At 39.4% G+C, this 57,671-nt stretch carries 53 protein-coding genes and 1 other RNA gene (2 of these 54 running past the window's edge); 7 read left to right on the top strand and 47 right to left on the bottom strand.

The annotated features are described in order from the left end of the window. The 7 genes from sipW to DS745_RS09685 all read right to left on the bottom strand — a co-directional run. Positions 1 to 25, bottom strand: the beginning of a protein-coding gene (sipW, locus tag DS745_RS09715; RefSeq protein WP_129078056.1) for a signal peptidase I SipW. It extends 563 nt beyond the left edge of the window; the window shows 25 of its 588 coding nt (coding positions 1-25); the start codon lies at positions 23 to 25; its stop codon lies beyond the left edge, outside the window. A gap of 1 nt (position 26) precedes the next feature. Next, complete coding sequence (locus DS745_RS09710) at positions 27 to 734, bottom strand: hypothetical protein (protein WP_129078055.1); 708 nt, start codon at positions 732 to 734, stop codon at positions 27 to 29. 461 nt (positions 735 to 1,195) lie between these two features. After that, positions 1,196 to 1,548: a transfer-messenger RNA gene (ssrA, locus tag DS745_RS09705) on the bottom strand. A gap of 101 nt (positions 1,549 to 1,649) precedes the next feature. Next, a complete protein-coding gene (gene smpB / locus DS745_RS09700; protein WP_129078054.1) occupies positions 1,650 to 2,117 on the bottom strand; it encodes an SsrA-binding protein SmpB in 468 nt (155 codons plus the stop codon). A 170-nt stretch (positions 2,118 to 2,287) separates the two neighbouring features. Beyond that, positions 2,288 to 4,687, bottom strand: coding sequence for a ribonuclease R (gene rnr, locus DS745_RS09695; RefSeq protein ID WP_129078053.1), 2,400 nt, complete (start codon positions 4,685 to 4,687; stop codon positions 2,288 to 2,290). Between the two features lie 116 nt (positions 4,688 to 4,803). Then, the gene (locus tag DS745_RS09690) at positions 4,804 to 5,550 is read right to left on the bottom strand and encodes an alpha/beta hydrolase (RefSeq protein ID WP_129078052.1); all 747 of its coding nucleotides are present in this window, start codon (positions 5,548 to 5,550) and stop codon (positions 4,804 to 4,806) included. Between the two features lie 16 nt (positions 5,551 to 5,566). Further along, the gene (locus DS745_RS09685; RefSeq protein WP_129078051.1) at positions 5,567 to 6,256 is read right to left on the bottom strand and encodes an alpha/beta hydrolase; all 690 of its coding nucleotides are present in this window, start codon (positions 6,254 to 6,256) and stop codon (positions 5,567 to 5,569) included. Between the two features lie 181 nt (positions 6,257 to 6,437). Between DS745_RS09685 and secG the strand changes: the two genes are divergently transcribed. Beyond that, positions 6,438 to 6,668, top strand: a complete 231-nt coding sequence (gene secG / locus DS745_RS09680) for a preprotein translocase subunit SecG (protein WP_196121229.1) — start codon at positions 6,438 to 6,440, stop codon at positions 6,666 to 6,668. A gap of 240 nt (positions 6,669 to 6,908) precedes the next feature. Here secG and eno read toward each other — a convergent pair whose 3' ends face one another. The 9 genes from eno to DS745_RS24570 form a co-directional block, all read right to left on the bottom strand. Further along, positions 6,909 to 8,195: a phosphopyruvate hydratase gene (eno, locus tag DS745_RS09675; protein ID WP_129078049.1), complete on the bottom strand. Its 1,287-nt coding sequence runs from the start codon at positions 8,193 to 8,195 to the stop codon at positions 6,909 to 6,911. Positions 8,196 to 8,315: 120 nt separating this feature from the next. Beyond that, complete coding sequence (gpmI, locus tag DS745_RS09670; protein WP_129078048.1) at positions 8,316 to 9,851, bottom strand: 2,3-bisphosphoglycerate-independent phosphoglycerate mutase; 1,536 nt, start codon at positions 9,849 to 9,851, stop codon at positions 8,316 to 8,318. Continuing rightward, positions 9,844 to 10,602, bottom strand: a complete 759-nt coding sequence (tpiA, locus tag DS745_RS09665) for a triose-phosphate isomerase (protein ID WP_129078047.1) — start codon at positions 10,600 to 10,602, stop codon at positions 9,844 to 9,846. The genes gpmI and tpiA overlap by 8 nt, the downstream gene beginning before the upstream one ends. 123 nt (positions 10,603 to 10,725) lie before the next feature. Beyond that, complete coding sequence (locus DS745_RS09660) at positions 10,726 to 11,910, bottom strand: phosphoglycerate kinase (RefSeq protein WP_129078046.1); 1,185 nt, start codon at positions 11,908 to 11,910, stop codon at positions 10,726 to 10,728. 197 nt (positions 11,911 to 12,107) lie between these two features. Then, the gene (gene gap / locus DS745_RS09655) at positions 12,108 to 13,115 is read right to left on the bottom strand and encodes a type I glyceraldehyde-3-phosphate dehydrogenase (RefSeq protein WP_129078045.1); all 1,008 of its coding nucleotides are present in this window, start codon (positions 13,113 to 13,115) and stop codon (positions 12,108 to 12,110) included. A gap of 176 nt (positions 13,116 to 13,291) precedes the next feature. Then, complete coding sequence (locus DS745_RS09650) at positions 13,292 to 14,323, bottom strand: sugar-binding transcriptional regulator (RefSeq protein WP_129078044.1); 1,032 nt, start codon at positions 14,321 to 14,323, stop codon at positions 13,292 to 13,294. 341 nt (positions 14,324 to 14,664) lie between these two features. Then, positions 14,665 to 14,904 carry a glutaredoxin family protein gene (locus DS745_RS09645; protein ID WP_129078043.1) on the bottom strand — a complete coding sequence of 80 codons (240 nt, stop codon included), beginning with the start codon at positions 14,902 to 14,904 and terminating at the stop codon, positions 14,665 to 14,667. 138 nt (positions 14,905 to 15,042) lie between these two features. Beyond that, complete coding sequence (rpoN, locus tag DS745_RS09640) at positions 15,043 to 16,383, bottom strand: RNA polymerase factor sigma-54 (protein WP_241657776.1); 1,341 nt, start codon at positions 16,381 to 16,383, stop codon at positions 15,043 to 15,045. A 310-nt stretch (positions 16,384 to 16,693) separates the two neighbouring features. Beyond that, on the bottom strand, positions 16,694 to 16,846 hold the full coding sequence (locus tag DS745_RS24570) for a hypothetical protein (protein ID WP_161568224.1): 153 nt from the start codon (positions 16,844 to 16,846) through the stop codon (positions 16,694 to 16,696). A 347-nt stretch (positions 16,847 to 17,193) separates the two neighbouring features. On the opposite strand from DS745_RS24570, the gene clpP reads away from it, so the two are divergent. Then, entirely contained in the window at positions 17,194 to 17,778 is a 585-nt protein-coding gene (clpP, locus tag DS745_RS09635; protein ID WP_129078042.1) for an ATP-dependent Clp endopeptidase proteolytic subunit ClpP, read from the top strand. Positions 17,779 to 17,911: 133 nt separating this feature from the next. Here clpP and DS745_RS09630 read toward each other — a convergent pair whose 3' ends face one another. The 15 genes from DS745_RS09630 to DS745_RS09560 all read right to left on the bottom strand — a co-directional run bounded on the left by DS745_RS09630 (position 17,912) and on the right by DS745_RS09560 (position 31,829). Beyond that, the gene (locus DS745_RS09630) at positions 17,912 to 18,169 is read right to left on the bottom strand and encodes an HPr family phosphocarrier protein (protein ID WP_129078041.1); all 258 of its coding nucleotides are present in this window, start codon (positions 18,167 to 18,169) and stop codon (positions 17,912 to 17,914) included. 75 nt (positions 18,170 to 18,244) lie between these two features. Next, positions 18,245 to 19,180, bottom strand: a complete 936-nt coding sequence (whiA, locus tag DS745_RS09625; RefSeq protein WP_129078153.1) for a DNA-binding protein WhiA — start codon at positions 19,178 to 19,180, stop codon at positions 18,245 to 18,247. 136 nt (positions 19,181 to 19,316) lie between these two features. Next, a complete protein-coding gene (locus DS745_RS09620; protein ID WP_129078040.1) occupies positions 19,317 to 20,261 on the bottom strand; it encodes a gluconeogenesis factor YvcK family protein in 945 nt (314 codons plus the stop codon). Further along, positions 20,262 to 21,140, bottom strand: coding sequence for an RNase adapter RapZ (gene rapZ, locus DS745_RS09615; RefSeq protein ID WP_129078039.1), 879 nt, complete (start codon positions 21,138 to 21,140; stop codon positions 20,262 to 20,264). Positions 21,141 to 21,221: 81 nt separating this feature from the next. Continuing rightward, positions 21,222 to 21,683 (bottom strand): 8-oxo-dGTP diphosphatase, encoded by a 462-nt coding sequence (locus DS745_RS09610; RefSeq protein WP_129078038.1) that lies wholly within the window; start codon positions 21,681 to 21,683, stop codon positions 21,222 to 21,224. A 465-nt stretch (positions 21,684 to 22,148) separates the two neighbouring features. Then, the gene (gene trxB, locus DS745_RS09605) at positions 22,149 to 23,090 is read right to left on the bottom strand and encodes a thioredoxin-disulfide reductase (RefSeq protein ID WP_129078037.1); all 942 of its coding nucleotides are present in this window, start codon (positions 23,088 to 23,090) and stop codon (positions 22,149 to 22,151) included. 213 nt (positions 23,091 to 23,303) lie between these two features. Beyond that, positions 23,304 to 24,344, bottom strand: coding sequence for a tetratricopeptide repeat protein (locus tag DS745_RS09600; protein ID WP_129078036.1), 1,041 nt, complete (start codon positions 24,342 to 24,344; stop codon positions 23,304 to 23,306). Positions 24,345 to 25,341: 997 nt separating this feature from the next. Further along, positions 25,342 to 25,959 carry a bifunctional phosphoribosyl-AMP cyclohydrolase/phosphoribosyl-ATP diphosphatase HisIE gene (hisIE, locus tag DS745_RS09595; protein ID WP_129078035.1) on the bottom strand — a complete coding sequence of 206 codons (618 nt, stop codon included), beginning with the start codon at positions 25,957 to 25,959 and terminating at the stop codon, positions 25,342 to 25,344. Continuing rightward, on the bottom strand, positions 25,959 to 26,717 hold the full coding sequence (hisF, locus tag DS745_RS09590) for an imidazole glycerol phosphate synthase subunit HisF (RefSeq protein WP_129078034.1): 759 nt from the start codon (positions 26,715 to 26,717) through the stop codon (positions 25,959 to 25,961). The genes hisIE and hisF overlap by 1 nt, the downstream gene beginning before the upstream one ends. Continuing rightward, positions 26,707 to 27,450, bottom strand: a complete 744-nt coding sequence (hisA, locus tag DS745_RS09585; RefSeq protein ID WP_129078033.1) for a 1-(5-phosphoribosyl)-5-[(5-phosphoribosylamino)methylideneamino]imidazole-4-carboxamide isomerase — start codon at positions 27,448 to 27,450, stop codon at positions 26,707 to 26,709. The genes hisF and hisA overlap by 11 nt, the downstream gene beginning before the upstream one ends. Beyond that, positions 27,443 to 28,090 (bottom strand): imidazole glycerol phosphate synthase subunit HisH, encoded by a 648-nt coding sequence (gene hisH / locus DS745_RS09580; RefSeq protein ID WP_129078032.1) that lies wholly within the window; start codon positions 28,088 to 28,090, stop codon positions 27,443 to 27,445. Before hisH ends, hisA begins: the two co-directional genes overlap by 8 nt. Beyond that, entirely contained in the window at positions 28,091 to 28,678 is a 588-nt protein-coding gene (gene hisB / locus DS745_RS09575; protein WP_129078031.1) for an imidazoleglycerol-phosphate dehydratase HisB, read from the bottom strand. Between the two features lie 53 nt (positions 28,679 to 28,731). Then, on the bottom strand, positions 28,732 to 30,018 hold the full coding sequence (gene hisD / locus DS745_RS09570) for a histidinol dehydrogenase (protein ID WP_129078030.1): 1,287 nt from the start codon (positions 30,016 to 30,018) through the stop codon (positions 28,732 to 28,734). After that, the gene (hisG, locus tag DS745_RS09565) at positions 30,015 to 30,647 is read right to left on the bottom strand and encodes an ATP phosphoribosyltransferase (protein WP_129078029.1); all 633 of its coding nucleotides are present in this window, start codon (positions 30,645 to 30,647) and stop codon (positions 30,015 to 30,017) included. Before hisG ends, hisD begins: the two co-directional genes overlap by 4 nt. After that, on the bottom strand, positions 30,648 to 31,829 hold the full coding sequence (locus tag DS745_RS09560) for an ATP phosphoribosyltransferase regulatory subunit (protein WP_129078028.1): 1,182 nt from the start codon (positions 31,827 to 31,829) through the stop codon (positions 30,648 to 30,650). Positions 31,830 to 32,049: 220 nt separating this feature from the next. On the opposite strand from DS745_RS09560, the gene DS745_RS09555 reads away from it, so the two are divergent. Together DS745_RS09555 and DS745_RS09550 are read left to right on the top strand one after the other, a co-directional pair. Continuing rightward, on the top strand, positions 32,050 to 34,482 hold the full coding sequence (locus DS745_RS09555; RefSeq protein WP_161568223.1) for a penicillin acylase family protein: 2,433 nt from the start codon (positions 32,050 to 32,052) through the stop codon (positions 34,480 to 34,482). Between the two features lie 208 nt (positions 34,483 to 34,690). Then, on the top strand, positions 34,691 to 35,065 hold the full coding sequence (locus DS745_RS09550) for a cytochrome-c oxidase (protein ID WP_129078026.1): 375 nt from the start codon (positions 34,691 to 34,693) through the stop codon (positions 35,063 to 35,065). 422 nt (positions 35,066 to 35,487) lie between these two features. Here the strand turns inward: DS745_RS09550 and DS745_RS09545 are convergent, their stop codons facing one another. The 5 genes from DS745_RS09545 to hprK form a co-directional block, all read right to left on the bottom strand. After that, the gene (locus DS745_RS09545; protein WP_241657775.1) at positions 35,488 to 35,979 is read right to left on the bottom strand and encodes an acyltransferase; all 492 of its coding nucleotides are present in this window, start codon (positions 35,977 to 35,979) and stop codon (positions 35,488 to 35,490) included. Beyond that, positions 35,972 to 36,622, bottom strand: coding sequence for a pyrophosphatase PpaX (ppaX, locus tag DS745_RS09540; RefSeq protein WP_129078024.1), 651 nt, complete (start codon positions 36,620 to 36,622; stop codon positions 35,972 to 35,974). The genes DS745_RS09545 and ppaX overlap by 8 nt, the downstream gene beginning before the upstream one ends. 158 nt (positions 36,623 to 36,780) lie before the next feature. After that, a complete protein-coding gene (locus DS745_RS09535; RefSeq protein ID WP_129078023.1) occupies positions 36,781 to 37,722 on the bottom strand; it encodes a nucleoside recognition domain-containing protein in 942 nt (313 codons plus the stop codon). 13 nt (positions 37,723 to 37,735) lie between these two features. Then, on the bottom strand, positions 37,736 to 38,587 hold the full coding sequence (gene lgt / locus DS745_RS09530) for a prolipoprotein diacylglyceryl transferase (protein ID WP_129078022.1): 852 nt from the start codon (positions 38,585 to 38,587) through the stop codon (positions 37,736 to 37,738). A gap of 132 nt (positions 38,588 to 38,719) precedes the next feature. Next, the gene (hprK, locus tag DS745_RS09525) at positions 38,720 to 39,652 is read right to left on the bottom strand and encodes an HPr(Ser) kinase/phosphatase (RefSeq protein WP_129078021.1); all 933 of its coding nucleotides are present in this window, start codon (positions 39,650 to 39,652) and stop codon (positions 38,720 to 38,722) included. Between the two features lie 302 nt (positions 39,653 to 39,954). Here hprK and DS745_RS09520 point away from each other — a divergent pair, with 302 nt between their 5' ends. Together DS745_RS09520 and DS745_RS09515 are read left to right on the top strand one after the other, a co-directional pair. Then, entirely contained in the window at positions 39,955 to 41,499 is a 1,545-nt protein-coding gene (locus DS745_RS09520; protein ID WP_129078020.1) for a glutathione ABC transporter substrate-binding protein, read from the top strand. 158 nt (positions 41,500 to 41,657) lie between these two features. After that, a complete protein-coding gene (locus DS745_RS09515; RefSeq protein ID WP_338324537.1) occupies positions 41,658 to 43,094 on the top strand; it encodes an aminotransferase-like domain-containing protein in 1,437 nt (478 codons plus the stop codon). A gap of 226 nt (positions 43,095 to 43,320) precedes the next feature. Here the strand turns inward: DS745_RS09515 and DS745_RS09510 are convergent, their stop codons facing one another. The 7 genes from DS745_RS09510 to uvrB form a co-directional block, all read right to left on the bottom strand. Continuing rightward, the gene (locus DS745_RS09510) at positions 43,321 to 44,217 is read right to left on the bottom strand and encodes an IS3 family transposase (RefSeq protein ID WP_241657731.1); all 897 of its coding nucleotides are present in this window, start codon (positions 44,215 to 44,217) and stop codon (positions 43,321 to 43,323) included. Continuing rightward, a complete protein-coding gene (locus tag DS745_RS09505; protein WP_129077324.1) occupies positions 44,217 to 44,510 on the bottom strand; it encodes a transposase in 294 nt (97 codons plus the stop codon). The genes DS745_RS09510 and DS745_RS09505 overlap by 1 nt, the downstream gene beginning before the upstream one ends. Positions 44,511 to 45,510: 1,000 nt before the next feature. Next, positions 45,511 to 45,867 (bottom strand): phage holin family protein, encoded by a 357-nt coding sequence (locus DS745_RS09500; protein WP_129078018.1) that lies wholly within the window; start codon positions 45,865 to 45,867, stop codon positions 45,511 to 45,513. Position 45,868: 1 nt separating this feature from the next. Then, a complete protein-coding gene (locus DS745_RS09495; protein WP_129078017.1) occupies positions 45,869 to 46,072 on the bottom strand; it encodes a PspC domain-containing protein in 204 nt (67 codons plus the stop codon). Positions 46,073 to 46,084: 12 nt separating this feature from the next. Then, a complete protein-coding gene (locus tag DS745_RS09490) occupies positions 46,085 to 47,170 on the bottom strand; it encodes a DUF4097 family beta strand repeat-containing protein (RefSeq protein WP_129078016.1) in 1,086 nt (361 codons plus the stop codon). 147 nt (positions 47,171 to 47,317) lie between these two features. Further along, on the bottom strand, positions 47,318 to 50,182 hold the full coding sequence (gene uvrA / locus DS745_RS09485) for an excinuclease ABC subunit UvrA (RefSeq protein WP_129078015.1): 2,865 nt from the start codon (positions 50,180 to 50,182) through the stop codon (positions 47,318 to 47,320). Between the two features lie 9 nt (positions 50,183 to 50,191). Then, positions 50,192 to 52,180: an excinuclease ABC subunit UvrB gene (uvrB, locus tag DS745_RS09480; protein ID WP_129078014.1), complete on the bottom strand. Its 1,989-nt coding sequence runs from the start codon at positions 52,178 to 52,180 to the stop codon at positions 50,192 to 50,194. 252 nt (positions 52,181 to 52,432) lie between these two features. Here uvrB and DS745_RS09475 point away from each other — a divergent pair, with 252 nt between their 5' ends. After that, positions 52,433 to 53,728 carry an MFS transporter gene (locus DS745_RS09475; RefSeq protein ID WP_129078013.1) on the top strand — a complete coding sequence of 432 codons (1,296 nt, stop codon included), beginning with the start codon at positions 52,433 to 52,435 and terminating at the stop codon, positions 53,726 to 53,728. 318 nt (positions 53,729 to 54,046) lie between these two features. On the opposite strand, the gene DS745_RS09470 is transcribed toward DS745_RS09475, so the two are convergent. From DS745_RS09470 to DS745_RS25375, 4 genes are all read right to left on the bottom strand, one after another. Further along, positions 54,047 to 54,271, bottom strand: a complete 225-nt coding sequence (locus DS745_RS09470; protein ID WP_129078012.1) for a DUF2198 family protein — start codon at positions 54,269 to 54,271, stop codon at positions 54,047 to 54,049. A 50-nt stretch (positions 54,272 to 54,321) separates the two neighbouring features. Further along, positions 54,322 to 55,515 (bottom strand): PDZ domain-containing protein, encoded by a 1,194-nt coding sequence (locus tag DS745_RS09465; RefSeq protein ID WP_129078011.1) that lies wholly within the window; start codon positions 55,513 to 55,515, stop codon positions 54,322 to 54,324. A gap of 115 nt (positions 55,516 to 55,630) precedes the next feature. Next, positions 55,631 to 57,103, bottom strand: a complete 1,473-nt coding sequence (locus tag DS745_RS09460) for a S41 family peptidase (RefSeq protein ID WP_129078010.1) — start codon at positions 57,101 to 57,103, stop codon at positions 55,631 to 55,633. A gap of 156 nt (positions 57,104 to 57,259) precedes the next feature. Further along, positions 57,260 to 57,671 carry the 3' end of a murein hydrolase activator EnvC family protein gene (locus DS745_RS25375; RefSeq protein ID WP_129078009.1) on the bottom strand. Its footprint extends 860 nt past the window's final position, so 412 of the gene's 1,272 nt are visible here — the last part of the coding sequence; its start codon lies off the right edge, out of view; its stop codon occupies positions 57,260 to 57,262.

Below are 57,671 nucleotides of genomic sequence, written 5' to 3'. Positions count from 1 at the left end.
ATTTCCATACTTTGTTTGCTGTCATACTAATCACCTACTGTATTTTTTATTTCGAGATTTTTATCTTCTGACTCTATGTTGTTTTCAACGCTCTCTTCTTCAGACTCTATTATTTTACTAGAAGTGACTTCTGTTTCTTTATTTGACTCTATTGTGCTGACATTAGGTTCTTCATTAACCTCTTTCTCTACTTGTTTATCTTCATTTTTTATTGTTTCTTCAACCAAATCTAGACTCTCAGAAAGTTCCTCAGATTTTGTTTTTGGCCCTTTCCCTTTTGGAGGGTTACCCCTCTCCTCACAGTTAGTTAGCTCAATTTCAATATCAATCCTAGTTATTGGTTGGCCTGGCTTGCCCTCTTCTTGATATGCTATAAATCGGTAATTACCTGATTTTTTAGGAGAATGGCTTAGTTCTATTTTTTCATCAGTTCCTAAATTAAAGGTACCAGAACCTACTAACTCTCCTTTGTTGTTGTTTAAATCATTACCAGTCTTTGCCCACCAAACTTCATATTTCCTTTCCTCAGGCATGGCTTTAGAATCTTTACCATTCTTTAGGATTGCAATAATCTCATTACAATCGCCCTTTATTGAAATAAATTCTAGAGATGCCCATCCATTCGGAGTTTCTTCTTCAACATCCCAACTTGCTCTTAAAGTAAATGGTATAGTCTCTACATCATTAAATGCTGCATTAGTAAAGGAGTTTAGCTGAATACCAGAAAGGACCAAAATATACCATAATAAGAGTATTTGTATGCCAATGACTACTTTCCGATATTTCTTCCTATACTTTCGGATTCTCATGTATCTAACTGTACTCCCCTCCCGTATACACTCTCATGTTGTGTAAATCGTTATAAGAAACGAGTTTTGTTTGTTTTGTTCTTTTTAACGAACTTTGTAATTTGAGTATATTTCATATTTTTAAAATTGAAAATACTCAAAAACACCCGTTTTTTCATTATAATGAACAAAGTTCGTTTGTTTTCTCTTTTTTTTATGAGTTTTCTCACTATTTTGTTTTATATAAAGAATTTTATACTTTATTAAGAACGAAACAGGACTAGTTGGTTCAAGGGATTATATTTGGAAGCAAGGTGAGGATATAAATAAAATCGAAAAAACAGGACATAATAAAAAACAAAAACAACCGCGTAGCCTAACACGGCTACGCGGTTGATGTTGGTATTTGGTGGAGACGGTGGGAATCGAACCCACGTCCAGAAATATTGGCACTTAAGCTTCTACGAGTGTAGTCACTACATTAGCGTTTCGCTATCAAATCTGCCTAGTGACAGGCGCCCTTGATGCTAGTCTGGTTAATCTCTTCCTTCGTCCTCAGACGGTGAACAACCGGCGTATCCCACTAAGTTGAGCCCCGACCCCTACCACATGGGCGATGGAGGGAGGAGCAGCTACTTTATATTAAGCAGCTAAAGCGTAATTAGGTTTGCCAGTTATAGGCGTTGGCGTTTTAACGAGGCCGACCCCCTCGACTCGCCACTTAAGCTCAAACTATCCCTGTCGAATCCAGAACGTCCCCAGATATGCAGAGTAGTGAACTCTGTGAAATGTCGTAGTTGTTAGTGACAATCTCAACTACAAACTTAGTATAACATAAAGATCATTCGACATAAATGGTAATTATTGTTTTTGTCGTTCTCTGAATGCTTTTTCGATTTGCCGCTTGGCGTCTTTTTCTTTTAATGACTCACGCTTATCGTAGTTTTTCTTACCTTTACCTAAACCGATAAGAACTTTTGCGTAGCCGTTTTTTAAATAAATCTTTAACGGCACTAGAGTGTAGCCTTGCTCCTTAGTAATTCCAATGAGCTTACTAATCTCTTTTTTCTTCATTAAAAGCTTACGTGTTCGTAAAGGATCATGATTATAACGATTTCCTTGCTCGTACGGGCTAATATGGGCATTCCATAAGAATACTTCGCCGTTTTTAATGCGGGCAAAAGAATCTCTAATATTGGCTTTACCAGCGCGAATTGACTTTATCTCAGTACCAGTAAGAACAACACCTGTTTCATACGTTTCCTCAATAAAGTAATCGTGGTTAGCTTTTTTATTTTGAGCAACAACCTTTGCATCATGCTTCGGCATTATTAGCACCTCCTTACAATCATCGTCCCTAAATCATATCATTTTCTTTTAACTATATCAAGGCATTCAGGTGGTGCTTCTCGCACCACCTGATTAGCTTCACATAATGTCCACCTCAAAAGGATCTTTAAGGTGATTTGTCCATTTATGGTGCCAGGCACCGTAATGAGCTACTTATTACGCTTTTTCCCTTTATTACGCTTAGCTTTAGGAGCGTTTTCGTAGAACTTCTTTTTCTTTGCTCCCCCGCCGCGTTTGGCTTTGTCGCCTTCACCTTGTCCTTGGCCTTGTTTTGGCTGTCCTTGACCTTGACCTGAACCTGATCTACGACCACGTTCACCACTTGCACCGCTACCGCCACCACTACGTTCTTTACGCTTACCTCCGCCAACAATGACTTTTGGCTTTTCACGTGGGGTACGTTCTTTTCGTGCTTTCATGCCGACAACTTCAAAGTCGATAGACATTTCGTCAACATTAACCCCAATTACTTTTACCTCGATCTCGTCACCGATACGGAAGACATTGCCTGTTCGTTCACCGATCATTGCATATTGCTTTTCATCGTAATGGTAATAGTCATCAGTTAAGTAACTAACGTGTACAAGTCCTTCAATCGTGTTTGGAAGCTCTACGAAGATACCGAAGTTAGTTACTCCAGAAATCATTCCTTCGAATTGCTCACCAATTTTGTCTTGCATAAACTGAACTTTCTTTAACGTATCCGTATCACGTTCTGCTTCAACGGCACGACGCTCCATTTCTGAAGCATGACTTGCGATCACTGGAAGCTTCTCAGCCCAATGGCTAACTGTTAGATCATCTGTTTTACCTTCAATTAAATACTTTCGGATTAGGCGGTGAACAATCAAATCCGGATAACGTCGGATTGGTGATGTAAAGTGAGTATAAAACTCAGTTGATAATCCAAAATGACCTAAACTATTAGGGTCATATTTTGCCTGTTTCATGGAACGAAGCATAACCGTACTAATAACTGTTTCTTCTGGTTCACCACGAACTTCTTCTAGAAGCATTTGTAATGCTCTTGGATGAAGCGTATTTGCGGTACCACGAACGACATAGCCAAAGTTCGTAATAAATTCTAAGAAACGTGTTAGTTTTTCAGCATCCGGATCTTCATGGATCCGGTAGATAAACGGAATTTTCATCCAATGGAAATGTTCAGCAATCGTTTCATTGGCAGCTAACATAAACTCTTCGATTAATCGTTCTGCTACCGAGCGTTCACGTAGAACAACGTCGGTTGGGGTTCCGTCGTCATCGACAAGCACCTTTGACTCTTTAAAATCAAAGTCAATTGCCCCACGTTCCATACGTTTGTTACGAAGGATGTTCGCTAATTCACCCATTTGTTTGAAAAATGGGATTAACGGTTCGTAACGCTTTGTAACTTCTTCATCTTCTTCGTTTAAAATTTTCCGCACATCTGTATACGTCATTCGTTCAGTCGTCCGAATTACACTTTGGAATATTTCATGGGCGACAACTTGCCCTTGAGGATTGATTTCCATTTCACACGAGAGTGTTAATCGGTCAACTTTTGGATTTAATGAACAGATTCCATTGGATAAGCGATGCGGAATCATCGGAATTACTCGGTCTACTAAGTAAACACTTGTTGCTCGTTCAAAAGCTTCCTTATCAATTGGAGAATCTTCTGTTACATAATAACTTACGTCAGCAATATGAACACCAAGTTTATAGTTTCCGTTTTCTAACTTTTCAACGTTAACAGCATCATCAAGGTCTTTGGCATCAGCACCGTCAATCGTTACAATCGTTTGATCACGAAGGTCACGACGTCCTTTAATCTCCTCAGGGTCAATCTCATCTGGTACAGCATTCGCTTGTGCAAGTACTTCTTCAGGGAAATCCTGAGGTAGACCGTGCTTATGGATGATGGATAAAATATCTACACCCGGGTCATTTTTGTGCCCTAAGATCGTGACTACTTCACCTTCAGCACTCATCCGTCCTTCTGGATATTTATTAATCTTAACAACAACCTTGTGACCATCTACCGCCCCACCGTTTGCATCTTTCGGAATAAAAATATCATTTGGAATGCGTTTGTCGTCAGCAATCACAAATCCGTAAAATTTATTTTCAGAGTATGTACCTACTACTTGAGTTAGGCCTCTTTCTAAAATGCGGATAACCTGCCCTTCAGGACGAGCTCCCTCTGATTTTGGATGTAATCGAACAAGTACGATATCTCCGTTCATCGCACTGTTCATATCTGCACTATTTACATAAATGTCGCGCTCAGACATCCCATCTTCAGGAATAATAAACGCAAATCCTTTTGCATTTGCTTGAACCTTCCCGCGTACCAAGTTCATTTTTTCTGGTAAACCATAGCGGTTACTTCTCGTTCGGACAATTTGTCCTTGTTGTTCCATCTCGTTTAATACTTTTACAAAATCCTTAAACTCACTAGAGTCTGTAATCCCAAAAGCGGACTCTAGTTCAGTTACGGATAATGGTTTATAAGCCTCTTCTCTCATAAAACCGAGAAGCTGCTCTTTTCTTTGTTGATAATCCATTTATAATTTCCCTCCTTTTGTTTAATGTAGAATGTAGAATGGTTTTGTAAACCTTCGAAGCTTCCAAACGCAATTCCTAATTTCACAATTCATAATTGACAATTGGTTTGTTTTTCTCAAACATTCCACTCTAGACCTTCAATAAACTTATAAACGTCTTCGTGTAGTTGTTCCTTCTCTTTATCCAAGGTTATGACATGACCGGATTCCTCATACCACTTCAAATGTTTGTTTTCAGACTGGATATGGTCATAAATAATATCAGCACTCTCGGTATTAATCATATCATCATGGCGTGCTTGTACGACAAATGTAGGTGCATAGATCATGTCGACATTGTCACGGACTTCTCGTAAAAGTTGTTGAAGAGCTTTTAAGGTTCGCATTGGAGTTTTCTTAAACTCTTCCATTTCTGCGCTGATTTGTTCATCACTTTTCTGCTCACGACTTTTGTACTCTTTGGCGTAAGCTAACACGCCTTTGTACATGACTTCTTCACTTTTAATATGCATAGGTGCACACATTGGTATTATTCCCTTTACAGGTAAAGTGTAACCTAATTTCAGTGAAAATACCCCTCCAAGCGAAAGCCCGGCTACCACAATTTCCTCATGTCCTCGTTCTTTCAAAAGATTATAGCCGGCTAAGACATCTTCCCACCAATCATCTGGGCCTGTATGAACTAACTCCTCAGGTGGTACCCCATGTCCTTTATATTGTGGAGCATGGCATGTATAGCCTTTTTTATTCAAGTATCGACCAAGCATTCGTACATCCGCTGAACTTCCTGTAAAACCATGTAACAGTAATGCTGCTCGCTCGCCCCCCTCAAATAAAAACGGTTTTGGTGCTGCAACTTTCATATATAAATAACCTCCGTTAATTTTCAAGAAAATGATTAATAATTTCTAACAAATTTTCGCGCTCTTCCCCGAGCCAAATGTAGTGTTTTGAGTTTTTAAAGTAGTATAACTGCTTTTCAGCAGAACTAATCATCTCATATAAGTACTCTGCGCTTTTACGTGGAGGAACTAACCCGTCACATTCCCCTTGAACAATGAGCGTCGGTACTTTTACTTTTTTTAAGATTGGCCGTGTTTTATAGACGGTTTTCGCAAATTCAATTGTAGCCTTCATTGGAGTATCAATGATTTTTTTTCGATACATTTTATAAAGAATGTCATTTGAAAGCTCGCCGCGCCAGCCCTCTATGATCCACCCCTTCATATCCTGAATGATTTGCTTTGGATTTAGATAGTAAGCGGAGCAACTTAAGAGAACTAGTTTATGAATTGGGTACTTCGAGGCGACATAAGCAGCGATCATCCCACCCATTGAAAAACCGATGACATATACTTTATCACAACGCTTTAAAAGCTCTTGGGTGGCTACTTCTGCCGCGTACAACCAGTGCTTAAAATTTGCTTTCTTCAACCCTTCTTTACTACCATGACCAGGTAGAGTTGGCGAATAAACCAACCAGCCTTTTTTCTTTTTTAAGAAATCAGTTAAAGGCCCTACTTCTTTAGCTTCCCCTGTAAATCCATGGATACATAAGCAACCAATCATTTTCTTTTCCCCCAGTTTTGGAATAGTAGAATATATTGGAAAACCTTTGCTGCTACAATCTTACTCTAGTTATACGCAGATGTCATGTCAAATGTTTCATATTATTCAATCATTGCTTGTACAATTGGCTTTCTTGTGGTACATTAAGACTAATTGTATACTTACGTTGGAGGTGTTTTTAGTGCACGCTTTTTTAACAGTATTATTAGTTATTGTTTCAGTTTTACTTATTGCAGTTGTATTATTACAATCAGGCCGTAGCGCAGGATTAGCAGGTGCCATTTCTGGTGGTGCTGAGCAATTAATCGGTAAGCAAAAAGCTCGTGGAATAGATGCCGTTCTTCAAAAAGCGACAGTGGTTTTAGCAACATTGTTCATCGTTTTAGCGGTTTTAGTGGCGTATGTAGCGTAATAGTTAAGTAGCAGGGGATATCCCCTGCTACTTTTTTTGTTTTGATATATACCCCTTACGGTAAAAATAGGGTTTCGACTGTAAATCTTGTTTTCGGACTGTAAATGCATCTGTTTCGACTGTAAATTTCATTTTTGGATCATAAATGTCTGAGTTTGGACTGTAAGTTGTCTTTAGAACAAAAGCTGCTAGGTTTCCACCACGAAAAAAAGACTCCAGAACCCTGGAGTCTTCATCATATTAGATATTTTTCAAGTTATAGAACGCTTTTCTTCCAGCGTATTGGCCGATGTAGTCTAAACCATCTTCAATGCGAAGTAATTGGTTGTATTTTGCTACGCGGTCTGTACGTGAAGGAGCACCAGTTTTGATTTGTCCAGCATTTGTTGCAACAGCGATGTCAGCGATTGTGCTGTCTTCTGTTTCACCAGAACGGTGAGAGATTACTGCTGTGTAACCAGCACGTTTTGCCATTTCGATTGCATCAAACGTTTCAGTTAATGTACCGATTTGGTTAACTTTGATAAGGATTGAGTTACCAATTCCTTTTTCAATTCCTTCAGAAAGCTTAGTTGTGTTTGTCACGAATAAATCGTCACCAACTAATTGTACTTTGTCTCCTAAAGCTTCAGTTAACTTCTTCCAGCCATCCCAGTCATTTTCGTCAAGGCCGTCTTCAATTGATACGATTGGGTATTTAGCAACTAATTGGCTATAGTACTCAACCATTTCTTCAGCTGTTTTTACAACGCCTTCGCCTTTCATGTTGTACTTACCATCTTCGTACATTTCAGAAGCAGCAACGTCCATTGCAAGAACAACTTCTTCACCTGGCTTGTAACCAGCTTTTTCGATTGCTTCAATGATTGTTTGAAGAGCTTCTTCGTTTGACGATAAGTTTGGTGCGAAACCACCCTCGTCACCTACAGCTGTGTTATAGCCTTTAGACTTAAGTACTGCTTTTAAGTTGTGGAAAATTTCTGCACCCATACGAAGAGCGTCAGCAAATTTTTCAGCACCTACAGGCATTACCATGAATTCTTGAATGTCTACGTTGTTATCTGCATGCTCACCACCGTTAATGATGTTCATCATTGGTGTTGGTAATGTTTTCGCGTTAAATCCACCAAGGTATACGTATAAAGGAATATCTAAAGCGTCAGCAGCAGCACGAGCAACAGCCATAGAAACACCTAAAATAGCGTTAGCACCTAGTTTAGACTTGTTAGGTGTACCATCAAGGTCGATCATTAATTGGTCAATACCAACTTGATCAAGAGCGTCATAACCTACTAATTCAGGTGCGATCTCTTCGTTAACATTTTCAACTGCTTTTAAAACACCTTTACCCATGTAACGGTCGCCGCCGTCACGTAACTCAACAGCTTCATGCTCACCAGTAGACGCACCACTTGGTACCATTGCTCGTCCCATTGCGCCACCTTCAAGATATACTTCAACTTCAATTGTCGGATTTCCACGAGAGTCTAATACTTCGCGTGCATAAACATCAGTAATAATTGTCATGTAAAAACACTCCTTTTTTAATGTAAGATTTAAAATGTAGAATGCAGAATTATGTATGTATTCCAAGAAGCTCTACTTCTATGATAAACTAAACAATTCATAATTCCTAATTCATCAATGTTAATTTTTTATTAAGCTCTTCCCAGTCATTTCTTCTGGTTGATTTGCACCTAAAAGTTCTAAAACTGTCGGTGACAGATCTGCTAGGATCCCATCCTCGCGAAGTGTAACACCATTTTTCGTCACAATCACTGGAACTGGGTTTGTTGTGTGTGCTGTCATTGGTGTATCTTGCATCGTAATAACTTCATCAGCATTCCCATGGTCAGCTGTAATGACGGCATAGCCACCTTTTGCAATAATGGCATCTACTATTTTACCTAAGCACTCATCAACAACTTCAATTGCTTTGACGGTCGGCTCAAGCATCCCAGAATGTCCAACCATGTCAGGGTTTGCAAAGTTCAAAATGATGGCGTCGTGATTATCTGCTTCAATTTCTTGTAACAAAGCATCAGTAACCTCATAGGCGCTCATCTCAGGCTTCAAGTCATAAGTTGCAACCTTCGGTGAGTTGATTAAAATTCGCTCTTCACCTGGGAACTTATCTTCACGACCTCCGCTAAAGAAGAAAGTTACGTGAGGATATTTTTCCGTTTCAGCAATACGCAACTGCTTGTAGCCTTGTTGACTTAATACTTCCCCTAATGTGTTATCAAGATTTGTTGGTTTGAACGCAACAAACCCATCAACTGTCTCGCTAAAGTGTGTTAAGCAAACATAGTGTAAATCTACCGGATGCTGATCACCACGATCGAAACCACGGAAATCATTGTTTGTAAAAACTTGTGATAATTGAATCGCACGATCCGGACGGAAGTTAAAGAAGATAATTGCATCCTTATCTTGGATTGTTCCAACTGGTGTACCGTCTTCATTCGTCATTACAGAAGGCAGTACAAATTCATCATGAATGCCATTTTTATAAGAGTCTTCTAGCGCTTCAGCACTGTTCTTATACTTCAAGCCATCACCATAAACCATCGCTCGATACGTTTTCTCGACACGTTCCCAGCGTTGGTCGCGATCCATCGCATAGTAACGTCCTGAAATCGAAGCTAATGTACCAGTGCCTAACGAATTCATTTTTTCCTCAAGAGCTACTAGATATTCTTTCGCACTTGTTGGACCTACATCTCTACCGTCTAAGAAGCCATGCACATATACTCGCTCTACTTGCTTTTCTTTCGCTAGCTCAAGTAATGCAAATAAATGCTGAATATGGCTATGGATTCCTCCGTCAGACAATAGGCCATAGATGTGAAGACTACTATTTTTTTCGTTCACATGATTGATGGCATTTAAGAACGTTTCATTTCCAAAAAATTCACCTTCGCGGATTGATTTATTTACACGAGTGAGACTTTGATAAACAACGCGTCCAGCACCAATATTCAAGTGTCCTACTTCTGAATTACCCATTTGTCCTTCTGGTAAACCTACAGCTTCACCAGATGCTAGTAACTGCGCATGTGGATAATCATTCCAGAAACGATCAAAATTCGGTTTATTCGCATGGGCTACAGCGTTCCCTTTTGTTTCATCACGTAAAGCAAATCCGTCAAGGATGATTAATGCTACAGGTTTCTTACTCATTTCCTGCCTCCAACAGCTGTAAAAATGATTGATGGTCAAGGCTTGCGCCTCCCACTAAAGCTCCATCAATATCACTTTGTCCTAGGTATTCCTTGATGTTTTCTGGCTTCACGCTGCCGCCGTATTGGATACGAACTGCATCTGCCGCTTCTTGTGAAAACATTCCTGCGATGACTGTACGAATGTACGCACACGTTTCATTAGCTTCAGCAGAAGAAGAAGATTTTCCTGTCCCAATCGCCCAAATCGGCTCATAAGCAACAACAACTGTTTTCACTTGCTCTTCAGAAAGACCTGCTAAGCCTTTTTCCATTTGACCTCGTACCACATCATTTGTCTTTCCAGCTTCACGCTCTTCTAGTGTTTCACCGCAACAAACGATTGGAACTAAACCATGCTTAAGTGCTGCATGTGTCTTTTTATTCACCGTCTCATCTGTTTCAGCGAACATTTCACGACGCTCAGAGTGACCGATAATTACGTATGCTACATCAAGATCTTTTAGTGCAACAGGACTAATTTCTCCTGTAAATGCACCACTCTCTTCAAAATGCATGTTTTGAGCACCGATTTTAAGATCAGATCCAGCAGAGTTATCTACTAGACAATCTAAAAATAATGCAGGCGCACAAACAACCGAGTCAACCTTTGCGCTCGTTGGCACTAAACCCTTTACCTCTTGCACAAACGATTTTGCTTCACCAATAGTCTTATTCATCTTCCAGTTACCAGCAATAATTGGTTTACGCACGATTAAAACCCCTTTCATTAATTGTGAATTTTGAATTATGAATTGTGAATTGTTGAGGGTTTAAGCTTCGAAGCTAAACACACGTTAATTCATAATTCACAATTGTCAATTCATAATTGCTTTTTATTTGTCGTTTAAAGCCACTACTCCAGGAAGTTGTTTACCTTCCATGAATTCTAGTGATGCTCCACCACCAGTTGAGATGTGATCCATGCTGTCAGCTAGACCAAATTTTTCAACTGCTGCTGCTGAGTCTCCACCACCGATAACTGTGTACGTACTTTGCGCATCAGCTAAAGCAACTGCGACTGATTTCGTACCGTTCTCAAATGATGGCAATTCGAATACACCCATAGGTCCGTTCCAAATCACTAGTTTTGATTCCATAATAACTTTACGGTATGTGTCAACTGTTTTCGGACCAATGTCTAAGCCTTCCCAATCACTTGGAATCTCATCAATACCAACAACTTTTGTAGTCGCATCATTAGAGAAATCATCAGCAACAACAACGTCTTCAGGCATATACAGTTTCACGCCTTTTTCTTTTGCTTTGTCCATGAACGATTTTGCTAAGTCAATTTTATCTTCTTCAAGTAAAGACTTACCTACATCATGTCCTAATGCTTTTACAAACGTATAAGCCAAACCACCACCGATGATTAAGTTATCTACTTTTTCTAATAGATTATCAATAACACCGATTTTATCTTTAACCTTCGCTCCACCAATAATAGCTGTGAAAGGACGATCAGGATTTAATAATGCTTTTCCTAGTACATCTAATTCTTTTTCCATCAGAAGACCAGATACCGCTGGAAGGTGGTGAGCAATACCTTCTGTTGAAGCATGCGCTCTGTGAGCTGCACCAAACGCATCGTTAACGTATACATCGGCAAGGCTCGCAAAAGATTTTGCCAACTCAGGATCATTCTTTTCTTCGCCAGGGTAAAAACGAACGTTTTCTAGTAAAAGAACGTCACCTTCAGCTAAACCAGCAATCGCAGTTTCTACTGCTTCACCATAAGCTTCATCTGTTTTTACAACGTTTTTACCAAGAAGTTCACCAAGGCGAGCAGCTACTGCCGTTAAGCGCATGTCTTCGTTTACTTGGCCTTTTGGACGACCTAAGTGACTAGCTAGAATAACTTTTGCACCTTTTTCCATTAAATATTGAACCGTTGGAAGAGCTGCACGAATTCGTGTGTCATCACTTACTTGGTTGTCTTTCATTGGTACGTTAAAATCAACACGACAAAATACACGTTTACCTTTTACATCAATATCGCGCACAGACATTTTGTTCATGAAAAACCCTCCATTATAAATTTTGAATTGTGAATTATGAATTTTGAATTGGTGTATGTATGGCTTCGAAGAGAAGCTTTGAATTCATAATTCAAAATTTTTTTACACAGTGGAAAGAGGAGAGAGAAACACGTTTCCCTTCTCCTCTCTGCCAACTTATTATTATTCAACAATTGACTATAAATTCCTTTTGGAAATTATAATCCTTTTTGAGCGATGTAATCTACTAGGTCAACTACACGGTGCGAGTAACCAGACTCGTTGTCGTACCAAGAAATAATTTTTACCATGTTGCCTTCCATAACCATTGTAGAAAGAGCATCGATTGTAGAAGAAGCAGGGCTACCATTGTAGTCACGAGATACTAGCGGCTCTTCAGAGTAACCAAGGATTCCTTTTAATGGACCTTCAGCAGCTTCTTTAAGAACAGCATTGATTTCATCTACTGTTACTTCTTTATCTAATTCAGCAACTAAGTCTACTAATGATACGTTTGGAGTTGGAACACGTAGAGCTCCACCGTTTAACTTTCCTTTTAACTCAGGAAGTACTAGAGCTACCGCTTTAGCTGCACCAGTTGTTGTTGGAATGATGTTTTCAGCAGCTGCACGAGCACGACGTAAATCTTTATGTGGTAAGTCTAGAATTTGTTGATCATTAGTGTAAGAGTGAACTGTTGTCATCATTCCACGACGTAATCCGAAGTTATCGTTGATTACTTTTGCAAATGGCGCTAAGCAGTTTGTTGTACAAGATGCGTTTGAGATAACATGGTGGCTAGCAGCATCATATTTATCTTCGTTAACACCCATTACGATTGTGATATCTTCTTCAGTTGCAGGAGCAGAAATAATAACTTTTTTCGCACCAGCTTCTAAGTGTTTTGCAGCATCGTCACGCTTTGTGAAACGTCCAGTAGACTCGATTACCACATCTACTCCAAGGTCACCCCAAGGAAGTTGTGCTGGGTCACGCTCAGCGATAACTTTAATTTCTTTTCCGTTTACTACTAAGTTTTCACCGTTAACTTCTACTGTTGCGTTTAAAGTTCCGTGAACTGAATCATATTTTAAAAGGTGTGCTAGTGAATGAGCGTCAGTTAAGTCGTTTACTGCTACAACCTCAACATTTGGGTTATTTAAAGCTGCACGGAAAACCACGCGTCCAATACGTCCAAAACCATTAATTCCTACTTTAGTTGCCATAATTAATATTCCTCCTTGGATTAAGCTAAATCTTTTTATATAAAGGGAAGTCCCTTAATAACAATGTAGAATGTAGAATGTAGAATTAGTGAAAGACTTGATGGAAGCTCTTTTTCTAATTCATAATTCATAATTTCCCTTAAGTACATGTTTTAGTATTCAATAAAATAGTTTTTTTATGAATGTAATTGTAATAAGGCTTTTGCTGCTCCCTCATCGGTGATTAAAACGTTACTCGTCCCTTGCTTCATATAGGCTGAAATGGCTTGGGCTTTAGAAGCTCCACCAGCAACGGCAACTACCAATTTTGAATTAGAAACATCTTCAAGCTGAAGACCTATCGTTAAGACCCTGTGAATAATATCCCCATCTTTGTTGAAATAATATCCAAATGCTTCTGCGACAGCTTGTTTTTCGTTAAGATTTTGTAAAATTTCTTCAGATGATCCACGGCGTTCTGCCATCGTCTTCGCTTCGCCAATTCCATGGATAACTAAATTAGCAGAACGTATCAGGTTAAGAATTTCCTTAACTTTTGGCTCTTCCATAAGGGATGAGTACGAGTCCTGACTTAGCTGGTCTGGAACATGAAGCAATCGGTAGCTACCCATGGCTTTCGTAGCCATTGTTGCACAAATCGTATTTGCTTGATTTTCCACCTGCTCACCTAGCCCACCACGTGCCGGAACAAAGAGAGTTTCCTTCATCTCACTATCTGGAGTCATCATTTCAGCAACAGCGGCAATCGTTGTTCCACCTGTTAAGGCAACAATTTTCGATGCTTCGTCTGCTAAATGACGTTTCATCAGTTGAACAGTTACTCGACCCATTTCTTTTTTGACCCAAGGTGCTTCATCACTGTCACCCGGAACCACGATGACCTCAACGAGTCCTAAGCTTTTCTTGATCTGCTCTTCTAGATCCTTTAAGTCAAAAATGTCACTCATGATTTCCTCTAGTTGTGTAAGAACGTTTTTTCCTTCCTCAGTGAGTGTCATTCCCGCAGTAGCCATGTCTAGTAGTCCTTGGTCCTTTAGGAAAGTAACTTCACTACGGAGAACACGCTCAGACATTCCTAAACTTGTCGCTAAACTCCTCCGTCCAATCGGCTGCATCAACCGAATAAATCGTAGAATTCGGAAGCGACTGCCCAACACGTCTAGAAGGTCGGGTAATAATTTTTTCTGAATATCTAATAATACTCTCATATAAATCCCCTTACCCATTTTAATTATGTAAGTTAGGGACTTATAATATCCCTCATAGACATATTATGTCCCATAAGGGTGAAAAAATTAGAAAAACTAATTCCCTTTAATTTTTCATAGGGTAGTTTTCCGAAAAAATTAAATAAATCCTTATTACAGTGTTAGTGTAACAAGGTTTTGTTTTCATAGCAAGCCTAATATTAGCAAAATTTAGATTGTCACAATTGGAAACGTATACATTAATTATGAATTGTCAATTTTGAATTGTCAATTGTGAATTGATAACACTGGGGGCGAATGTAGAATGTAGAAGAGTTGAGGCAAAAGCTTACGCTTTTGCCTCAACTCTTCTTTTCTAGAAAGTCTCTTATTTTTGCTTCTGAGAGAATGCCGTAATCCACTTCTTCCCCAGCGATCTCAACGACTGGGATCATGATTTGGTATTTCATTAGCAGGTCATCATCCTTATATATATCAACGACTTCAATAGTCAGAGGAAAATCTTTATTGATCTGTTCTAAAACTAGAAGACCTTTGTCACATAAGGAGCAGTTTTCTTTAGAATAATACGTAACTTTCATAAAACCTCCGAGTACTAATTGTCAATTATGAATTATGAATTGAGAATTGGTTCAGTCACGCTTCGAAGCAAAGCCCCCAATAATTCATAATTCATAATTCATAATTCATAATTCATAATTCATAATTCATAATTTCTTTTAAAAGCGTTTCCGCTTAGATGATGAAGGAATATTTAGTTCCTCTCGATACTTTGTAACCGTTCGACGTGACACTTCTATTGAGTTTTCTTTTTCTAAGATGTCGACGATCTTTTGATCAGATAGGGGTTTTTGCTTATTTTCTTGATCAACAACTTTTTTTATGAATTCTTTTACGCTTAATGAAGAGGTTCCGTTTCCGTCGTCCGTTTTCAGACTAGAACTAAAGAAATATTTTAATTCAAACAAGCCTCTTGGCGTTTGTACGTATTTTTGGGTGGTAACTCGACTTACCGTTGATTCATGTACATCAATCTCAGCAGCAATCTCTTTTAACGTTAAAGGTTTTAAGTGTTCATACCCAAATTTAAAGAAGGCTTCTTGATGCCTGGCAATAGCGTCGGTAACCTTTAGTAACGTTTGTTGACGTTGATCAAGGCTTTTTACTAACCATAAAATTTGTTGATATTTCTGTTGAACATATTTTGCTGAAGTTTCATCAGAAGCTTTATCCAACAACTCTCTGTAATCCCGACTAACAGTAACATTAGGTAATAGACGATCATTAATTGTTATACGGAACTCACCATCTACGAGCTCGATAAATACATCTGGGCTAATATATGTTGATGGTTCATGATTATAGATCGCTCCTGGCCTTGGTTGAAGTGTTTGAATTAAATCAGCAACGCTCTGAACATCCTCTAACGTAATTGATAAAGCCTTGGCGATTTCTTTCCACTTTTTATTTGCAAACATGTCTAAGTAATGTTCAACGATCTGTTCAGCAGTCTCATTTCTCCGCTCAAGCTTTCTTAATTGAAGTAGAAGACACTCTTGAAGATTTCGTGCAGCAACACCTGCCGGTTCTAGTGATTGCAGAACTTGCAGGTCGAACAGCGCTTTTTCTTTTGAGATAACAAAGCGACTCGCTACTTCTTCTAAGTCTCCAGTAAAATATCCGTTTTCATCTAACGAGTAAATTAGGTATGTAATTACTCGTTTTTCTGATTTCGAGAGTGGCATAAAGCGAATTTGGTTAAATAAATAGTTTTGCAGGCTAGCTTCATTTTTACTTAGATAGTCTAGCGGTGACGTTTGCTCACCCTCGTAGACTTTCCAATCAGCTGCATTTTCATAATCAACTTCAGATTTCTTTACCAGTTTATCGTCATTTCTTTTTTCCTTCACTTCAAGAAGAGGGTTTTCTAATTGTTGTTCTTCAATAAAGGACAATAATTCCTGAGTTGAATATTGTAGAATGGAAATTGCTTGACGCAATTCATTCGTCATGACAAGCTTCATGGACTGTTGTTGATACAAACCAAAATCCATATTCATCAACCATACCTCCTCCTAAACTCTATCATACTATGTTTATAGTTTTGAGTGAAGCGATTTATACCAATAATGTAAACGATTACATTTTTATCTATAGTATTCGATGTGATCTCGTCTTAATGCAGATGTTAGAGCATTTTTCCTAAAAAGGGCTTGGTCAATATTTCTTAGACAAAAATATAAGTAGCCCCTTAAGAAAAGGGGCTACTATATGCAGGTAAAACATGGACGTGTTTTACTTCTTTATTCTCTCATATCTCTAGTAATTCATCTATGTTGTTTTCATGGTATTAATGGTAACTTTTAACGATTAATTTCTCAATAATTTAGTTGCATGGAAGGAAGCTTTATCATATCTCTTTTGTTTTTCAATTGGGTCAACTATTGCCCCATAAATCGCAAGATGACGCTTCATAAAGAAGCCATGCCATTTACGCCTAAGATATCCTTTAATTGTTCCCATTTGAAAACCCTCCAATTTCATTTTCGACAAATATCTACAAAAATCCACTTTTTCTATTATAACTCTAGATGTCAACCATGAATTGAGTCCAAGTTTCTATTTTTGATCGGGACTTTTGTTCTAAAAAAATTTCAGGAACGAAATTTAGTCGGTTTTAAATTGTATAGTTTCGGTTAAGATGAATATGTATTAAAGGAATGAAGGAAAGTTTGAAGCAGGAATTATGAAAAAGTCAGCGAATTATTACACAGGCAGTGTATATCGTTTGACCTTCACTGACCTTTAGATTATGATATACATAAACTTAGTATTATTAGAGGATTTAACAAATTAAGGAGGCTTTTATTATGAATTTAATCCCTACAGTTATTGAACAAACAAACCGCGGTGAACGTGCGTATGACATTTATTCTCGACTTTTAAAAGACCGCATCATCATGTTAGGAAGCGCAATTGATGACAATGTAGCTAACTCAATTGTTGCCCAGTTACTATTCTTAGCTGCAGAAGATCCAGAGAAAGATATTTCTCTATATATCAACAGCCCGGGTGGATCTATTACTGCTGGTATGGCTATTTATGACACTATGCAATTTATCCAACCTAAAGTGTCAACAATTTGTATTGGAATGGCTGCTTCAATGGGTGCTTTCTTATTAGCTGCTGGTGAAAAAGGAAAACGTTATGCACTTCCAAACAGTGAAGTGATGATTCACCAACCACTTGGTGGAACTCAAGGTCAGGCTTCTGATATCGAAATTCACGCTAGAAGAATTCTAGAGATGCGTGCTAAGTTAAACGAAATTTTAGCTGAACGCACTGGTCAACCAATCGAAATCATTCAACGTGACACAGACCGTGACAACTTCATGACAGCAGAAAAATCAAAAGAATACGGCTTAATTGATGATGTACTAACTAAGAAAAAATAATTATGCAAAAAAGCTAGGTCAATGCGACCTAGCTTTTTCTAATTGTGAATTGTCAATTGGTTGAAAGAAGAGCTTCGAAGCCTTCCCCAAGCTAATTCACAATTCCTAATTGACAATTGACAATTGTCTGATCCTACTCTTCTTTTTGTACAAATGCTACTAATGCATTAATTGCTTCGGCTTCATCTTTACCGTCAACAATAATGGTAATTTCTTTACCAGATCCTACAGCTAAGCTCATAATACCCATGATGCTTTTGGCATTTACTTTTCTGCCTTCTTTTTCAATAAAAATATTTGAACTAAATCTGTTTGCTTCTTGTACGAATAACGCGGCAGGACGTGCTTGTAATCCTGACTTACGGTTAACTACGACAGCTTTTTCTACCATTTCTTTCTCCTCCTTTGTACAATTCATGTATTCAATGTAATTCTTTTAATTTTTTGGTTCCTAACTACATTACGTTTAAAACTTATATTCGGCTTCACCATTTCGTAATTTGTTTGCAAACTCATCAATTTTTCTCAACCGATGATTTACTCCCGACTTACTTACCTTACCTGTGGAAACCATTTCACCTAACTCCTTGAGGGTTACATCTTGATGATTTACTCTAAGTTCAGCAATTTCTCTTAGCTTTTCTGGTAAGATGTTTAATCCCACCTCGCGTTGTATGAAGCGAATGTTTTCCACTTGTCGCATGGCAGCACCGACTGTTTTGTTTAAGTTAGCGGTTTCACAATTAACAAGTCGATTTACCGAATTTCTCATGTCTTTCATAATTCGAACATCTTCGAAGAACAATAAGGCTTGGTGCGCTCCGATGATATTTAAAAACTCAGTAATTTTCTCGCCTTCCTTAATGTAGATAATGAAACCTTTTTTTCTTTCTAATACTTTTGCATTTAGGTCATAGGAATTTGCTAACTCAAAAAGAGAAGTATTGTGTTCCTCATAAAGTGAGAAGACTTCGAGATGATAAGAAGATGTCTCAGGATGATTGACTGATCCTCCTGCAAGAAAGGCACCTCGTAAATAAGCTCTTTTGCAGCACCCATTCTTTTTTATATCATCTGATATTTCTCTAACAAATTGGAAGCCTTCCTTCATAATACCTAAATTCGCCAACAGTTTCTGCGCTTCCTGTGAAATTCTCACTAAATAGACATTATTTTTCTTTAGGCGCATCTTTTTTCGAACGAGCAACTCCACATGCACTGGGAATGTTTTCTTTATTAATGTATAAATTCTTCTAGCGATAGCAGCATTTTCAGTTGTAATATCTAAAACTAATTGTTTATTACTAAAAGATAAAGAACCATTCATTCGTATGAGGGCAGCTAATTCCGCTTCGGCGCAGCAACCTTCTGCATCGATTTGTGTTAATTCTTTTTTTGTCATCGCAGCGAAAGAAGACAAGGCTAGACCCCCTTTTAAATTGTCAATTATGAATTATGAATTGTGAATTGAATGGATTGAAGGTTTGCTTCGAAGCCTTTCTTACAATAATTCATAATTCATAATTCGAAATTCATAATTAAAGTAATGATAATAACAATTGTGAAAGTTTAATTGCGTCGTGACGCAAAAGATTGTCACGGTATATTAAGAGGCGATCGGCAACAATTTGATACGAGAGTTTTTGTAGCTCTACTTTATCATATTTGACGTCTTTAGCGCCTTCTTTTGCATAAAGCTCTAAATATTGTTTATCTATTTCTTGATTATTAACAATAATTGTCTCAATAATTCCTGTGCCTACATGTGAGACTAACGCTTGCACATGATCGCTTGCTGTATAGTTATCTGTTTCACCAGGCTGTGTCATTACGTTACATATATAAACCTTTTTCGCTGAAGCCTTTTTTACTGCTTCAGCAATCCCAGGCACGAGTAAGTTTGGTAAAACACTCGTATAAAGACTTCCAGGGCCAATAACGATTAAGTCTGCTTTTCTTATTGCTGTTAAGGTCTCGGCTAGTGGTTGAACGTTTTCAGGTGTCAAAAATACTCGCTTTATTTTTTTCCCAATTTTAGGGATGGTAGATTCACCAACAACTATACTTCCGTCGATCATTTCAGCCTTTAAGACAATGCTTTGATTTGCTGCAGGAAGAACTTTTCCACGAACATTTAATACTTTGCTGAGTTCATGAACTCCCTTTGCAAAATCACCTGTAATCGATGTCATACCAGCTAATAATAAGTTACCCAACGAATGGCCTTGTAAGCCATGACCGTTTTGGAAACGGTGTTGAAATAATTCTTCGACCAAGGGTTCCACCTCTGAAAGGGCAACTAGAACGTTTCGGACATCTCCAGGAGGAGGTATGTCAAATTCTTCACGAAGACGTCCTGAGCTACCGCCATCATCGGCGACAGTGACTATGGCAGTGATATCTACAGGGAACGTTTTTAACCCCCGTAAAATGGCTGATAAACCTGTTCCACCACCAATAACTACGATATTCGCTTTTTTCACCTAATTTCCCTTCCCTTTATGAACATCTCGGTGTGTAATAAACGTTTTATAATCGGTTGAATACTTTTTCCCAAAATACTCAGCAAGAGTGACTGAACGATGTTTACCACCCGTACACCCAATCGCAATCACAACTTGACTTTTCCCTTCACGTTTATAGTGAGGTAAGATATACGTCAATAAGTCATCAAGTTTCTCAATAAATTGCTGTGTTTCCGTCCATTTTAAAACATAAGAAGAAACTTCTTCTTCCAAGCCTGTCTTTGGTCTCATATGATCAATATAATGAGGATTTGGTAAGAAACGAACATCAAATACTAAATCAGCGTCTATTGGCATTCCGTATTTAAAGCCAAATGACATCACATTTACTGAGAACGAATGCTGCTCAGCAGCAGAAAAACGCTCGATAATTTTTTCGCGTAGCTGAACTGGTTTTAAATCCGTTGTATCTATAATTTGTTGTGCTTGACCTTTAAGTTCTTCAAGCATTTCTCTCTCTAGTTGAATCCCCTCTAATGGGAGACCCTTTGGTGCTAATGGATGTGAACGGCGAGTCTCTTTATAACGTTGTACAAGCTTACTATCTTTTGCATCTAAAAAGATGATTTGTGGTTTAACTTCAGTCACTGTTCCTAAATAATCGATTGATTGAAAAAGTTGATCAAAGAACTCACGACCACGAAGGTCAATAACTAATGCTACTTTATTCATTTCCCCTGAGCTTTCAATAAGCTCAATAAATTTAGGAATTAACGCGGGTGGCAGATTATCAACACAGAAGAAGCCTAAATCCTCGAAACTTTGTACCGCAACCGTTTTTCCCGCACCTGACATTCCTGTAATAATGACTACTTGTATATCTCGTTTTGCTGACATAAGTGCTTCTCCCTTTCTTTATATGATTTTAAGGCTATGTTTGTTCAACAATTACGTAATTGTAAAGTAATCTCACAACATTTATTTCGCTGGGTCTAATTCATAGGATAATAACTCAAAATCTTTTGTATAATAAAATGTACCGTAAATGACGTCGTCTGAATACAAAATATGTTCAAAGATAAACACATCGCCTGGGGCCATCGGTAGCTTTTTCACATTTTCTATCTCTTGCCACTCTAAGTGACCTTCTGGTGACTCATCTAAAATGTCTCCCGTAACCTTTGTCGAACGGAAGGTAAACATCATCCACTCATCAAGAATGGTCTCTTTATCTTTAATAACAATCGTAAAAACCCCTTTAATCTCAGGGGCATGAATGTCTAAGCCGGTTTCTTCACGAAATTCCCTTGTGACAGCTTCTTTGATGGACTCTCCGCTTTCCATTTTTCCACCTGGTGCTACCCACCAACCTCTTGAAGGCTTTTGTAACAATAATACTTTCTGATCAATCTTGACGACACAATTCGTAACTCTTTGCAAAGTTCCCACCTCTGTACTAGTCATTTCAAAAATTGAGAGAAACACAGTTAATTTTATAGCTTAACATACTCTTTTTCTTTTATATAGTATACTATATTTTTCAGATCGTAACATTCCTAAAAAATGTAAGTCTTTATGTATGTGAAATGTTTCCTATAATATTATTACACAATATTTTTTTGCAGTAAAATAATTTCTGAAAATTCAAGTTCCTTTTAGACAAAAAAAGAGCACGAACAGCGTTCATTCGTGCGACAAGAAAGTATATAAAAAAGGGGGTCAATTACTTACTCATATCATAACCTTATTATATTTCAAAACTGTTACAACTGAATTAAAAGCGGGTAACTTTTTGTTAAGATAGTGTAATTTGCGTTTTATACCTTGTCTAATTATTTACAAATCGTCCTTGCTATCAGGGGTAAACAGTTTTAAAAGGACACCTAGAACAGGTGCCCTAAACCTTTACTTCTTAAGTTCTTCCATTAGTTCTTCCACATAATGTTGAGCCGCTTGAGCAGCAATACTACCATCACCTGTAGCAGTTACAATTTGACGCAATGTTTTTTCACGAATATCACCAGCCGCAAAAATTCCTGGAACTCTCGTTTCCATTTGGTCATTTGTTTCCACATAACCGTTTGCATTGATAATCCCTAAATTTTTAATGGCATCATTTAACGGTTCCATTCCGATGTAAATAAACACGCCGTCTGTTTTAAATTCTTGTTCAGTGCCATCATTGTTTTTGATCGTGACACTGCCGACTTTGCGATTATCTTCATTAATAGAAGTAACAACAGAGTTCCAGATGAAATTAATTTTTTCATTGGCAAATGCGCGATCTTGAAGGATTTTTTGCGCTCGAAGCTCGTCACGACGGTGAACAATTGTAACTTTCGTTGCAAAGCGCGTTAGGTAGACCGCTTCTTCAACAGCTGAATCTCCCCCACCTACAACAACTAGCTCTTTCCCTCTGAAAAACGCTCCGTCACAAACTGCACAATAAGAAACGCCACGTCCGCCTAATTCATTTTCACCTGGAACACCAAGCTTTTTATATTTAGCACCTGTTGCAACAATGATAGCTCGACCTTTAAATTCCTTACTACCTGTTACAACTGTTTTATATTCTTTTCCGTCTTTAATTTCTTTGATATCCCCATATGCGTATTCGGCACCAAACTTTTTCGCATGATCAAACATTTTTGTTGATAGATCAGGACCTAAAATGCTTTCATAGCCAGGGTAATTTTCCACGTCTTCTGTATTTGCCATTTGTCCCCCAGGCACACCACGTTCAAGCATTAACGTAGATAGATTTCCTCGAGATGTATAAACAGCTGCTGTCATCCCTGCTGGACCAGCACCCGCTATGATGACGTCATAAATTTTTTCTTCACTCATTCCATTCAACTCCCTAGTGGCATTGATATTTCTATATAAAGTAGACTGTAATATCTCTAACAATTACTATCCTAATAAATCCGGCAAAATAAGTCCAATATACTGCTCAAGATAAATATGTAGACAATAAAAATGCAAAGTAACATTGTTTACGTAGTTACTTTGCAGGCAAGGTTACCATATTTAATTTTCACAACAAGGAATGTATTTATTCTACCACTCATTCTGAACGGAATAATTGTAAGATGGTGTTATCCTATTACCTTCTTTTAGTATATCAAGATTTGCGATTGCAGAGTCATTGCCGTGTGTCGCTAACTTTTCCCAAAGTGTAATAGCTTTCTTTGTTCTGCCTGTATAATAGGCCGCTACGCCCAGCTGATAAATAAACTTGGTTGAATCGCCGAAGCCTTTACGAGTAAGGCGTTCTAAACCTTTATAAGCCAACTCATGTTCAGCTATTTTTCCAAAGGCTATCGCTATACTATAGTCATGGTCTAAGTCCAAGCTCCATACATTTGCTAATGACTGAGCGATTTCTTTGGCTTTCTTTTGTTCACCTGTCTCAAAAAGGTAGGTCATCAAATGACATCTTGCCAAAAGATTGTCTTCCTTTTCCAATACTGATCTAAGGAGTTCAATAGCCTTTTTAGCTTTGCCACTTAAATAAGTAGCTTCTGCTAAGCGAATGTGGGCCATCCAGTAATCAGGTCTCTCTATTAACAGTTCTGAGAAGAATTCAATAGCTTTTTGGTAATTTCCCTTTTTCAACTCATGTGATGCTAGTTCATAACGAATTAAGAACGTCTCTGCTTCAGCAAAAAGATCATCCTCTTCTTCTTGGATCAGTTCGAGTAGGTCTTCAATATCCTCTAAAAATTCACCATCAGGGTCTTTCTCAATATATAAAAGTGCTTCTTTTCTCGCGTGTTCAAATAACCCAAGATTGGCGTAGTTATTTGCTAAAAAGAAGTAGCATTCAGGCATTTCGTCACCTAAATTATCATCTATGATTTTTTGTAAACTTTCATTCGAGCGATGAAACTCTCCTAAGTCAGCATGAACGATGGCTAACTGGCATTGAAACGCCGGTTCCTTAGGATCTAGTTTGACAGCACGCTCAAGATAACGTTGTGCTTTCATCATGTTTTTTTCACGATAAGCTTCTATTCCTTTGTTATAGAAATAGGCGCCATCTTGGAGATTAGAGATGACTAACCCCATTTGAGTTACTTTTTCCGTATGTTTACCCATTTCTACCTCCCATACTACAAATGGTTACTCGCGTAGTATATCACTTTTCTGTCTGTTTGTTAATGAGCAAGACGTTATTTTATTGTAATGTTTTTTGGGTGTTTGGGGCGAGTGTTACGTATATCAGGTACGTCATTTTGGCGATAAGCTAGCTTTGGAGTTTTTGTGGATACAGTAGAGGGTTTTTTCGTTAGTAGGCTGAGTTTTTAGTTATTAGAGGGAAGTTGGTTGGTTTTATTGATATTTTGACTGATTTTTACATTTGTTAGGAGGATGGTGGTTAATTCTCTCGGTATTTTGACTAACTTTTCTAGTTGTTAGGAGAAGCGCGTTAAATTCTCTTGTTATTTTGACTGACTTTACCAATTTTTAGGAGGATTCTGTTTAATTCTCTCAGTATTTCGACTAACTTTTCCAGTTGTTAGGAGAATTGTGTTTAATCCTATCGTTATTTTGACTAACTTTACCAGTTTTTAGGAGAAATACGTTTAATCCTCTCGTTATCTCGACTAACTTTTCCAGTTGTTAGGATATTTCTGTTTAATCATCTTGTTATTCTGACTAACTTTACCAGATGTTAGGAGGATCGCGTTTAATTCTCTTGTTATTTTGACTAACTTTACCAGATGTTAGGAGGATTGCGTCTAATTCTCTTGTTATTTTGACTAACTTTACCAGATGTTAGGATATTTCTGTTTAATCATCTTGTTATTTTGACTAACTTTTCCAGTTGTTAGGAGGATCGCGTTTAATTCTCTTGTTATTTTGACTAATTTTACCAGATGTTAGGAGGATCACGTCTAATTCTCTTGTTATTTTGACTAACTTTACCAGTTTTTAGGAGAATTGCGTTTAATTCTCTCGGTATTTTGACTAACTTTACCAGATGTTAGGAGGATCGCGTTTAATTCTCTCATCATTAACCCTCATCTCCATGGAAATTCCTCTTCTACAAACGAAACAAACGCAAGGTCACTTCCTCCCTTGCGTTTGCCAGTTATTTTGCATGTCTTTCTTTCAATGTATCGAGAACTGTATCTAGTGAAAGATTTTGTTCTCGCATAACGACAAGGAGGTGGAATAATAAGTCGGCAATCTCCCAGCGTAATTCCTCTGGGTCACGATTTTTAGCTGCAATAATGACTTCGCCGGCCTCTTCACCGATCTTTTTCAACATCTTATCAATGCCTTTTTCAAATAAGTAGGTGGTATAAGATCCTTCAGGGCGCTCTGCCTCACGCTGGGCAATCGTTGCTTCAAGCAGGTTTAAGATTTCATAACGGTTATCCGTGTTTGCTACTTCTTCTTCTAAAAGAGAGTCACTAAAGCAGCTATACGAACCTGTGTGACAAGCAGGACCTGCCGGAACAACTAACACCACTAGGGCATCTTGGTCACAGTCAAAACGAATATCGACAACCTTTTGAGTATTGCCAGACGTTGCTCCTTTATGCCAAAGTTCTTGCCTTGAGCGACTATAAAACCAGGTTTCTTTCGTCTCAATCGTTTTTTGTAGTGATTCCTCGTTCATATAAGCGACAGTAAGTACTTCCTTACTGGTAGCATCCTGTACGACTGCTGGGATTAGTCCTTTTTCATCAAATTTGATGTTCATTAGCGAACTTCAACCCCTTTCTGTTTTAAAAAGGTTTTCACTTCTGCAACAGATGTTTCTTTGTAGTGAAAAATGGAAGCTGCAAGAGCTGCATCAGCCTTTGCATCCTGAAACACTGGTTCAAAATCTTCTTTCGAGCCAGCTCCACCAGAAGCAATTACAGGAACCGTAACAGCTTCACCAACTGCCTTTGTTAACGGTAGGTCAAAGCCTTTCTTTTCACCATCTTGATCCATGCTTGTTAACAGAATTTCTCCGGCACCACGGGCGACAGCTTCTTTTGCCCAAGAAATGACTTCCCACTCTGTTGCTTTACGACCGCCGTGCGTGTAGACTCGCCACGATCCTAACTCTTCGTCGTATTTCGCATCAATTGCTACAACAATGCACTGCGAACCAAAGAAGTCAGCTCCTTCTGTAATCAGTTCTGGTCGAAGCACCGCTGCTGTGTTAAGCGATACCTTGTCTGCTCCCGCTCGTAAAATTCGTTTCATATCCGCTAGCGAGTTGATCCCACCACCAACCGTGAACGGGATCGCTAACTGACCAGCCACTTGTTCAACAACATCGACCATCGTTTCTCGACCTTCGTGAGAAGCAGAAATATCTAAAAAGACAAGCTCGTCAGCACCTTGCTCATCGTAAAATTTAGCTAATTCTACTGGGTCACCAGCATCGCGTAAATTTACAAACTGTACTCCTTTTACTACTCGGCCTTCTTTTACGTCTAAACATGGAATAATCCGTTTAGCTAGCATTAACAGCACCTCGCTCTAGCGCTTCAGTTAAGGTAAACTGGTTCGTGTAAAGCGCCTTACCGATGATCGCCCCACCAATCCCGTCTTGCTCATATTGTTTTAGTTCTGTAAGGTCATTTAACTGACTAACGCCACCCGAGGCAATCACTTCTTTACCGGTTGCACGAGCTAAGGCTGCAATTGCTTCTGTGTTAGGGCCTGACAGCATGCCATCACGAGAGATATCTGTGAAAATAAATACCTCAGCACCATGACTAGCAAGCTCAATCCCCAGTGCTTCAGCTGTAACCTTTGACGTTTCTAACCAGCCTTCTGTCGCCACATAGCCATCTCTTGCGTCGATGCCAATCGCAATTTTTTCACCATATTGCTTTAGCATTGCTTTCACAAATTCAGGATCTTTGATCGCAGAGCTTCCTAAGATAACGCGGTCAACTCCGTTCTCTAAGTAAGCTGCCACATCCTCTGGTGTACGAATCCCGCCACCTACTTGGACTTTGACGTTTAACTCTTTTGCAATGGAGATTACGTGCTCATGATTGACACGGTGACCAGCTTTTGCCCCGTCTAAATCAACCGTATGAATCCATTCCGCTCCATCTTCCGCAAACCGTCGTGCCATATCTAATGGGGAATTTCCGTAAACTGTTTCTTGATCATAATCACCTTGAATGAGGCGAACACAATTGCCATCACGGATATCGATAGCAGGATAAATCGTAAATTTACTCATAGACTTTCGCCTCTCTTTCTTTTGAAACCAGTGTCGCAAAATTTTCTAATAGCTTCATACCGACAGCACTACTTTTTTCCGGGTGAAATTGTGCACCTAGGACATTATTTTTACCGACAACCGCCGGTACAACGACATCATATTGACTGCTCGCTAGTAAGTTACTTTCCTCCATTTCTTGAACAACGTAAGAATGAACAAAGTAAACATGACCTTGATCAACGTTCTCTAAAAGAGGGTGTTGTTGATGAAACTGAAGTCGATTCCAACCCATATGTGGAACTTTGTAACGTTCACCTGTATCCGTTTCCCCTTTAAAGCGGCGCACGTTACCTTTTAGGAGAGAGAGACCCGTTGTATCTCCGTTTTCTTCGCTATGCTCAAACAACAGTTGCATTCCTAAACAGATTCCTAAAAGTGGTTTACCCGACTCGGCCCAGTTGAGTAAAAATTGATCAAGTTTAGTGCTTCTGAGGATCTCCATTGCATCTTTAAAAGAACCAACTCCGGGTAGAATTAGACCATCCGCTTTCGCTAACTCTGCTGGATTTTCAGAGATAAAATATTGATAGTTTAGGCGCTCTAACGCTTTACTCACGCTATGTAGATTGCCCATTCCATAATCAACGATTCCGATCATTTATAACATCCCTTTCGTCGAAGGCACACCTTTAATCCTTGGATCGACAGTTGTTGCTTCATCTAACGCTCTAGCTAATGCTTTGAAGATTGCTTCTATGATGTGGTGAGTGTTTGTTCCATAGTGAACGATAACATGCAGGTTCATTCGTGACTCTAACGCAAATTTCCATAAAAATTCGTGTACTAACTCCGTATCAAACGTTCCTACCTTTTTACTAGGTAACTCAGCGCGAAACTCTAAGTGTGGACGGTTGCTTAAGTCAACAACAACCTGAGCGAGCGTTTCGTCCATCGGTACAAAGGCATTACCGTAACGTTTAATCCCCTTTTTGTCACCTAAAGCATCTTTTAAAGCAATCCCGAGACAAATACCAATATCCTCTGTTGTGTGGTGATCATCAATTTCCACATCACCATCGGCATCAACCGTTAAATCGAATACTCCGTGCTTTGTCCAAAGATCTAACATATGATTTAGGAACGGAACTGGCGTCTTAATATCCGCTTTCCCTTCCCCGTCTACTTGTAGTTGCAGCTTAATTTGCGTTTCATTCGTAATCCGTTCAATACTCGCAGTTCTACTCATGTTCATTCCTCCATCAATACATAATTAAACGTCCACCTCAGGCGGACTTTTAGCTAAAATTGTCCACGAATGGTGCCAGGCACCCGAATTTCCACCGCTCTCGCGTGGGCTTCGAGGCCTTCGAGGCGAGCTAGGGCAGCGATTTTGTGGGCATTGTTCATAAGTGCGGTCTTGCTATATGAAATAATGCTTGATTTCTTTGTAAAGTCATCAACGTTTAATGGGCTTGAAAAACGGGCGGTTCCGTTGGTTGGTAACACATGATTTGGGCCGGCAAAGTAATCGCCGACGGGCTCTGAGCTGTATGGTCCTAAGAAGATCGCACCTGCGTGGCGAATTTGCCCTAACAAGGCCATTGGCTCTTCGGTCAGAACTTCTAAGTGTTCAGGTGCTAGTTCATTAACAACATCGACTGCTTCATCAAGATCCTGAGTGACGTAAATGACGCCATAATCACGGATTGAAGCTTCGGCAATCTCTTTACGTGGTAGCGTGGCTAACTGTTGTTCAACTTCAAGCGAGACGGCTTCAGCTAGTTGAGTTGATGGTGTGACCAATACGGCTGAAGACAACCTGTCGTGCTCTGCTTGTGATAAAAGATCAGCTGCTATATAAGATGGGTTTGCTCCTTCGTCAGCAAGAACAACAATTTCACTTGGGCCAGCGATCATATCGATGTCCACATGTCCGTAAACCGCACGTTTGGCTAACGCGACATAAATATTACCTGGACCAACAATTTTATCAACAGCTGGAACGGTTTCAGTTCCGTAGGCAAGGGCAGCAACAGCTTGGGCTCCGCCCATTTTATAAATGTATTCTACTTCTAATTCGTTAGCGGCTACCAATACCCCTGCTGGGAGCGTACCATCTTTACCTGGTGGTGATACCATAACAATCTTTTCTACCCCAGCAACTTGAGCTGGAATCACATTCATCAAGATTGACGATGGGTAGGCCGCAGTTCCGCCAGGAACGTAAACGCCGACAGAATCTAGCGGTGTAATTTTTTGTCCGAGGATCGTTCCATCTGCTTCTGTTGCAAACCAAGACTCGCGCTTTTGACGTTCATGGAAGCGGCGAATATTCCCCATTGCCTCGCGAAGCGCAGCAAGTACTTCGTCATCAATTTGTGCGTAGGCGGCTTCTAATTCTTCTTTTGTCACGCGAAAATTTTCTAAAGAAGCTCCATCAAATTTTTCCGTTAGGGAACGGACGGCAGCGTCACCTTCACGGCGAACAGCGGCGATAATTTCTTCGACGGCTTGCTGCTGAAGAGCTGTTCCTTGGTCAATGCTTCGTTTTAATGAGACTTTCTCTGTTACTTGTTCAATTCTCATTCGTCTTCCCCCTCAATCACGGCGGCTAAGCGCTCGACAACTTCGTCAATGATGACATCTTTCATCCGGTAACTTACTGGGTTCACGATTAAACGCGAGGTAATTGGCACGATTTTCTCTAGTTCTACTAATCCGTTTGCTCGCAATGTTGACCCAGTTGAAACAATATCTACAATACGATCGGCAAGGCCAATTAGTGGCGCTAGTTCGATCGAACCGTTCAATTTAATTATCTCTACCTGCTCACCTTGTTCACGGAAGTAGGTAGAGGCTAGGTTCGGATATTTCGTTGCGACTTTTGGTGCAATATCATTGTTTTTTTCATAGGTCGGTAGAGCTGCAACCGCCATGTAGCACTCGCTAATTTTCAAATCTAGCACTTCATAAACGTCACGCTCTTCTTCAATCATCGTATCTTTGCCGGCAACACCAATGTCGGCAACGCCGTGCTCCACATAGGTAGGAACGTCCATCGGTTTGGCGAGGATAAAGCGCATCCCTGCTTCTTCAGCATCTATAATCAGGCGGCGATTGTCCTCAAACTCAGGCGGGAGATTGTAGCCTGCTTTACGAAGAAGCTCAACAGCCTCTTCAAATATACGTCCTTTTGGCATTGCTACTGTTAACATTTAGTTATCCCCCTTTCCATTTTTACCGATGCAATAAATGATATCTTCAAAGCCTTCAGAAAATACGTCTACGTCCTTCACTCCAGAAAGGTCTTGCAAGATTACCGCAAGCCCTTCTTGACGCTTTTCTTTGGCAAGTTCAATCGCATCTTTCCGACGTTCGTTTGAGTAGATGATACAAGTAATTGGCTGTGTCTCACCTTTTACTCCAAGTGCTTTGATAAGTAAGTCTAAACGAATTCCAAAACCGGTCGCTGGAGCCGGTCGGTTAAACTTTTGTAGCAACTCATCATAACGACCTCCAGAGGCAATCGGTGTTCCAAGGTTATCACTATATGCTTCAAAAACTGGACCTGTATAGTAGCTCATATGCATGACCAGATTTAAGTCTAGTTTGACAAAATCAGTGATACCGTAACAGTCAAGGACACCTAGTAGTTTTTCTAGTTCTTGAACTGCTTTAATGCCTTTTTCCGTTGTCACTAGCTCTTTCGCTTCTGCTAGCTTCGAAAACTCACCACGTAGGTTCAAAAGTTGTAAAAGTCGAGTTTTATCAATTGACGATAGTGGCAAGCTTTTCACGTGCTGACGGTAGCCGACGTAATTCTTTTCATAAAGGAAACGGCGTAGTGTGTCGGTGCGTTGCTCGTTACCGACGATTTCTAGTAAAAGCGCATTGACGTAACCGACGTGACCGATCGCGATTTTGAAATGTGTAAGGCCTGCTTTTTTTAAGGTAGCGATCATTAATGCAATTACTTCGCCGTCCGCACTATTAGAAGCATCACCAATTAATTCAACGCCAATTTGCTCGAATTCAGCTGGGCGCCCTCCTTCGTCATGCTGAGCGCGGTAAACATTCGCATCATAGGCTAATCGTAGTGGTGTGCTGACATCTTTTAAACTTGAGGCGGCAAGTCTAGCAATGGGTGCTGTCATATCCGGTCGTAGCACAAGTGTATTGCCCCGTTGATCTAAAAGTTTAAATAACTGCTGATCCAAAATGGCTGATGCTACACCAACCGTCTCATAATATTCTAACGTCGGGGTTTCAATCGGTTGATAGCCCCAAAGCTTTACTTCCTCTGTCATTCCTTGGCGGATCTTTTGTTTTGCTTCATACAAATTTGGGAGCGTATCACGCATTCCAATTGGCTTTTCGAACATAAAAGGCTTTGTCATCTCTCACACTCCGTTCAATGGTTCGTTTATTTTTACTTTAGTCTGCTAATATAATAAAGTATTCTAAAAATAGAATACACTCCATGAGGAAACCCGTCAACCTTTTTGCATAAATATTTCTAGTATGTGTAGGTCGGTGATTTGTACTAAATTTTTAAAAATTAAAATAGTACAACTTTAGAGTATACTAGTTTTGAAGGAAAAAAATGGAGGTGTTAATTTGGAAGCAACGATTGAAAAACCCATTTTACGAAAACGAAAGTGGGTAAAAATCACAGTCTGGTCTTTATGTGTTCTCTTATTTCTACTTATTCTTGCGGTTGGGACAGGCTATTGGTTTGTCACAAGAAGTCTTCCTTCTGTTAACGGAACCGTCTCGCTTGCAGAGCTAAATGAGGAAGTAACGGTGATCCGTGATGAACGCGGTGTCGCGCAAATCCAAGCAACATCGTTAGAAGACTTATTTTTCGTCCAAGGCTATGTGACTGCCCAAGACCGTTTGTTTCAAATGGATATGACGAGGCGGTTAGCAGGTGGGCGTTTGTCTGAAGTAATCGGAAAACAAGCACTAGATACGGACCGGTTTTTTCGGACATACGGGATGCACCGGACGACTGATGCTTTAGTATCGATGTTTAATGAGGAAACAGTGAAAATTGTGGATGCTTATGTAAGCGGTGTCAACCAATACATGAACGATGCGTTCTCTACTGGAAAGTACCCGGTGGAGTTTCGAATTTTAGGCTATCAGCCAGAGCCGTGGACCGCCGAGGATACAGCGCTAGTTGTAAAATATATGGGTTACACGTTGTCAGGAAATTTCCGTTCAGAATTAGAGCACTATCGTATGATTAATGTTCTAGGCAATGTCGATGCGCCAAATTTATTTCCAGAGTTTCATATTGATGACAAGTTTCCTACGATCTATCAGGTAGCGGAAACCTCTCCTTTTTCAATGGAGGAACTTGAAAAACTAACGACGTTTGCACCACCTGAGCACAATGGCAGTAACAACTGGGTGATAAGCGGCAAGTATACAGAATCAGGTTTCCCAATGGTGGCAAATGATCCGCATCTGGGCTTTGCGATTCCTAGTGTTTGGTACCAAACACATCTACAGTTGGATGGCGACTTTCATTCAGTTGGTGTAACTGTACCTGGAGTTCCTGGGATAGTTCTTGGTCATAACGAACATATGGCATGGGGAGTTACGGCTCTATCTGTCGATCAGGAAGATTTATTTTTAGAGAAAGCTCACCAAACGGATAAAGATTTATTTTTATTTGATGGTGATTGGGAAGAAGCTACTATTTTTGAAGAGGCAATCAAAATTAAAGGTGAGGATGAGCCATTTGTTGAGCGCGTTCAAGTCACAAGAAATGGCCCGATCATTAATAATGTTCTAGAAGGCGATCTATATGACGCGATTTCGCTTCGTTGGACAGGGGCGGAAGCTGGAGAAGAACTAAACGGAATTATGCGTTTGAACCGTGCCACAAACGTTGTTGAATTTTCTGAAGGGCTGAATGGCTTTGTAACACCGGCATTAAGCTGGGTGTTTGGTGATCGTGATGGAAATATCGGTTATCGTGGACAAGCTCTAATGCCAATACGTAGCAATGGTTCAAATGGGTTGGTACCTGTTCCTGGATGGGATCCAGACTATCAATGGCAAGGATTTATTCCAAATGAAGAGCTGCCGCAAATTACTAATCCAGAACGTGGCTATATTATCACAGCCAATAACAAGCCTGTTGATGATGAATATCCTTATGAAATCGGCCGAAGCTTTTATCCTTATCGTGCAGAGCGATTAACGGAAATGATTGAGGAGACGATTGCTTCCGGTGAGCTGTTTACGGTTGAAAAAATGAAGCAAATGCAAACGGACGTGTTAAATACTCAGGCACGTAGTTTACTGCCGATTTTACTTGCTGCTGTTAATCGTTCTGAGGGTACATCGCCTCTTACCAATTTAGAAAAAGATGTGATTCAGATGTTACGAGAGTGGGATTACGAAGAGACGGTTGACTCTGGTGAAGCCCTCGCTTGGAACAAATGGTACAACTTACTTGGTCCAGCTTTGTTTGAGGACTTATTAGGGTTCCCTTACAATCATAATCTAGTCATCTATCAATTGGTGAAAGAAGCCGATGCTCATCCAGAGCACTTGTTGTTCGGTTCACTTCGAGCAGGTCTTCATCGTTCGTTAGATGAGTTGGCAAGAGAGACATTTACTGAGGCTGTTGAAACTGTTGTCGAGTTGCAAGGGAAAGATCCAACAAAGTGGGCATGGGGCAAATGGCATGTGATGACGATCGATCACCCGTTAGGCTCAGTCAAACCGTTAAACCTCGTATTTAATGTTGGAAAATGGGAGCTAGGCGGAAGTGGCGCAAACCCAATTGCCAACTCCTACAACCGAAAAACTGGTAAGGTAACACATGGTGCTGGCTGGCGCTTTGTTGGCGACTTAGGTTCTACGGATGCGATGTATGATGTCGTTATGCCTGGACAATCCGGACAGCTATTTTCACCGCATTACTATGACCAAGTTGATACATGGGCTGAAGGAAATTTGTATCCAATGGTCTATCATAAAGAAGAGTTGAAGGGGAAAAATGTTGTGAGGTTTTTACCTAAAGCTAACTAGTTTCTGAGAGAGCGTGAATTGCGCTCTCTTTTTCAGTGCTTAGAACCGATAAAAGGAGGCGGACAGGTTCAATGTCCCCTAGAAACTATTTTAAAGTGCGAAAGCGACTACGCATCTTTTTGATTTTAGAACTTGTAAATTTTACAGTTCTAGGAAAAAAGTCAGAGAAATACATATGAAGTAATACTTAGAAAAGAGGTGAAAAGTCATGGGAGTTCGTTTAATTAAAATCTCAGTCGTGTACTTTGTCATTGGTGTCTTACTTGGCTATTATATGTCTACTGCTCATGCTTATAATCTAACACCAGTCCATGTACACATTAATTTGTTAGGCTGGACGTCTCTAACGTTAGCTGGGATTTTGTATGTCTTATTTCCTAATCTTGCTGCAACAAAACTTGCCAAAGCCCACTTTTGGCTACACAACATCGGCTTGCCAGCGATGATGATCGGCCTAGCATTTATGGTTTATGGGAACACATCGTTGACATTTGCGACGATTATCAGTGCAAACTTAGTCACGTTGGCAGTAATTTTGTTCGCAGTGAACATATTGATGAATTTGAAGGAGAAAACAGAATAATAATCAGGTTAGAGGTTGATTTTTTAAGGAGATCAACCTTTTTTTGTTGTAAAGGGGGATTTGACTCTAATTGATTCATGTGTTTTAGATCTACAACCTAGTAATTCGATCTATTGAATGGTTTTTTCTATCAAATGAGAGGTTTTTTCTATCAATTAGAGGACTTATTCGATCATCTAAATCTGCAATAAGACATCTTACTTGTCCCCTTGTCACAAACAACCTGGTTATTCTATCAATTTTTTGTATTTTTCGATCATTTGGTTAAGCTTTTCTATCATTTGGCGAGCTTATTCGATCATTTCAAGCACTTATTCTATCATTCACCTTCGTTATTCGATCATTTGCCCTAATAACACGGACAGAGGCAAGACAAGGGACCTGTCCCCCTGTCTCCCCTCATAAAAAATAACCATCACAACTCACTGTGATGGTTCTCTTATGATCTGCATTGGGTTGCCGCCGACAAATGCTCCGGCTGGGACATCTTTGTGAACCAACGAACCGGCAGCAACTGTGGCTCTGTCACCAATAATTACTCCAGGTAAAATCGTTGTATTTGCCCCAATCATTACTTCGTCGCCGATTATGACTTCACCTAGACGATATTCCCCTACTAAATATTCATGGGCTAAAATTGTCGTGTTGTAGCCAATCACCGTATTTTTGCCTATGCTAATTTTTTCAGGAAACATGATGTCCATCATCACCATTAAGGCGACAGCAGACTGTTCGCCAACCTTCATTCGTAAACATGTCCGATAAAGCCAATTTTTAAAAGGAATGATCGGCGTGTAACGTGCGATTTGAATGATGATGAAGTTTTTCATTACTTTTAGAAAAGGAACGGTTTTGTAAATTTGCCAAAGGGAATTTGCACCTTCAACAGGATAACGAGTCGTTCGTCTAGCCAAGGGCATCTTCTCCTAAGTAAGGCAGCAAATCAGACATTGTTTCAAGCATTACGTCTGGGTTGTAGCCTTCTAAAAACTCTCTTCCTTTAATTGTCCAAGCAACAGCTGCTGTTTTTGTACCTGTATTTTTTCCACCAAGCACATCGTACTGGCTGTCGCCAACCATAATTGCTTGTTCAGGAGTTGAATTTAATTGGTTTAAAGCCTTTAAAAGTGGTTCTGGATCAGGCTTTACCTTTTCGACATCATCAATCCCTACTAGTACAGGAAAGTACTCTTCAAGTCCTGTTAACCTCAAGCCCATTCGAGCTGTGTCTGAGCGCTTTGTTGTTACAACAGCTAGCTTATACCCTTTTTCATGTAGGGCCTTCACTGTTTCCTTCACCGTACCGTACTCCTCTACTAACTCATCATGCTTTTCATGATTAAATGTGCGGTACATATCAATCATTTCGTCAACCTTTTCAGGGTTCATACGACTAAACGTATCATGTAACGAAGGTCCGATAAATTCAATAACCTTTTCTCTCGTATACTCATTTGGATAATAATGATCCAACGTATGGATAAACGAAGCAATAATTAACTCGTTCGTATTAATTAACGTACCATCTAAATCAAATAACACCGTATCTATTTTCATAACAAACTCCTTTTGTAATGTAGAATTCAGAATTAAGAATGTAGAATGGTTTTGAAATGCCTAGAAGCTTTTCCCGCACAATTCATAATTCATAATTTATAATTTATAATTAAAATTTTTCATTCTACATTCTACATTCTACATTCTACATTCTACATTTAAACTACATTCTTCTCTTCTATTTTCTCATTTTTCTCAAGCCGGTTCCAAACAAAGGCTACGAGCATGGTTAGGACGATAGCTGTCACAAGTCTAATCAGGAACAGCGGCCAGATCGGAATGCCTAACGGGATAAACAGTAAGGTGTCCTCGATGACAGCATGGCAGGCAACTAAGAAGATAAAAGCTAGATATAAGTCTTTCTTTTTCACACCATCTTCTTTAACGGCTTGAATCATCACGCCTGCACCATAGGCTAGCCCAAAGACTAATCCAGCTGCTAAAGTCGTTGAAGTGTTCTCTTTCATTCCTAACATTCTTGTAAAAGGAGACATCGCTTTTGAGAACCAGTTGAGCCAGTTTAGATCTTTCATAATTTGAATCGCTACCATGAGTGGGATTACGATAAGGGCTAATTGAAACACCCCGAGTGTTGCACTCTCAAGCCCTTGATAGAGGATTTGTCCCCAACCGCTGACTTCCGTTGACGGTGCTGATACTAACCCATATTGTGCCTGCTCTCCTCCACCATCCCAGAAAAAGTTGATGACCGCCGCAGAAAACAGTGCGAGTCCAATGCGAACTGCGAGTACGACTGACATCCGAATTCCAACTTTTGTGGCGACCGCAGATTCAACTAATAAATTATGAGAAAAGGAAAGCATCACTGCTAAAATAAAAACCTCTTTAACCGTTAAATCTAAGGTTAGTATGGCACCAATGGCCGCATATAAATTCAGGATATTTCCTAAAACTAAAGGTATGGCAGCTTCTCCTGACAAACCAATCAAATTCATAACTGGTGAGAGAATTTGAGCAAGCCATGTTAACAATGGAGTATGGCCAATTAACGTCACCAAAAGGGTTATCGGAAAAATGATTTTTCCTAAAGTCCAAGTTGTCTGTAAACCTACTAGTAATCCCCTTTTTATACTACCCAAAATCTCTCACTCCTTATTTGGACTTCTTTTTCTTAGCTTTCTTTTGCTCAGGTTCTGCATCTAGATAACGGATGTCTGCTAGACCCATTTTGTTGCGATAAATAATTAGGACAACTGCAGCAATAATTGAAACTAACGAAACTACTTGAGCCGTTCTCAGCAAATCAAACATCATTAAACTATCTGTTCGTAAGCCTTCAATGAAAAACCTTCCGAATGAATACCAGATCACGTAAAATAAGAACATTTGACCACGACGAAGATTTACGCGACGTAAATAAATTAATAAGGCAACCCCTAGTAAACTCCAAAGAGATTCATATAAGAACGTTGGATGATAGTGCTGACCGTTAATATACATTTGATCAATAATGAATTGCGGGATAAACAAGTTTTGTAAAAATCCCGGATCAACCGGACCACCGTGAGCCTCTTGGTTCATGAAATTTCCCCAACGCCCGATCGCCTGACCGAGTAAAATACTTGGTGCTGCAATATCAGCCAGCTTCCAAAAGGAAACCCCACGTTTTTTTGCAAAAATATAACCAGTAATTAATGCTCCGATTAAACCACCATGAATTGCTAAGCCGCCTTCCCAGATCGCAAAAATTTGCCCTGGGTTTTGGCTATAGTAATCCCATTTAAATAGAACATAATAAAGCCTAGATGAAAGAATGGCGATTGGGATCGCCCATAATAAAATGTCAGCAAACAGGTCATTAGGCAAGCCACGCCTTACTGCCTCACGGTTTGCGATAATGTACCCTAAAAATGCCCCAAAACCAATTATCAGACCATACCAATAAACCGTGAGAAACCCCAAGTCAATGGCGACTGGGTTTAAAGGTTGAATTTGAAAAATCATAGTTTAGCACCTCTTCTTTTAAATTTTGAATTAAGAATTTTGAATTGCCGGCATCGAAGCTGTGCTCTAACCATAATTCATAATTCATAATTCATAATTCATAATTCACAATTCACAATTCCTAATTATCTTCTAAATTTCCTCTTTATCGCCATCAGTAATGACGTTTGATAATCTAGCTGAAAACTCTTCGGCAGCGTTAATCCCCATTCGTTTTAGACGGTAATTCATGGCTGCAACCTCGATAATAACGGCCAAGTTACGTCCAGGACGAACAGGTACCGTAATTCTTGGGATGTCTGTATCAAAAATACGCATCATCTCTTCATCAAGCCCTAGACGATCATAAGCTTTGGTTTGATCCCATAATTCAAGATGAACAGTCATCATAATTGGCGTAAAAATCCGAACAGCACCCGCTCCAAATAACGTCATAACATTAATAATTCCTAATCCGCGAATTTCCAATAAGTGACGAATTAATTCCGGAGATCTCCCAATTAACCCATCATGTTCTTGGCGAATTTCAACAGAGTCATCAGCGACTAGACGATGTCCACGTCGGACTAAGTCAAGTGCCGTTTCACTTTTCCCGACTCCACTAGAACCAGTAATTAACACACCAATTCCATATATATCAATCAAAACACCGTGCACGGCTGTCATCGGTGCTAGCTCACTCTCTAAATAGTTAGTTAGAGTACTACTTAATCGTGTAGTCGTTAGACTAGAACGCATGACTGGAACACCAACTTTTTGAGAAGCCTCCAGTAGTTGTCGTGGTACTTCAATGTTTCGTGAAAGGATGATTGCAGGTGTATCGTATGTACAAAGACGTTCCATCCGGTCGACTTTCTCCTCATCTGAAAGTTGATCAAAAAACGTTAACTCTGTTTTCCCCAATAATTGCACACGTTTTGCCGGATAATAGTTAAAATAACCGGCCATTTCCATGCCAGGACGAGAAATATCACTCGTAGTGATTGGCCTATAAATTCCCTCTTCACCACTTACCAATTCAAGCTGTAATTTTTCCATTAACTGATGTGCTGTAACTTTTGCCACGAAAAACGTCCTCCATTCTTCCTACAAATGCTTTTGTTTCCATACCACTATTTTCACATCTAACTGTTGACTTATACATTTTACCATAACTAATAAATAAGTAAGTATTATTTAGTGTGCTGAAGTAAGTTGTGGCTGTTGAAAAGCAGCGGTTTATGACCCCACCAAGCTTCAGTGAATTGATCCAACCAGCGATTTATTGCTTGTAAGTAAAATATTCAGACTTTAACATAAGAATTGTTCATGGTTATTGCTGGAATTTCTATGAACAATAAATTAGATAAACATAGGGGGAAAATTCAATGAGAATTTTCAAAAAAATTCATTTAGTACTTTTGCTGTGTTTCGTTTTAGCATTAGCAGCATGTACAAGTAACGAAGAAACTGCTGGAGGTAAAAAAGGTGGAGATTTAGTCTTCCTATTGGCTTCTGATGCACCAACGCTTGATCCACACGGAAGCAACGACACAGCAACAACGAATGCGACGTCACAAATTTTTGAAAGATTAGTAGAGTACGATGAGAATGGAAAATTAGCTCCGGCTCTTGCAACAGAATTCAAACAACTGGATGAACTAAATTGGGAATTCAAATTACGACAAGGCGTTAAATTCCATGATGGAACTGACTTTAATGCAGAAGCTGTAAAAATTACATTCGATCGTATTTTAGATCCTGAATTCGCATCTCCACGTGTAACAGTAGTCAACATGATTGAAGAAGTCATTGTGAAAGACGAATATACTGTTGTGGTGAAAACGAAAAATCCGTTCGCCCCACTTGCAACGCACTTAGCACATAACGCAGGTTCAATTATTTCACCGAAAGCAATCCAAACCGAGCGTGACGGCGGTTTAAAAGTAACCGAAAATCCAGTAGGTACTGGAGCTTTTAAATACGTATCTTGGGAAGCAGGTAACGAAATTAAGTTTGAAAGATATGAAGATTATTGGGGAAATAAAACAAGTGTAGATACTCTCACAATCAAAATTGTTCCTGAGCAAGCAACACGCGTAGCAATGCTTGAAACTGGTGAGGCTCATGCGATGTTGGTTGGTCCTTCAGATGTTAACCGTGTTGAACAACTTGCTGGTGTAACAGTGAATAGAATTAAGAGTACTCGTATGGACTATGTTGGTTTCAACTTAGGTAAAAAACCGTTTGACAATAAAAAAGTACGTCAAGCGATTTCAATGGCTCTTAAAAAAGAAGATATTGTTGATGGTATTTTAGATGGAAATGGATTAATGGCTGTCGGTCCTCTTGCTCCACTAGTGACCGGATCTTCAACAGATCTTAATCCACTTGCTTATGATGTTGAAGGCGCGAAAGCATTACTAGCTGAAGCTGGTTTCCCAAATGGATTTAAAACAACTTTAATGGTTGATGACGGGAACAAAGAGCGTACGGATATCGCTGAGTTAGTTCAATCACAGTTAGCACAAATCGGTATTGAAGTAGCGATTGAAAAAATGGTATGGGCTACTTACCTAGAGAAAACAGCAGCAGGTGAACACGAGATGTTCGTTCTTGGTTGGACAGCAGTTACAGCTGATGCAGACTATGGTTTATATGCACCATTCCATTCAACTACTCACGGCGGCCCTGGTAACCGTACCTTCTACTCAAACCCTGTAGTTGATGACCTACTAGATAGAGCACGTCAAAGCACAGACCAAAATGAGCGAAACGATCTTTACAAACAAATCTCTGAAATTTTAGTCGATGATGTACCAATGGTATTTACTCATCACCAAGACTTTAACTTCGCAACAAACGGGATCGCTTCTGGTGCATTCTGTAACTTTAATGGAACTCCATTCTTTAAGGATGTTGTTTTAAATTAATAAAAAAGTCGGACTCTCGGGGTCCGACTTTTTTTGTCTATTTATGCCGGAAAGAGTCGCTTGGTATTTATTGACATAAATAAGTCTATTTTGTTACAATTCTATTACACTTGTAACAATTGTAATATTTTGATAATGGTGTAAAGGAGGAGAGTACGCTGAATATCATTCTTACAGAAACTAATAAACCGAAATATAGACAGATTGCAGAACAGCTCGAACAGCTAATCATGAACGGAACTATCCTACCAGGATCTTTTTTACCAACGAATCGAGAGTTAGCAACTCAGCTGAATGTAGATAGATCGACCATCATTAGTGCCTATAATCATTTAACTTCGATTGGTCTCATCGAATCCATTCCAAGAAAAGGCACAATTGTTAAAGAAACTATGTGGGGATTATCCTTAAAAGACTTATTTACTTGGAGCAAAATTAAGTCTCGCAACTTCACACCAAGTGACCCTCTCCTTCTAAGATATAAAGAAAATCTCTCTAACCCTCATGTTTTAAATCTTTCGGATGGTATAGTCACTCCCGAAGATTTAATGCCTGAAGGAGTATATAAAGAAATTTTACAAAGCATCACAAATACATTTAGGTATGATAAAGAATATGGTGAAGAGTTTAAAGATGTCTTATTAGAACACTTAGATAAGCATTGCGGGATACGGGTACGTAAAAATCAAGTCATCCCAAGTGCCGGTATACACAAATCGATTAACTTAGTTGTCAGCAGCTTGCTAAACGAGGGGGATACGGTAGCGATTGAGTGCCCATCATGGCTCTATTCTACTAATATTTTCTCATCAAAAGGCATTCGAACCGTGAAGCTTGATATCGAAGAAGAAGGAATTGATCCGGAGCAAATTTATCAGTTGTATAAGCGGCATCGGATAAAAATGATCTTTGTCAACCCTACTTTTCAGTCACCATCTACATCCGTTCTAAGCGTGCAAAAGAAAAAAAGAATACTAGAAATATGCAAAGAGTTAGAAATAGGAATCGTAGAATACGAGGCATTCAGAAACCTTTCATTCTCAAGCAGAAAAAAACTATCTCCAACATTATTTTCACTAGATGAAGAAAATCAAAGTGTCATTCATATTGCGGACCATGGTGATTTATCTTTTTACACCTTATGTGAAATCGGCTGGATTTTAGCTCCACAGATGATTATCGACATCATTAATGACTCCACGTTCCAGCAAAGACTTCAACCACAAAATATCAACCTAGCGATGGCCACCGAATACTTAGGAACTGGTTTATGGAAAGCCCGAAATCAGGATTTAAAAATAAAATTACATGCTCGTTCCAAGATTGTACTGAATACATTAAAGAAATATAATCAGAATTCAACTTTTAGTTACGCTATCCCACAGGGCGGTCATGAGTTATGGTGTAAAATAAACAAACCGATCAATGATAAACAACTATTTGAGAAGTGCTTGCAGCATGGTGTGCTGATCTCTCCATCAGGGATTTATGGCAAACCCAATGAAGGGTATGTTAAGCTATCATTTGCCCTATGCCCCGCGGACATTTTAGAAGAAGGAATTCGCAGGTTTTGCGAGACAGTGATTGAAGCTTAGAATTGGATCATTTTTTGGTTTGGACTGTAAAATTCGAGTTTGGACCGTAAATGCTCTAGTTTGGACTGTATTTTTGAGTTTCGGACTGTAATGGAGTTCTGTCAAGAAAGTGGACATAAATAATTGGAACTTTTTTAGGCGGTAACCTACCGCACTTCGTTTGGTGGGGTGTTAAAAATGATTACTCAAAAACATGACTAATCACTTTTAACACCAAATGGACCATTTATGAGACAGAGTTACACTCAACTTGACTATGTTTTCTCTCAAATTGGTTAGGAGAACAATACCCTAAAGTTGAGTGTTTCCTTCTCTCATTATAAAAACCACCAATATAATGATTGATTGCCTTTACTGCTTCACTACGTGTCTTAAATCGTCTTCGATGAACTAAATCTTTTTTCAAACTTGCATGAAAGGATTCAATGCATGCATTGTCATAAGGATCTCCTTTTCGACTCATACTAATTTGAATTTCATGCTTATTTAACAGATCAATATAACCATTGGAACAGTATTGAGAGCCCCGGTCTGAATGATGAATTAATTGATCTGTAGGTTGTGGCTGCCTGGATACAAGAGCCATATTCAAGGCTTGTATTGTAAGTTCTTTCTTCATATGTGCTTCAGCTCTCCAGCCGACTATTTTTCTAGAAAACAGATCCATAATGCTGGCTAAATAAACCCAGCCTTCTAGAGTCCAAATGTAGGTAATATCAGAGACCCATACTCGATTGGGTTCATCTACATTAAATTGACGCTTAACCAGGTCAGGGTAGACGTTTAAATCATGATTAGAATCTGTAGTCACGACATACTTTTCTTCAGGTATAGCTCTTAGACCCATTTCTTTCATCAGGCGGGCTACTGTTTTTTCTGAGATAGTATATCCCCATTCAACTAGATCATCATGAACTCTAGGGCTTCCGTAAGTACCCATGCTTAGATGATAAGACTTTTTAATCTTTTGTTTAACTTCTTCTTTGTAGGTCTCCTTCTCAGATTGAACACTACTATTCTGCTTATCTACCCACTTATAAAATCCACTTGTGGAAACTCCAAGTACTTTGCACATCTTCACAACAGTATGTTCATCTCTATGAGCAAAGATGAAGTTATAGATTACATGGGGTTTTTCGTGAAGATGTGCATTGCCTTTTTTAATATTTCGTTTTCCTCTTTCAATTTTTGGAGTTCTGCCTCGTGTTGTTTCTTTAACTTTTCTAACTCTTTTGGGGTAATATACTCTTCTTTTGAACTACTAGTATTACGTCTTTGTTTAAAGTCTCTAACCCAATTCCCAACAGTAGAATGGGAAATCTCTAACTCATATGACAGTTCTCGAATTTTTCTACCTTCTTCTACTATTAGTTTCGCTACATAATCTTTATATTCCTGATCATAATGTTTCCCCATGTGAACACGTCCTCTTAAATGATATTTGTATTATACTTTATATCCATTTTTACGTGTCCACTTTTTAGACTAACTTTAGTAAATGATTGCGTTTGGATTGTAAATGCATATTATAGCTGATAAGTGAGCTAGAATATTATCTTTTATCGTAAGAACAACTCTAGTTTCACTAGCTAGTTTCTATTTTTAAAGAAAATAAACTCGTAAAGTACGTTTGGACTGTAAATTTCAATTTTGGATCGTAAATACTCTAGTTTGGACTGTATTTTTTAGTCTCGGACTGTAAATGACCGAGTTTGGACTGTAAATGCTATTTATAGTTGATAAGTGACCTGGTATATTATCTTTATCGTAAGAACAACTCTAGTTTCACTAGCTAGCTTCTATTTTTAAAGAAAATAAACTCGTAAAGTACGTTTGGACTGTAAATTTCAAGTTTGGATCGTAAATACTCTAGTTTGGACTGTATTTTTTAGTCTCGGACTGTAAATGACTGCGTTTGGACTGTAAGTGCTTTTTATAGTCGTTAAGTGAGCTAGAATATTATCTTTTATCGTAAGAACAACTCTAGTTTCACTAGCTAGCTTCTATTTTTAAAGAAAATAAACTCGTAAAGTACGTTTGGACTGTAATTTTCAAGTTTGGACCGTAAATGCTCTAGTTTGGACTGTATTTTTGAGTTTCGGACTGTAAATGATTGCGTTTGGATTGTAAATGCATATTATAGCTGATAAGTGAGCTAGAATATTATCTTTTATCGTAAGAACAACTCTAGTTTGACTAGCTAGCTTATATTTTTAAAGAAAATAAACTCGTAAAGTACGTTTGGACTGTAAAATTCGAGTTTGGACCGTAAATGCTCTAGTTTGGACTGTATTTTTTGATTTCGGACTGTAAATGACTGCGTTTGGACTGTAAATGCTCTTGCCAGTCGAAAGATACCAGTTCGCTACCACTTTTTCATATGAAGATTAAAAAAAAACGCTCAAATATGAGCGTTTTACTTTTTTTGCATCGGTTTCACAACAAAATTATTAATGAGCATGTTCAATAGACTAATAATGATGGAAGCTATGATCGCCATGCCAAAACCGGAGATTTGGAATGCGTCCCCCATGAGAGCTGCTGTGATCATTAGGGTGATCGCGTTAATAACGAACAAAAACAGTCCAAACGTAACCACCGTAACTGGCAACGTTAAAATCACGAGGATTGGTTTGATCAAAACATTGATAATGGACAACAACACACTTGCGAGAATTGCTGCTGAGACACTTTCTAAATAAAAACCTTCAAAGTAGCCTGCGACGACGACTAGCACGACACTATTGACGAGGAGATGTATAAGCCAACGCATCTTAGATTACATCCTGTTCGTTAGGGATTAGAAATGTCGCGATGAGGTATGCAATTGGCATTGTCAGAAATGCAGTTGGGATGATTAGCAAGATAAATATAATCCTAACGACCGTTGGATCAATATTAAAATATTTCCCTAAACCGCCACATACTCCTGCTAATTTTCGGTCGTGTTGTGTCCGATATAACCTTTTCACTTTCATCTATCCCCTTATTTATTCATTTTGAATGGTAATCGAGCCAGTTCTTGCTTCTGCTTCTACGTAGAAGACTGGTTCAACACCTTTGTTTGCCACGAATGTTACATATTTATTAACAATATCTTTTTTCTCATCTAACACTTCAAGCTGCGGTAAGTCGCACGTAAAGCCGCCAACAACCGTTTTGAATTCTCCCTCTGTTTTCATATCAGCTGGAATCGTCATTTCAATACTACCCGTTGTTGTCTTTAAGTATGCTTTCCCTCTTACTTTTTCCGTTAGCTTATATTTAATTGTACCATTTAATGTTTCCACATCAACTTCGCCACCATTGGCTGCTAGATTTACCGTCCCATGAACCGTTTTTGCTTCAACTTTCTCGGCTTCAACTTTATTGACAGTGATAGCTCCATTTACTGTTTCTAGTGACACCTTTGTACTTGTCAATTTATCAAAGGTAATACGTCCGTTCACTGTTTTTGCTTCTAGCTCCAGAGCTTCGATTGCTTCTCCATTAATGTGACCGTTAAATGTGTACAGTTTTACTTCTTCGTAATTTTGGCGAGGAATATAGAATGTCGCATTAATCTTTAATGATTTTTCGCGTGAGTTAAAACGAAGCTTATCGTCAACTACGTTAAATGATACTTCATCTAAAAAATGTCGTCTAGCTGCTTCCACTTCTTTTTCACGGTAAACCTTCACCTTACATTCCACACGAACATCGTTTTCATCCCAAGGAACAAATTGAACAGAACCATTTTCAATCGCAATGTCGACTCTCTTGATATTGCTTGCATGGTGGTGAAAAATATGATCAACATCAACAGAATTGCCGAAATTTAAGTCTAAGTCGAACTCTTTAATTTTTTGTATCGCTTGCTCAACAAAGTCAGTAAATCGGTTGGTAAACGATGGTTGACTATATTTGCCGCGGTAGTCTCGGCCATTTTCCCAATCAACATCGTTAGAGAGAAAAGTCTTTGTCTCCGTCTCTGGCTTTTCTGTTTCCCCTAATTGTTTAAGTAAGGCTAAACCTTCATCTGCAGTAATTTTGCCGTCATCAATCATTTTTAAGATCATTTTGCGCTCTTCTTGCATCTTAAAAACCTCCTCTAATTTATCTTATCTTTATTTACGATGCTTCGTAAAAAAAGTTTCATCTACTAATTGTATTTTACGCTAGTTTTCAAGAAGATAAATCAGTCTCTCGACTGAAAAAAGCTTGAGAAAGTAACTTTCTCAAGCTTACGTTGTTATCGCCTGAATTCGCGCTTCCATTCGCTCGCGATCACGCTCTAAAATTGGTTTTAAATATTGACCTGTATACGAATCAGGTGTTGCTGCTACATCCTCAGGTGTTCCTGTAGCTACAATCGTACCACCTTTGTCGCCGCCTTCTGGTCCTAAGTCAATAATATGGTCGACAGTCTTGATCACGTCAAGATTATGCTCAATAACTAAAACCGTATCACCTTGGTCGACAAGTCTTTGCAACACTTTTAAGAGACGGTCAATGTCATCGACATGAAGCCCAGTCGTCGGCTCATCTAAGATGTAAATGGTTTTGCCAGTGGAACGACGATGCAATTCAGCAGCAAGCTTAACACGTTGCGCTTCACCACCCGATAAAGTTGTTGCTGGTTGACCTAATTTCATATAGCCTAAGCCAACATCAAGGAGCGTTTGAACCTTCCGTTTGATTTTTGGAATGTTTGCGAAAAATTCGACGCCATCCTCAACCGTCATATCGAGAATTTCAGAGATCGTTTTGCCTTTGTAAGTGATATCAAGTGTTTCACGGTTATAACGTTTTCCATGACAAACTTCACAAGGGACATAAACATCAGGCAAAAAGTGCATTTCGATTTTAATAATCCCATCACCACGACACGCTTCACAACGGCCACCTTTGACGTTAAAAGAGAAACGACCTTTTTTATAGCCACGAACCTTTGCTTCATTTGTCATCGCAAAGACGTCACGAATATCATCAAAAACACCGGTATAGGTAGCCGGGTTTGAACGAGGTGTTCGACCGATCGGTGATTGATCAATATCAATAACCTTATCGATATGCTCTAAGCCAAGCACTCCCTTATGCTTCCCTGGTTTTTCTTTTGTTTTATATAGGTTCTGTGCGAGTGACCGGTATAAGATATCGTTAATTAACGTACTTTTCCCTGAACCTGATACACCAGTAACTGCGACAAACACTCCTAGTGGCACTTTGACCGTGACATTTTTCAAGTTATTCTCTGATGCGCCTTTGACTTCTAAGAACCGTCCATCTGACTTTCGACGTTCTACAGGTAGGGCAATAAATTTTTTCCCGGAGAGATATTGGCCAGTAAGCGAATTTGGATCTTCCATAATTTCCGCTGGAGTTCCTTCCGCCGTAATCATTCCCCCGTGAACACCTGCGCCTGGTCCGATGTCAATAATGTAGTCGGCAGCCATCATCGTATCTTCATCATGCTCAACAACAATCAGTGTGTTTCCGAGATTACGCATATGTTCTAACGTCGCAATCAAACGGTTGTTATCTCGTTGATGCAGTCCAATTGATGGCTCGTCTAAAATATAGAGAACACCCATTAATGAAGAGCCGATTTGCGTAGCTAAACGAATTCGCTGCGCTTCGCCACCAGACAAAGTACCAGCTGCTCGAGAAAGAGACAGATAGTCTAGACCAACATTGATTAAGAAACCTAGTCGTTCATTGATTTCTCGTAAAATTAAGCGAGCAATTGCTTGTTCTTTTTCAGTTAACGTTAATGTTTCAAACACCTGCTGCGCGTCTTTAACGGACAAGGCAGTAATTTCACTAATATGTCGATCGTTAATCAACACTGCTAGACTTTCTTTTTTCAGACGGTTTCCTTTACAAGTCGGGCAAGGCTTTTGAGCCATGTACCCTTCCATTTGTTCACGAATATAGTCCGAGCTTGTTTCCTTATAACGACGAGCAAGGTTGTATAACACACCTTCAAACTCAATTTCATTTTCACGAATGTGACCAAACTCATTTTCGTAGCGAAAATATATTTTTTCACCATTGCTTCCAGCGAGAACTTTTTCAAGTAAATGTTTAGGGATCTGCTCGATTGGTACATCCATATCAATCCCGTAATGATCACAAACACTCGTCAACAGCTGTGGGTAATATTGTGAACTTGTCGGCTCCCAAGCGGAAATCGCACCTTCTCGTAGTGAGCGTGTCCAGTCGGGAATCACCAATTCTAAATCTACTTCTAGCTTCGTCCCTAACCCGTCACATGATGGACAAGCGCCAAACGGGCTATTAAACGAGAACATTCTAGGCTCAAGCTCACCAATCGAAAATCCACATTGTGGACAAGCATGATGCTGACTAAATAACAGCTCTTCGCCGTCAATCACATCAATCATCACTCGGCCGTCAGCAAGATTTAATGCCGTTTCAAGCGAATCTGCCAGCCGCGTTTCAATTCCCTCTTTCACGACAATCCGGTCAATGACCACTTCAATATTATGTTTCTTATTTTTATCTAATTGAATATCTTCTGCTACTTCGTGCATTTCTCCGTTTACACGCACACGGACAAACCCTTGTTTTTTGATATCTTCAAACGTTTTGACATGCTCCCCTTTACGCCCGGAAACAATTGGTGCAAGGATCTGCATTTTCGTTCGCTCAGGAAAGGCCATAATTTGATCGACCATTTGTTGGATCGTTTGTGATGAGATCTCAATCCCATGCTTTGGACAAACCGGGCGACCGATACGTGCGTATAGAAGACGCAAATAGTCATAGATTTCCGTTACCGTTCCTACAGTTGAACGGGGATTACGAGATGTCGTTTTTTGATCAATCGAAATCGCCGGTGATAAACCCTCAATGGCGTCAACATCCGGCTTGTCCATTTGACCTAAAAATTGGCGTGCGTACGCTGAAAGCGATTCAACGTAACGCCTTTGTCCTTCTGCATAAATGGTGTCAAAAGCTAAAGATGACTTACCTGAACCAGACAAGCCTGTTAGGACAACAAGCTTGTCACGAGGAATTGTCACATCAATATTCTTTAAATTGTGTGACCTTGCCCCTTTTACCACAATATTTTCTAAAGCCATGTATCAATGTCACCCTTCCGCTTTTAACTCAATTATTAAATCACGAAGTTCGGCTGCTCGTTCAAAGTTCAACGCTTTAGCAGCCTCTTTCATTTCAACTTCCATACGTTCAATGACAGCTGCTCGCTCTTTTTTGCTTAGCTTCGTCATTGGTGCTGCTGTGTACTCCTCGTCAGTTTCAGCTGCCATTGTTGCTTTAATAAGGTCTGGAATTGCCTTTTGGATCGTTGTCGGCACAATTCCGTGTACACGATTGTATTCTTCTTGAATCGCTCGACGGCGATTGGTCTCTTTGATCGCAATATCCATCGAGTTCGTTATTTTATCCGCATACATAATTACGTGACCTGAGGAATTACGAGCCGCACGACCAATCGTTTGGATTAACGAGCGTTCTGACCGTAAAAATCCTTCTTTGTCCGCATCTAAGATCGCAACCAACGAAACTTCTGGGATATCTAAACCTTCACGAAGAAGATTGATACCAATCAGAACATCAAACGTGCCCATACGTAGTTGACGGATAATTTCAATTCGTTCTAACGTTTTAATTTCTGAATGTAAGTAACGGACCTTGATCCCCAACTCTTTTAGATAATCGGTTAAATCCTCTGACATTTTCTTCGTTAACGTCGTTACGAGGACACGCTCATTTTTTTCGGAGCGATCGCGAATTTCACCAATTAAATCATCAATTTGCCCGTGTATAGGTCGGATATCAATCGTTGGATCAATTAATCCAGTCGGACGGATGATTTGTTCAACCATTTTTGGCGTGTGCTCTAACTCATAAGGTCCTGGCGTGGCTGAAACGAAAATCGCTTGTTTCATTTTTTTCTCAAATTCTTCAAAGCGTAACGGACGGTTGTCCTTTGCAGACGGTAGACGGAAACCATGATCAACTAAGACTTGTTTCCGTGCTTGATCACCATTAAACATCCCGCGAACCTGTGGTAAGGTAACATGGGACTCATCGACAACAATCAGGAAATCTTCAGGAAAGAAGTCAAGCAACGTGTAAGGAGTGGCACCAGGTTCACGTAATGTTAAATGTCTAGAGTAGTTCTCAATTCCGTTACAGTAACCCATTTCCATCATCATCTCGATGTCATAGCGAGTGCGTTGTTCAAGTCGTTGTGCTTCTAGCAACTTGCCATTTTCATTGAGTTCTTTCAGTCGTTCTACTAATTCCGCTTCTATTTGAACGACGGCTTTTTTCAGCTTCTCTTCACGAGTAACGAAGTGGGATGCCGGAAAAATCGCAATATGGTTTCGCTCACCCAATATTTCTCCAGTGAGAGCATCGACTTCAGTCATCCGATCAATTTCATCACCAAAAAACTCGACACGAATACAATGCTCATCTTTGGAGGCAGGAAAAATCTCCACGACATCTCCGCGAACACGGAACGTACCGCGTGTAAAATTGATGTCATTGCGATCGTATTGAATATCCACTAAATCACGTAAAAGTTGATTTCGATCTTTTTCCATTCCCGTACGTAAGGAAACGACAAGATCACGATATTCTTCTGGCGACCCTAAACCGTAAATACACGAAACACTGGCGATGATAATGACATCTTGCCGCTCAAACAACGAACTAGTAGCAGAGTGACGTAGCTTATCTATTTCATCGTTAATACTGGCATCTTTTTCGATATACGTATCAGAGTGAGCGATGTAAGCCTCTGGTTGATAGTAATCATAATAAGAGACAAAGTATTCTACCGCATTTTCTGGAAAAAACTGTTTAAACTCACTATAGAGCTGTCCTGCTAGGGTTTTGTTATGAGCAATGACAAGGGTTGGTTTATTCACTTCTTTAATGACATTTGAAATCGTAAATGTTTTACCAGTTCCGGTCGCACCAAGTAGGGTTTGCATTTGCTTACCATCTTTGATGCCCTGGACTAATTCACTTATTGCATTGGGCTGATCACCTTGTGGCTCATATTTTGAAACAAGCTGAAATTGCTCCAAAGTCGACCCCTCCATTTTTGAAATTTTAGTGAACGAATTTCGTATGTATGTAGTTAGTATCTTTGAAAAGTATGATTAAATCCGCTTTTTTCAGTATATCACAAGCATATCATATTCAAACATCGTTTGCGAACATATATTCCTCCTGTGATAAAAAACACATTCGACAAAAAGGGGGCATGCTACACTAAGGACGTAGTAAACAATATTGATCAATTGTTTATATAAAAAACTATTTTAGATACTATATTAGCGGAGGAATGACAAATGGCAAAGCTATTGAATTGGACACCAGAAAACGAACAGTTCTGGGATAAGGAAGGTAAGAAAATTGCCAATAAGAATTTAGGAATTTCAGTTTTTGCACTTATTTTAGCGTTTTGCGTATGGCAGCTTTGGTCAGTAACAGCAGTACGTTTAAATGATGTCGGTTTTAATTTTACCAAGAGCGAATTATTCACACTAGCCGCTTTACCTGGATTAACAGGAGCAACACTTCGATTAGTATATACATTTTTACCTAGTATTTTAGGCGGTAAGAAAACAACTTTATTAACAACTGGGGTATTATTAATTCCAGCGATCGGGATCGGGTTTGCCGTACAAAACCCTGAAACACCATATTCGATGATGGTATTATTAGCAGCACTTTGTGGATTGGGCGGAGGTAACTTAGCTTCTTCTACTGCAACATTAAATCCATTTTTCCCAAAAAAGAATAAAGGTACAGCAAACGGGATTAACGTAGGGATCGGAAACCTTGGGGTATCGGTTGTACAATTTGTGACTCCGATCATTATTGGGGTTGGCTTTATCGGAGCTTTTATTGGTGGCGCACAAATTATGCCTGACGGAAGAGAAGTATATATTCAAAACGCAGCCTTTATCTGGGTTATTCCAATTATAGTTGCTTTCTTCTTAGTGTTATTTTTCATGGATGAACCACCAGTCGTAAAACAAAGTATTGGTGCACAGTTATCAGTATTAAAGCTTAAGCACACATGGGTAATGGCTTGGTTGTACATTATGTGCTTCGGTTCGTTCATCGGATTTGCAGCAGCATTTCCATTACTCATTCGTTCAGAATTTCCTGAGATTAACGCCGTATCATTTGCTTTCTTAGGACCTTTCGTTGGGGCAACCATTCGTCCTTTCGGTGGTTGGTTATCTGATAAAGTAAACAGTGGTTCGAAAGTAACATTCTGGGTAATTGTCAGCATGATCCTTGCTACCAGTGGTGTTGTGTATTTCTTACAGGCTCATAATTTCACTGGCTTCTTGATCATGTTCCTAATATTATTTGCAGCAACAGGGATTGCCAATGGATCGACATTTAGAATGGTACCGTTTATCTTTAACGAAAAATCAGTTGCCCCTGTTTTAGGATTAATCGCTGCGTTTGCAGCTTATGGAGCATTCTTCATTCCGAAAATCTTTGGTTGGTCAATTGATACAACTGGCACAGCTGACTTAGCATTATATATCTTTATCGGATACTATGTTGTGAGCTTATGGGTTTGTTGGAACTGGTATACAAAGAGAAATTGTGAAATTAAGTGTTAGTTTGAAGGATAGTCGCTTAGGCGACTATCTTTTTTTGTGGTTGGGCTGCTTTTTGGATGAGTAATTCACGAATTGATGGTTTGCGGACAGAGGGGCGCTTATTTCATGTAATTTGAGCTTTTTTCGATTTTCGCGGACTCAGTGGACCCTATTTGACTAAAAACAGGTCTGAAACACTCTAGATGACCTAAATAAGCGCTTTTGAGTCCGCTTGAGCTCTAGAATTACGTTTTTTGCTAAAATAACGGCCCTGGTGTCCGCAAACGAGTCTGGCTAACCTGCTAAATTAAAAAACATTGAGTAAGTTACTCAATGTTTTTACACCCCACGATTTTTCTTTTGTATTCGAAGGGAAGCTATGTAGCCGCCTGCTATCGAGATGGCACCCGCAACGATCACGGGGATCGGCTGATCTAAGCCATTAAACGCAAATATAACAACCATTAATGTTACTGCAAGCGCTCCTACTTTGCTATAAGATACTCTTGTAAAGAATAGCATCATGATGAATGGAAGAATGAGCGCTAAAAATATATTGAGCATTCGAGTTTTCCTGCTCCTTCCAGCTAAATTTCAGGTGCAAATACTTACACCTAGATTACGTTTTCCTGAGGTAACTGCTCTAGTTGAACGAACAGTAAGCCAATCTGATAATGTTCGCCATCATATAAAGCCGTTTGGGCAAAACGGATTTCGCCTTGGCTATCAATAATTTCTAATTTACAAAAAGCAGAGTTATGCTGCAATGCTTCGTAAAATTGTTGCGGTGATGTGACTCGAATTCCATTAACCTTTGTAACAACTTCTCCAACGTTCACCTTCATTTTTTCAGCAGGTGAACGGGGAATGACACCTAAGATCACGAGTCCATTTTCCCTTTGGGTGTACATATTCACTTCTTTGTCTTCTCGAAGCTTTAGAAGAGTCGCAACTGTCTCTCTACCAATGATTGCTGCAATAGCAACAATTGGAATCAACATTGATATGTACAAACTTAGCACACTTAACGCTAACACAATGACTCCCACAAGCAAAACTTTTTTCCCATTGTTTATAATAGCATGAATAGGGAGCGTACTACGAATCACTTGCTGAAAACCTATCGCAAATGGGATTGCGAGAACTCCTAGTTGGGAAAATTCGATGTTTAATAATGGCCAATATTCTGTTGTTAAAATCGGCCCTGCTGGCAATAGAAAAAAGATTGGTAAAATCCAGATTCGTTTCGCCTCATGAACACCAATCGTCTTTCCTCGTTTACTCTTTAGCAACTGAGGTGAGGTCTGCTTAGAACCATTTTTCAAGATCAAAAAAGCTTCGGTGATCATGAGCAAGCTAATTAGTAAGGCTAGTCCACCTAAATGTACCGTATGAATTTCCGAAATCCAGCGATCAACCATCGCTAATCCGGTAGTAACCTCTGGTAAAACAAGAGCAATAAGGAGGGTTAATCCCCCTGTGTATGCCGGAGAGAGTAAGCGGGCTTGTCCAGTCAACATAATCACTACATGAACAATTGCGGACAACACCATGACTCCAATTGGGATGACAATCCCAAACCCAATAATAAAGCTTGATAGTAGTAACCCGGCTAGTAAACTCGGAAACAATGGAACAAGAAGATCGTCGACAATGTCATAAACACGAGTATGAAAATCGTTACGTTCACGTTGTACACGCTTATATCCTAAAAATAACGTAAACAATAGAAGTAGATAAAATAATGGATGTAGAAAAAAGAAGCCGATTCCTTTTAATAGTTCAATGCCTACTGCGTAAAAATCCAACCTTTTCAGCCTCCTTAAAAACATACTTACCTACATTATACCGAGTTTGGCTGAAAATTACATTTATTTTTTCAGGAAAAAAAGAGGCTAACAAATGTCAGCCCCTCATCATCATTTATCTTTGTAGGATCATTTCGATTGCCGTGTTTAATTGGCGATCATTTTCCTTTTTACGTACTTCTTCAATGATTCTACTTTGAAGTTTTTCTGCTGTTTCCTTATCAATCTCACCAGTCGCTTCAAGATCGTTTGTGCGTTGGAAGGCGATGACTGCTTTTTCAGTCTGGCTACCAAAATAACCATCTACACGTCCTGGTTCTAAACCTAACCCTTTTAACATCACTTGAGCGTTTTTGATTTGTTCATTCATCATATCAAACTTTAACGGCTCTTCTACATTTACTGGTGAAGCATAGAAGAAATCAGGTTGCATCACAGGTACAGTTGGTTCTACCCCAACCTCATTAATATTGTTACCTGCAGATGTTAACCAACGATAAAGAGTTAACTTTATTTCACTGCCGTCGCCCATTTGTAATGCTTGTTGAACTGTTCCCTTACCAAACGTTGTTTCACCAACGACATCATGCCCGCCAGCTTCTTTTAACGCTGCTGCTAAAATTTCTGACGCAGAGGCACTACCTTTGTTAATTAACGTGATAATTGGGTAATCTTTTTCTTCTTTTAACGAAGAAAGGTAACGTTCACGGTCCCCTGCACGATTTTCAATTTGAACAATCGGTTTACCACCTGGAACAAGTAGATGACCAATTTCTTGAACACTTCGTAAATAACCGCCTGGGTTTCCACGAACATCAATAATTAAACCTGCAATGCCTTGAGCTTCAAATTCACTTAGTGCTTTTGCAAAGTCTCTCGCTGTTCCTTCAGAGAAAGAGGTTATTTCAATTAACGCTACCTTTTGACCGTCGCGTTCAATTAATGAAGTACGAATGGTTTCAATTGGTATATCATCTCTAGTGACCGCAAAATCAATTGGATCTGTGACACCTGGTCGTTCAATCGTTAAGTTGACTACCGTCCCTTTTTCACCACGAATTTTCAAGACTGCTTCATATAACGATAAACCTTCAATTCCTTCACCATCAATTTTCAAAATTTGGTCGTTTGGACGTAAGCCAGCTTTTTCAGCTGGGGAATTACGGAATGGAGCTACGATCGTTACTCTTCCGTTCGTCATACTAACTTCTGCGCCAATTCCTTGAAAATGTGAATCCAATGAGTCCATAAACTGTTTGGCTGTTGCTTGATCCATGTAAACTGAATACGGATCATTAAGAGTTTCTAGCATACCTTGGATCGCGCCTTCTAGTAGCTTCTGGCCTTCTACTTCTTCTACATAGCTTTCACTAATGATCTGATAGGCCTTGCTAAACTTTGCTAGAACATCATCCATTGTTACAGGCTTGGTTTCTACTGTAGGTTGTTCAACGTTCTTCTCTACTACCTCTTGCGTTACTTTTGGGGCAACAGAGTCAAACAGGGTCATCGCAGAGTATGTTCCACCGACACCTATTAGGAAAGCTAAGAAAATAAATAGTGCAATCGATTTGCTGTTATTATACATAGTTTCACCTCGTTTTTTACGGAAAAGGCATTACATCAAGTATTTATGACGCAATGCCTTTCTATCATCAATAGTATATGACGAGCTATTCCAATATAGAATGTAAAAATTCGTTTAACTAACTTTACACTATCAATTTGAAATTATCAAACAATATTATCTTGGAATGTATCGAAGTGGATCTACTGAATTCGACTTCGCCCCATTCCAAGGACCTTCATGAACTTCAAAGTGTAAATGCGGTCCAAATGATCGACCAGTGTTACCCATATACCCTAATAGCTGTCCTTTTTCCACCCGTTGTCCATCAGAAACAAAACGATTTTCCAAGTGAGCATACAAAGTTGTGATAACTTGTCCCTCAACGTTATGAGAAATCATCACCGTATTTCCATAAGAGGCTGAGTAATACGAACGAATGACGGTACCAGCTTCAACAGCAACAACGTGAACATCACCAGATCGTCCACCTTTTCCAATGTCAATCCCATGGTGCATGCTCCCCCAACGCCAACCATACGGTGACGTGATACTACCAGTCGTTGGACGCATAAATGTTCCAGCGGCT

The organism is Anaerobacillus alkaliphilus (genome assembly GCF_004116265.1).
GTDB lineage: Bacteria > Bacillota > Bacilli > Bacillales > Anaerobacillaceae > Anaerobacillus > Anaerobacillus alkaliphilus.
The sequence above is the reverse complement of the archived record's forward strand: the minus strand, read 5'-3'. Positions and strand labels throughout refer to the sequence as shown.

What these genes read in the sequence shown, in the direction of transcription:
- DS745_RS09520 (WP_129078020.1), top strand. Translation starts at nt 39,955, where the DNA reads ATGAGAATTTTCAAAAAAATTCATTTAGTACTTTTGCTGTGTTTCGTT.
- lgt (WP_129078022.1), bottom strand. Translation starts at nt 38,587, where the DNA reads ATGATTTTTCAAATTCAACCTTTAAACCCAGTCGCCATTGACTTGGGG.
- clpP (WP_129078042.1), top strand. Translation starts at nt 17,194, where the DNA reads ATGAATTTAATCCCTACAGTTATTGAACAAACAAACCGCGGTGAACGT.
- rnr (WP_129078053.1), bottom strand. Translation starts at nt 4,687, where the DNA reads ATGGATTATCAACAAAGAAAAGAGCAGCTTCTCGGTTTTATGAGAGAA.
- DS745_RS09505 (WP_129077324.1), bottom strand. Translation starts at nt 44,510, where the DNA reads ATGGGGAAACATTATGATCAGGAATATAAAGATTATGTAGCGAAACTA.
- DS745_RS09475 (WP_129078013.1), top strand. Translation starts at nt 52,433, where the DNA reads ATGGCAAAGCTATTGAATTGGACACCAGAAAACGAACAGTTCTGGGAT.
- DS745_RS09560 (WP_129078028.1), bottom strand. Translation starts at nt 31,829, where the DNA reads ATGACAAAGCCTTTTATGTTCGAAAAGCCAATTGGAATGCGTGATACG.
- rapZ (WP_129078039.1), bottom strand. Translation starts at nt 21,140, where the DNA reads ATGTCAGCAAAACGAGATATACAAGTAGTCATTATTACAGGAATGTCA.
- DS745_RS09690 (WP_129078052.1), bottom strand. Translation starts at nt 5,550, where the DNA reads ATGAAAGTTGCAGCACCAAAACCGTTTTTATTTGAGGGGGGCGAGCGA.
- DS745_RS09660 (WP_129078046.1), bottom strand. Translation starts at nt 11,910, where the DNA reads ATGAACAAAATGTCTGTGCGCGATATTGATGTAAAAGGTAAACGTGTA.
- DS745_RS09650 (WP_129078044.1), bottom strand. Translation starts at nt 14,323, where the DNA reads ATGAGAGTATTATTAGATATTCAGAAAAAATTATTACCCGACCTTCTA.
- gpmI (WP_129078048.1), bottom strand. Translation starts at nt 9,851, where the DNA reads ATGAGTAAGAAACCTGTAGCATTAATCATCCTTGACGGATTTGCTTTA.
- DS745_RS09630 (WP_129078041.1), bottom strand. Translation starts at nt 18,169, where the DNA reads ATGGTAGAAAAAGCTGTCGTAGTTAACCGTAAGTCAGGATTACAAGCA.
- uvrA (WP_129078015.1), bottom strand. Translation starts at nt 50,182, where the DNA reads ATGGCTTTAGAAAATATTGTGGTAAAAGGGGCAAGGTCACACAATTTA.
- rpoN (WP_241657776.1), bottom strand. Translation starts at nt 16,383, where the DNA reads ATGAATATGGATTTTGGTTTGTATCAACAACAGTCCATGAAGCTTGTC.
- uvrB (WP_129078014.1), bottom strand. Translation starts at nt 52,180, where the DNA reads ATGGAGGGGTCGACTTTGGAGCAATTTCAGCTTGTTTCAAAATATGAG.
- DS745_RS09460 (WP_129078010.1), bottom strand. Translation starts at nt 57,103, where the DNA reads ATGTATAATAACAGCAAATCGATTGCACTATTTATTTTCTTAGCTTTC.
- hisH (WP_129078032.1), bottom strand. Translation starts at nt 28,090, where the DNA reads ATGATCGGAATCGTTGATTATGGAATGGGCAATCTACATAGCGTGAGT.
- DS745_RS09600 (WP_129078036.1), bottom strand. Translation starts at nt 24,344, where the DNA reads ATGGGTAAACATACGGAAAAAGTAACTCAAATGGGGTTAGTCATCTCT.
- trxB (WP_129078037.1), bottom strand. Translation starts at nt 23,090, where the DNA reads ATGAGTGAAGAAAAAATTTATGACGTCATCATAGCGGGTGCTGGTCCA.
- hisB (WP_129078031.1), bottom strand. Translation starts at nt 28,678, where the DNA reads ATGAGTAGAACTGCGAGTATTGAACGGATTACGAATGAAACGCAAATT.
- DS745_RS09685 (WP_129078051.1), bottom strand. Translation starts at nt 6,256, where the DNA reads ATGATTGGTTGCTTATGTATCCATGGATTTACAGGGGAAGCTAAAGAA.
- DS745_RS24570 (WP_161568224.1), bottom strand. Translation starts at nt 16,846, where the DNA reads ATGGGAACAATTAAAGGATATCTTAGGCGTAAATGGCATGGCTTCTTT.
- DS745_RS09645 (WP_129078043.1), bottom strand. Translation starts at nt 14,904, where the DNA reads ATGAAAGTTACGTATTATTCTAAAGAAAACTGCTCCTTATGTGACAAA.
- hisA (WP_129078033.1), bottom strand. Translation starts at nt 27,450, where the DNA reads ATGAGTAAATTTACGATTTATCCTGCTATCGATATCCGTGATGGCAAT.
- DS745_RS09550 (WP_129078026.1), top strand. Translation starts at nt 34,691, where the DNA reads ATGGGAGTTCGTTTAATTAAAATCTCAGTCGTGTACTTTGTCATTGGT.
- gap (WP_129078045.1), bottom strand. Translation starts at nt 13,115, where the DNA reads ATGGCAACTAAAGTAGGAATTAATGGTTTTGGACGTATTGGACGCGTG.
- ppaX (WP_129078024.1), bottom strand. Translation starts at nt 36,622, where the DNA reads ATGAAAATAGATACGGTGTTATTTGATTTAGATGGTACGTTAATTAAT.
- whiA (WP_129078153.1), bottom strand. Translation starts at nt 19,180, where the DNA reads ATGACAAAAAAAGAATTAACACAAATCGATGCAGAAGGTTGCTGCGCC.
- hisIE (WP_129078035.1), bottom strand. Translation starts at nt 25,959, where the DNA reads ATGAACATCAAATTTGATGAAAAAGGACTAATCCCAGCAGTCGTACAG.
- DS745_RS09470 (WP_129078012.1), bottom strand. Translation starts at nt 54,271, where the DNA reads ATGCTCAATATATTTTTAGCGCTCATTCTTCCATTCATCATGATGCTA.
- DS745_RS09495 (WP_129078017.1), bottom strand. Translation starts at nt 46,072, where the DNA reads ATGAAAGTGAAAAGGTTATATCGGACACAACACGACCGAAAATTAGCA.
- DS745_RS09490 (WP_129078016.1), bottom strand. Translation starts at nt 47,170, where the DNA reads ATGCAAGAAGAGCGCAAAATGATCTTAAAAATGATTGATGACGGCAAA.
- smpB (WP_129078054.1), bottom strand. Translation starts at nt 2,117, where the DNA reads ATGCCGAAGCATGATGCAAAGGTTGTTGCTCAAAATAAAAAAGCTAAC.
- hisD (WP_129078030.1), bottom strand. Translation starts at nt 30,018, where the DNA reads ATGAGAATTGAACAAGTAACAGAGAAAGTCTCATTAAAACGAAGCATT.
- hisG (WP_129078029.1), bottom strand. Translation starts at nt 30,647, where the DNA reads ATGTTAACAGTAGCAATGCCAAAAGGACGTATATTTGAAGAGGCTGTT.
- eno (WP_129078049.1), bottom strand. Translation starts at nt 8,195, where the DNA reads ATGACAATTATTACTGATGTTTATGCACGCGAAGTATTAGACTCTCGT.
- hisF (WP_129078034.1), bottom strand. Translation starts at nt 26,717, where the DNA reads ATGCTAGCTAAACGGATTATTCCATGTTTAGACGTAAAAGAAGGCCGA.
- DS745_RS09500 (WP_129078018.1), bottom strand. Translation starts at nt 45,867, where the DNA reads ATGCGTTGGCTTATACATCTCCTCGTCAATAGTGTCGTGCTAGTCGTC.